This is a genomic window from Saccharopolyspora phatthalungensis, from assembly GCF_014203395.1.
GTDB classification, from domain to species: Bacteria; Actinomycetota; Actinomycetes; order Mycobacteriales; family Pseudonocardiaceae; genus Saccharopolyspora; species Saccharopolyspora phatthalungensis.
The window spans coordinates 626578-682387 of record NZ_JACHIW010000002.1 but is presented as its reverse complement, the minus strand read 5'-3'; the positions used below and the strand labels follow the sequence as shown (position 1 = coordinate 682387).

The following is a 55810-nucleotide window of genomic DNA, read 5'->3' as shown; positions in this document are numbered from 1 at the left end:
CGAGGATCCGGATATCCTCCCCGGCCGCGATGTTGCCAGGGATAGCCCAATCCAGTTGAAACCGGAGATATTCCGTCAACGGGCGATGCAATACCCGTACACGTCCGACCGTCTTGCCCTCCGCTACGTAGCCCTGCACACGGTCATGCCAGGCCGCGTTATGTCCGTCCGGCATCGGCTGTCCGGCACGCCAACGGCTGAAGTCGTCATCTTCCCGAGGAATGGCGTAGTTTTGTTGGCACTCGAACCGCCAGGCGGACCGCTGGCAGTCGTTGAACCTCTGCCGGAACGCTTCCCGGTCTAGGAGCACTTGAGATCCTCCCGGAGCCTCTCGACCACCTCAGCGCCTCCTGGAAGTCTCGGCTAGCGCTGTCACCGCGTCGAGGACGATGTCAGGGGGCAACTCGACCGCTGTTTCTCCCTCTCCGAGGGTCAAACCCTCCGCGCTGGGGACGTGGGCCCCGTGGACTACGGCCGTACCTCGGTCGGAGACGTAGACGGCTGGGCAGTCATCATCGCGGCAGCCGGACACCTTGCGTAGCATCATGGTCACAGCCTTAGCGATCAGGTGGGGAGGATCAAGGCTGAACCGGGGGCTAGTCGCGATGTTGCATAACTTGCCCATAGTCACACGGATCAAGGAGTGCCCCAGTCAGCGGGGCAGCTCGCGCTAGTCACCCCGCTGACCAGCGACAACATGCTCAGGGGCACCCCTGGTTCGTGTGTAAAACCGGTAACCGCGTACGCGAAATTGACGGTCCTTGTGCGGGAAGGGCGGCGATTTCGCGCGAAATCGCCGCCCTCGGTGAGGTCCGCAGCCGCAGGCCGGGCCTCAGCTCGCCTGATGCTCCCTGTTCTCCGTCGTCCCCTCCAGCTCCTTCCACTCTTCGTCGGTGAGCAGCCGGGAGCGGATCAGGAACCGCACACCGTCGGGAGCTTCGAGGGAGAAACCGCTGCCGCGGCCGGGTACGAGGTCGATGGTGAGATGGGTGTGCTTCCAGTACTCGAACTGCGAACGCGACATCCACACCGGCACCGGTTCGGCGACGTCGTCGATGATGAGTTCGCCGAGGAGGACGTCGGCACCGCCGGTGCGGAACTCGCCTGCGGGGTAACACATCGGTGCGCTGCCGTCGCAGCATCCGCCGGACTGGTGGAACATCACCGGGCCGTGCCTGCCGCGGAGGCGGCGGATCTGCGCCGCCGCCTCCGCGGTGACCGACACCCTGCCGGGAGTCTCCATCAGAAGAACCCCAGGGCGTTCTCGGAGTAGCTGACCAGCATGTTCTTGGTCTGCTGGTAGTGGTCGAGCATCATCTTGTGGGTCTCCCGGCCGATGCCGGACTGCTTGTACCCGCCGAATGCGGCGTGGGCGGGGTAGGCGTGGTAATTGTTCACCCACACCCGGCCGGCCTGGATGTCGCGCCCGGCGCGGTAGGCGGTGTTTCCATCGCGGCTCCACACGCCTGCACCGAGGCCGTAGAGCGTGTCGTTGGCGGTTTTCAGCGCGTCGTCGTAATTGTCGAACTTCGCCACCGACACGACCGGACCGAAGATCTCCTCCTGGAAGATCCGCTGCTTGTTGTGCCCTTCGAAGATGGTCGGCGCGACGTAGTAGCCGCCGGCCAGGTCGCCTTCCAGCTCGACGCGGTGGCCGCCGGTGCGGATCGTGGCGCCTTCCTGCTTGCCGATGTCGATGTAGGACAGGATCTTCTCGAGTTGGTCGTTGCTGGCCTGCGCGCCGATCTGCGTGTCGGTGTCCAGCGGGTTGCCCTGCTTGATCTTCGCGGTGCGCTCGGTGGCGTCGGCGACGAAGTCGTCGTAGATGCCGGACTGGATCAGCGCCCGCGACGGGCAGGTGCAAACCTCGCCCTGGTTGAGCGCGAACATCGCGAACCCTTCCAGCGCCTTGTCGTAGAAGGCGTCGCGGTGGGCGGCGACGTCGTCGAAGAAGATGTTCGGGCTCTTACCACCGAGTTCGAGGGTGACGGGGATGATGTTCTCGCTGGCGTACTGCAGGATCAGCCGCCCGGTGGTGGTCTCGCCGGTGAAGGCGACCTTGCGGACCCGGGGGCTGGCCGCGAGCGGTTTGCCCGCTTCGACGCCGAAGCCATTGACCACGTTGAGCACCCCGGCGGGCAGCAGGTCGGCGATGAGATCGAGCAGCACGTGGATGGACGCCGGGGTCTGCTCGGCGGGCTTGAGCACCACGGTGTTGCCGGCGGCGAGCGCGGGCGCGAGCTTCCAGGTGGCCATCAACAGCGGGAAATTCCACGGGATGATCTGCGCGACCACGCCCAGCGGCTCGTGGAAGTGGTAGGCGACGGTGTTCTCGTCTATCTGCGAGATCGAGCCTTCCTGGCTGCGCAACGCGCCGGCGAAGTAGCGGAAGTGGTCGATGGCCAGCGGGATGTCGGCGGCCAGCGCTTCGCGCACCGGCTTGCCGTTCTCCCAGCTCTCGGCGACCGCGAGCGTTTCGAGGTTCTGCTCCATCCGGTCGGCGATCTTGAGCAGGATGCCGGCGCGGTCGGCCGTCGAAGTCTTGCCCCACGCCGCCGCGGCGCCTTCGGCGGCGTCCAGGGCGCGCTCGACGTCCTCGGCGGTGCCGCGGCCGATCTCGGTGAACGTCTTCCCGGTGACCGGGGTGGGGTTCTCGAAGTACTCGCCCTTGGCCGGGGCCACGTACTCGCCACCGATGAAGTGGTCATAGCGCGACCGGTACTCCACGACCGAACCGGCTGTACCCGGCGCTGCGTACAGAGCCATGCATTCCTCCAGTGCGAACTGCGGTGACCTGGATCACTCCTTGATCCAGTGTGGCAGAAGGTAGAGCACGCAACGTTGCAATGACGTTGCGCTGTGGTGAGTCAATCGACTGCTTTAAGCCGAAGACGTGGGCGAGCCCGGCTCCGTGAGCCGGCCTTCTGCTGATTCATTGCGCGTTGGGCTGATCCGGCTGTTTGGCGCGACGGCGGAGTTCAGCACGGCGGTGTTGGGCAGCCGGATCGGGCCGCCATCGCTTTCCAGCGTGAGGTACACGAGCCCCATTTCGACCACGTGACCCTCGAGCGGGCCGCCGAGCGTCCCGGAGTACACGATCACGTGATCACCGATGGTGAACGGACGGGCGATCACGAGCATCAGGCCCGCGAAGACGTTGCCGAGCGACTGCTGCGCGGCGATGCCGATGATGACACCGGTCACGGCCCCGCCAACCAGGAGTTGGTCGACTCGGACGCCCAGCTCGCCCAGCGCCAGGACCGCGACGGCGGCGTACCCCATCAGGGAAATGGCCAACCGGATTGCACCGGCGTGGCTCGCGCTCAACCGGACCCGGGTGCGACGGGCCGCCTCCCGGCTGATGTTCTGCACCGCCATCGCCCCGAAAACGATGAACAGCACGGCGCCACCGACGGCGGCGGCTTTGTGCAGCGGCTGGCCGGTGTGGAACAGGGTCGCCGGTTCGATCAGAGCGGCCGTCACCAGCATCACCAGCGCCAGCACGGACGCGCCGATGGCGCGTTTCGTCTCGCGCGTGAGCCGCCGCGGAGTCACGACCGCTCTCATGCCGCGTCGCCAGCTTCGTTGACCGACGTCGGTGGCGTCGCCGTTCGGGGAGTCCATGTGTTCCGATTCTGGTGGTGATCGCCGCACGATCAAGACCCTGGTGATCAGGAGCTCCCTCCCGTCACCGGAATGGCCGCCGGAGCGGGCAGTTTCCGGGCGGGGGATGACGGTTGCCGGCGACGCCGGTGTCCACACAGGACAAGAACCGCGCGTTCGAGCGCGTGCCACCAGCCGGTGAGGGGGTGATTGCTGTCCGTGACATCGACGGATCGCCTAGGCTGGCACGGGCACTCGATCTCGGACGAAAGGTTGCCATGCGCCACTCGATGGCTCCCAGCACCATGCGCCGCGGTTTCTCGGCGGCGACCGCCACCGGCGCGGTGCAGTGGGTCGCATCGTGACCGGGACGGTTGAGCGCGGGGTGCTGGATGTTTCCGCGGCGTGGGAACGAATCCGTCACGTCCGCAGCGCGCAGGACGCTTCCGCCGCCGGGCTCGGCAAGGATCGCGATGGCAGGTGGCGATGGGAGGACGCCGCCTCGCCCGAGGCCGCGCAGCTCGCCGAGCTGTACCTGCCGCTGTGCCTGGCCGGTCCGCGCTATGTCATCGCGCAGCTCGGGCAGAGCTTGGACGGCTGCATCGCGACCCGCACCGGCGACGCGGTTTTCGTGACCGGTGAACAGGACCGGTGTCACCTGCACCGCTTGCGCGCCCTCTGCGACGCGGTGGTCGTCGGGGCGGACACCGCGACCACAGATGATCCGCAGCTGACCGTGCGGGCCTGTACCGGCGCCAACCCGGCGCGAGTTGTCCTCGACCACCGCGGCCGCGTTCCGCGCGAACGGCGCGTCTTCATCGACGGTGCCGCGCCAACGCTGTGGATGGTGGGATGCGCGAACACCGACGTCGACGGCCTTGGTGAACGTGTCGACGTCATCCGGATGCCCTGCGACGAAGACGGTTTCGAACTGCAGCCCGTTCTCGACGCGCTAGCGCAGCGCGGTCTCGGCCGCGTCCTCATCGAAGGCGGCGGCGTGACCGTCTCGCGTTTCCTCCAGGCAGGCGCTCTGGACCGGCTATACGTCACCGTCGCGCCCGTACTGCTGGGTGACGGGGTGCCCGGCCTGCAGTTCCCGGGGACCGAGCGGATGCGCGACGCCCTCCGGCCGCCCGTGCGCCGGATTGCCTTCGGCGAAGACACGCTCTTCGAATTCGACCTGGGCCTGCGTGGATCGTCGCTGGCCCACACGCCGGAGCAATAGCACACCGGCACCGGGCAGGCTCGCGATGAAGGTGAGCACCCCGTACACCACGGCCGTGGTGAACCCATGCGTCGCGCCCAAGCCGGCTGCGCCGAACGCCCAGGCCAGCACGCCCTCCCGTGGTCCCCAGCCGCCAACGTTCACCGGCAATCCCATCGCTAGCAGCGCTAGCACCAGCAGCGGCACCAGCTGCGATACCGGCGCCGCCACGCCCGCCGTGCGCGCGGAGACTAGGAAAAGCGCCAGGTGCCCCGCCAGTGTCGCCACAGACAGAATCGCGACGCCAGGCCACGTGTCGCGCGCGAGCAGGCCGCGACGTAGCTCTCCAATCGCAGTCGCAACCGCGCGCCGTCCCCGCGTGGTGGTTCGTGCCCATACGACGAGTACGGCCCCGGCCGCGACCGAAATGACCACCATCACGCCAGCCACGTGCCAGGACCCGACTTCGTGGAACAAGGAGGGCCGGGCAAGCAAGACCAGGCCCGCGACCAGAAAGAGCACGACCTGCCCTGCGGTTCGTTCCAGAACCACAGCGCGAACACCGCGGCCGACATCGTCGGTATCCCGGCCATGCCGGACACCACGGTGGACGTCGCCGAGCACGCCGCCCGGCAGCGCCGCGTTCAGAAACAGCGCGCGGTAGTAGTCCGCGACTGCGGTGCCCAACCGCAGGCGGAGTCCGATGCGGCGCGCGACGAGGCACCACCGCCACGCGCTGAACACGGTCGTCAGCAATCCGATTCCCAGCGCGGCGACGACCGCGCCGACATCGATGACCCGCAGCCCCGCTACGAACGCCCCGGTGCCCAGCCGCCACAGCAGCACTGCCAGGATCGCCACCCCGCCCAGCACCTGTAGCCACGGCCACACCCGCCCGCGCCGGACCTTGTGTTCTCGACGGGGCGTCGTGCGCGCTATGCGTGACCTGGTCGGCTCAGCTGAATTGGAACAGGACGACCGGTTGGTCCTAGGCGACACCAGGCCACAGTAACTCGGCCCGCGAGCCGCCGTTGTCGGCGTGGGAATGGACCATCACGCCGGAGCGGCAGAGCGTCACACTGCCGCGCGGTGATTCCCGGCGCTGAGCCGCGGAACAGCGAGCAAGTCGCGGTGGTGGACGAGCACCCGCAAGTCACCGGCGAAGCATTCCGCACGCCGACGCCGCAGGTACGGTTGCGCTGCGGACGCCAACTCCGGCTGCTGTTCGCAAGCCGCGCCAACCCAGCCCTTGAGCCATTCCATCGTCAACGCCGCATGGGCCGAGCCCAGCCGCCACAGGCTGGGGCACGAGTGCACTACCGCGCCGCGCCGCTCGAACTCAGCACTCGCGGCGTCGACGGCGTCCGGCCCGAGCAGCCGTCGGCCGCGCACGGGCCGGCGTTGATGAGCGTTGAACGCCGACTCGAGAACGGAATCGAGCGGGTCGGCGGGGGCCAGCTCGACCCTGCCCACCACGGACAAGGTCAGCAGCGCCAGGCATCCGGCATCCACGCACGCCGAAACGAGGCCCGCGACCTCCGCGCCGGTGAGCAGATCGAGCAGCGCGGAGGCGGTCACCAGCGAAGTACCGACGAGATCGCCACCACGCAAGCTTGCAATGTCCGAAAGCAGCGTCTGGACCGCGACCGGGCCGCCATGAGCGTCGAGCAGCGGGACCCGCTCCGCGCGCCGCAGCAATTCCGGGTCACGGTCGTGCAAGATCCAGCGCTGCGGGCCGGGCAGTTCTCCGGCCAGCCAGCGTCCCATCGACCCGGTGCCGCAGCCCAGATCCCGGACCAGCACCGGTGCGGTGGTACTGGGCGACAGGGCGGCGCGCAGCGGGGGGAGGAGGTCGCGTGCTCGGGCGTTGGAATCGGCGGGTTCCCGCAGCGCAAGCCAGTCCGGGGCGAATTCGCCGACGGAGCTCACCTCGGCTCCCCGCGAAGATCGTCCAGCACGCTTGCCAGCGCCCGAGCCGTTTCGTCCCACCCGTGCAGCGTGCCACGGCGGGATCGGGCGGCGGCCCGCAGACGCTTCCGCAAGGCGGCCTCGGTGAGCCAGCGACGCAAGGCCCTCGCGAGCGCAGGCGCGTCCTCGGGTGCAACGAGCAGCCCCGGTACGTCGCCGTTGGGAGCACGTCCGAGCGTCTCGGGCACGGCACCGACTTCCGTGGCCAGCACGGGAATCCCGCGTGCCAGCGCTTCGGCCACGACCATGCCGTAGGTCTCCGCGCGGGAGGCCAGCACGACGAGATCGGATTCGGCATACGCCGTGTCCAACTCCTGGCGCGAGTACGGGCCGACCAGCCGGACGCGATCATCGATTCCGGTGTTGTCGATCAGTTGCCGCACGCGCGTGACATGGGCGGCGTCACGGCGCAGAGCTCCGGCGCATACGCAGGTCCACGACAGGTCGGTGATGGTCGCGAGCGCTTCGACCAGCAGGTCGTGCCCTTTGCGGGGTGTCACCGCGGCCGGGCAGAGCATCCGGGATCCGCTTTCCCTACCGGGAGCAGGCGCAGCGCGATCGGTGCCGGGAGTTACGACGTGTACTTGGCTCGCGTCGAGCCCGTGCGCGGCGAGCCGCGACGCAGCCCACGGGCTGGTCACCACGACGGCAGCCGCAGCACGCAGTGTCGCCTTCTCCCGGGCATCCAGATCCGCCGCGACCGCCGGTGCCAGCCCGGTCTCGTCCGCCAGCGGAAGGTGCACCAGCACGGCGATCCGCAGGCGCCGCGCCTGCGGCACCACGATGTCGGGCACGCCGCACGCCACAAGCCCGTCCAGGAGCACAACAGCACCCTCCGACAGCCCGGCCAGCGTATCCGCCAAGGCCGCACGCGCGCCGTCCTCGGGCTGCGGCCACGATCCCGCACAGGTGATCAGGTGCACCCGCCAGCCGTGGTCGGCCAGGTCCCGGCACACCCGACGACCGTAAACGTTGCCGCCACTGGGCACCGTCACGTCGTCGACGTCCCCCGGCAAGACGACGTGGACGGCGCGAATGTCGGTCGTACTCACAGCGTTCGTTCGAATGTCGCCGAAGCGATGTCCGATTCGTGCAACGTGACGGTGATCCCGGCCAGCTCCCGGGCGCCTTCGCCGAGCGCACCCGCGCGCGCCCGGTCCGCGAGCCGGTCGGCGACGACCTTGGCGAGGAACTCCGTCGAGGTGTTGATCCCCGCGAAGGCCGGTTCTTCGTCGAGATTGCGGTAGTTGAGCTCGCTGAGCACGGAGCCGAGTTCTTGGGTCGCCAAGCCGATGTCGACGACGATGTTGTCGGCGTCGAGCTCGGCTCGGCGGAACGTCGCGTCCACCACGAACGTCGCGCCGTGCAGGCGCTGCGCCGGACCGAAGACCTCACCCCGGAAGCTGTGCGCCACCATGATGCGATCGCGGACGGTGATGCTGAACAACGATCCTCCAGAGATCAGTCGGCATAGCGGATGAGGTGGCACAGCGCCGGAAGCTCGCCGTCGGCCAGCCGGGGCAGCACGGCAGGCAATTCCTCGAAATCGCTCTCCCCGGTGATCAACGCGTCGAACCGGGGATCGGCCAGCAGATCCAGTGCCAGCGACAGCCGGTCGGCGAACGTGCGGCGTCCGCGCCGAGCCGCCGAGACCGCGCCCACCTGGCTGCTGCGCACCACCAAGCGCCGGGAATGAAATTCCTCGCCCAGCGGCACGCTGACCCGTCGATCGCCGTACCAGCTGAGCTCGACGACTTCGCCTTCCGGCGCAAGCAATTCCAGCGACCGCGAAAGCCCTTCTTCGGTGGCACTGGCATGGATAACCAGATCGCAGTCGCCGACGGCCGCTTCGGGCGTCGCGAACTCGACGCCCAGCGCCTCGGCGATCCGGGCCCGCCCGGGATCGACGTCCACCAGCTCCACCCGAGCGCCCGGTAACCCGGCAAGCAACCCCGCCGCACAACAACCGACCATCCCGGCCCCGACCACCGCGATCCGATCGCCGAACAGCGGGGCCGCATCCCACATCGCGTTCACGGCGGTTTCCACGGTTCCGGCCAGCACCGCACGCGCCGGGGGCACCGAATCCGGCACCGGGGTCACGGCGCTGGCCGGAACGACGTAGCGAGTCTGATGTGGATAGAGACAGAAAACGATGCGGTCCAGTACATCCGGGGGCCCGTGCTCCACGACTCCGACGTTCAGGTAGCCGTACTTGACCGGCCCGGGGAACTCGCCGGCCTGAAAGGGCGCACGCATCACCGAGTGCTGGCTTTCCGGCACGCCGCCGCGGAACACCAGCGTCTCCGTGCCGCGGCTGACCCCGGAGCACAATGTCCGCACCAGCACCTCGCCGGGACCGGGGGCCGGTATCGTCACCGGCCGGATCTCGCCCATGCCGGCAGAGCGGAGCCAGAAAGCACGTGCACCGAGCTCCATCGGCATCCTCCAAGGACGGGGTCAGTCGACTACCCGGCGCCTTCGCCCGAAGTCGCCACTACGATACGCGCGGGCGTTGTGGACACCGCACGACAGGAGGTGTCGTGAACACGCAGCTAGAACGGCACCTGAGCCCGTTCGGCATGGAGCTCGCCGCCGGTGCTGCCGTCCAACTCGCCCTGCTGGTGTCGCTTGGTGTGAGCGTCGGCCTAGGCCCGCTAGGCTGGCTCGCCGCAACGACGTACGCCGCAGGTTTGTTGATCATCCTCGCCGTCGCCGGGCGCCGCGCGGGGACCCGAGCCCTGGGACCGGCGAACCGAGTCACCCTCGCCCGGGCGACACTCGTCGGCTGCGTGACGGCGCTCGTCGCGGACGGCATTGGCGGGGGACCGCGCACCGCGCTCCTCGTCGCGCTCGCCACGGTGGCACTGATCCTCGACGCAGTCGATGGATACGCTGCTCGGCGTACCGGATCGTCCTCTCCGCTGGGAGCACGATTCGACATGGAAGTCGACGCCTTCCTCATCCTCGTGCTCAGCGTCTTCGTCGCCACGTCGCTGGGTATCTGGGTGTTGGCGATCGGTGCCATGCGGTACGTCTTCGTCGCCGCCGCGTGGATCATGCCCTGGCTGCGCGCACCGCTGCCACCGAGTTTCGCCCGGAAAGCCGTTGCCGCGCTGCAGGGGATCATCCTCGTGATCGCCGGCGCGGGCATCGCTGCTCGGCCAGCCACAGTCGTCGCGGTCGCGGTGGCGTTGGCGCTGCTGCTGTGGTCGTTCGGACGGGACGTCGCATGGCTGTGGCGCACGCGGAAGCGAACGGGGCTCTCACCCCGCACGCGCAGCATTGATTCGAAATAGGTTCTGTTGTTGTCCGTCCTTTCCTGGCCCGGTCAGCCGCGTCGCAGCCGTGGTGCCAGTGCGGTGTGCCGTCGCCCGGAACCGGGAGTGCGGACGGCCTGACCGAGTGCTTTCTTGGAACCCACGAGGACCACGAGCCGCTTGGCGCGGGTGATCGCGGTGTAGAGCAGATTGCGCTGCAACATCATCCAGGCACTGGTCGTCAGCGGGATCACCACGCAGGGGTATTCGCTGCCCTGCGAGCGATGGATGGTCAGCGCGTAGGAGTGCACGAGTTCGTCGAGTTCGGCGAAGTCGTAGTCGATGTCTTCGTCTTCGTCGGTGCGGACCGTGAGGGTCTGGCCCTCGACATCGAGCGCGGTGACGACGCCTTGGGTCCCGTTGAACACGCCATTGGTGCCCTTGTCATAGTTGTTGCGGATCTGGGTGACTTTGTCGCCGACGCGGAACACGCGGCTACCGAACCGCCGCTCCGGCGCGTTCTCCCGCTCTGGCGTGAGATGTTCCTGCAGCAGCTGGTTGAGCGCGCCGGCCCCGGCCGGGCCGCGGTGCATCGGCGCCAGCACCTGCACGTCGGTGCGCGGGTTGAGACCGAACTTGCGGGGGATGCGGCGGCACACCACGTCCACCAGCAGTTCGGCGGTCTGGTCGGCTTCATCCACGGAGAACAGGAAGAAATCGGACAATCCTCTTGTGCGGGGGTAGTTCCCGGCGTTCACGAGGTGCGCGTTGGTGACCACCCCGGACTCCGCGGCCTGCCGGAACACCTCGTTCAACCGCACGTGGGGGAGCGGGGTGTCTTCGGCCAGCAGGTCGCGCAGCACCTCCCCGGCACCCACCGACGGCAGCTGGTCGACATCGCCCACGAACAGCAGGTGAGAGCCCTCGGCCACCGCCTTGACCAGTTTGTTGGCCAGCAGCAGGTCCAGCATGGATGCCTCGTCGACGATCACCAGGTCCGCCTTGAGCGGATTGTCCCGGTCGAATGCGGCGTCCCCGCCGGGCTGCAGTTGTAACAGCCGGTGCACGGTAGCGGCCTCGTGACCGGTGAGTTCGGTGAGCCGTTTGGCCGCGCGCCCGGTCGGGGCGGCCAGCACGACTTTCGCCTGCTTTGCCCGGGCCAGGGCGACGATCGAGCGCACCGTGAAGCTCTTGCCGCAGCCCGGTCCGCCGGTCAGCACGGCGACTTTCTCGGTTAACGCCAGCCGAACCGCGGCTCGTTGCGCATCGGCGAGCTCCACGCCGGTGCTCTGCCGCAACCAGCCGAATGCCTTGTCCCAGTCCACCGACGTGAACACCGACAAGCGATCGCCACCGGTCCTCAGCAGCCGCAGCAACTGGTTGGACAGGGCAACCTCGGCGCGGTGGAACGGCACCAAGTAGATCGCCGGAACCGGATCACCGTCGTCGGTCTGGATCTCTTCGCGGACCACTCCTTCGTCGGTGAGCAATTCCGCGAGGCAGCCGACGATCAGCCGCGAGTCCACCGCGAGAATTTTGGCCGCCTCGGCGATGAGCTCGGTCTCGGGCAGGTAGCAATGGCCGTCGCCGGTGGCCTCTGACAGCGTGAACTGCAGTCCTGCCTTGACCCGCTGCGGCGAGTCGTGCGGAATTCCCACCGCCTGCGCGATGGAGTCCGCGGTCTTGAACCCGATGCCCCACACGTCGGTGGCCAGTCGGTACGGTTCCTCGCGCACCACCCGGATCGCGTCGTCGGCATACTGCTTGTAGATCTTCACCGCCAGCGACGTCGATACCCCGACGCCCTGCAGGAACACCATCACCTCTTTGATCGCCTTCTGTTCCTCCCACGCGTCGGCGATCAGCTTGGTGCGCTTCGGGCCGAGCTTGGGCACTTCGATCAGCCGCTCGGGAGTCTGTTCGATCACCTCTAGCGCGTCGGTGCCGAAGTGGTCGACGATCTTCTCCGCCAGCTTCGGACCGATGCCCTTGATCAGCCCCGAGCCGAGGTAGCGGCGGATGCCCTGCACGGTCGCGGGCAGGACGGTGCGGTAGTCGTCCACGTGGAACTGGCGCCCATATTGTGGGTGCGCGCCCCATCGGCCCCGCATGCGCAGCGCTTCGCCAGGCTGTGCACCGAGCAAGGCGCCGACCACGGTAACGAGATTGCCTCGGCCGGCGTCGATCCTCGCGACCGTGTACCCGGTGTCCTCGTTGGCGAAGGTGATCCGCTCCAGCGTCCCCTCCAGGACGGCGCGTCGCGGCGAGTTTCCCTGCGTTCCCACCTGGCAATACCTACCACGGGACGGGTGGTCTCCGGCGTGGTGGCCCGGCGTCGTCTGACCGGGCGAACACCGTCCGGCGCCGATCCTTCGAGGATGGTCCACTGGGGACTCATGCACCGATATGAAGGGATCGCATATGCGTCCTCTGATCAACGCCACCGTGTTGATAGCCGGCATCGGGATGATCACCGGACTACTCCTGCTCGCGTCCGGTTTGGCCCTGTTCGCCTTTATTCGCAGCATCGCGCCGTGACCGCTCCCGGGCGAGAAATCGGTCAGCGGGGTTTGTAGAGCGCGCTTCCCTGGACGTATTCGTTGTAGGGGATCGTCCAGTCCGGGATGTCGCCGTCCGCCGGTGTCAGCGGCCGGTCGGAACCGATGATCTCCACCGGATCGCCCATCTGCACGAAGTCGAAGTACCACTTGCCGTCGTCCGGCGAGAGGTTGATACATCCGTGCGACACGTTGGCCACGCCCTGTGACCCGACGGTCGCGGCATTGACATGCACGAACTCGCCGTTGTTCGAAATGCGCACCGCGTGCGGGAGAACCTCGTCGTAGTACCCGGGTTCGCCCTTCTGCGGTCCTCCCCAGGTGTCCGAGCGCATCCGCGTCGAGGTGTGCTTCTCGAAGGCCACGTGCATGCCGAATTGGGTCGGATAGGCGCTCCTGCCGTACGAGGCGGGGAACTGCTGGACCTGCTGCCCGTCTTGGAAGACCGTGAACGTGTGATCGTTGACGTCGCCGACCGCGCGCTGGTCCCGCCCGATCACGAAGTTGCTCTCGTGGTCGGCGGCTCCCATGATGCCGCCGCCGGTGTCCACGCCGTACAACCGCGCGCGCACCCGGACGCTGGTTCCGGGTTTCCAGAAGTCCTTGGGACGCCAGTTGACCTGGTCGTCGGCCATCCAGTGGAATGAGCCCTCGGTCGGCACCGACGGTTCGATCGACAGGCGGCGTTCGACGGCGGCTCGGTCGGTCACCGGTTTGCTGAAGTAGATCGATACCGGCATGGCCACCCCGACCGTGTCGCCGTCGGACGGCCGGGTCCGGTCGACGGTGACCGTGTCCACGGGCGTCGCGGTGCTAAATGTCGAGTTCAGCGGGGCCGAGAGCGTGCGGTCCACATCCTGGGCTTGCGCCCGCACGTGGTAGGTCGTAGCGAAACCCAGCGGCGCGGTCGTACGCCACCGGCGACCACCGTCCTCCAGCTGGCCGGGCACCGTCGCTCCCCCGGCGGTCACGGTGACCGAGGTGAGTGTGCCTTGGTGCGCGTTGATGACCAACGGCTCGCTGGGAGCGACGTGCGCGGCTCGGTCCGGTATCGAGGTCGTCACGGTCGCCTCGGACGGCTTCGGTCCGAAGCACGAGGTCAGCGTGCAGGCGAGCACGCCTCCGATGATGATTTGCCACCCTCTTGCGAACCGCATCCCCGCCCCCAGTCCAGTTCCGATCGGCTCGACATCAGAACCACTGTCCGGGGGCAGGGCGAACATCTCAACACGATCATGTGGACGGGACAGCTCAGCCCTCCGCACAGGACTCAACCAGTACCCACATGGGCGACGCCTGCGATCGCACGGACGGTGGTCAGGTCGATCGGCGGGCTCCGAGCTCGCAGGCGCGGTGCGGCGGCTGCGGAACAGGACACGGCCTGTTCGCGGTGGCAAACTGAGGTAGCTGGACGAGCCGGGATCTGCCGCTGATCGGCTGTCTCCCCAGGCGATAAGGGGGGTAACGATGTTCAACACTCCGGAGGAGGTCCTGCGGTTCATCTCCGACGAGGATGTGCAGTTCATCGACGTGCGGTTCTGCGACCTTCCGGGCATCATGCAGCACTTCGCGGTGCCCGCGAAGTCCTTCGCCGCCGAGATGTTCGACGAGGGCATCGCGTTCGACGGGTCGTCGGTGCGTGGTTTCCAGTCGATCCACGAATCGGACATGTTGCTGCTGCCCGACCCCTACACCGCGCGGCTGGATCCGTTCCGCACCGCGAAGACGCTGATCCTCAACTTCTTCGTGCACGACCCGTTCACCTTGCAGCCCTACAGCCGGGACCCGCGCAACATCGCGCGCAAGGCGGAGCAGTACCTCGCCGAATCCGGCATCGCCGACCTCGCCTACTTCGGGCCGGAAGCCGAGTTCTACCTCTTCGACTCGGTGCGGTTCGCCAGCGCGGAGAACACTTCGTTCCACGAGATCGACGCCGTGGAGGGCTGGTGGAACACCGGTCGAGCCGAAGAGGGCGGCAACCAGGGCTACAAGATCAAGTACAAGGCGGGGTACTTTCCCGTCCCGCCCACCGACCACCTGGCGGATCTGCGCGACGAGATCGTGCGGAACCTGATCGATGCGGGTTTCACCGTGGAGAAGGCCCACCACGAAGTCGGCACCGCAGGCCAAGCCGAGATCAACTACAAATTCAATACGCTGCTGCACGCCGCCGACGACCTGCAGCTCTACAAGTACATCGTGAAGAACACCGCGTGGCAGGACGGCAAGACGGCCACGTTCATGCCCAAACCGCTCTTCGGCGACAACGGGTCCGGCATGCACACCCATCAGTCGCTGTGGCTCAACGGCCGGCCGTTGTTCTACGACGAGACGGGCTACGCGGGCCTATCCGATCTAGCACGGCACTACATCGGCGGCATCCTGCACCACGCACCGAGCCTGCTGGGATTCACTAATCCGACGGTCAACTCCTACCACCGCATGGTGCCCGGCTTCGAGGCACCGGTAAACCTCGTCTATTCGCAGCGCAACCGCTCGGCCTGCATCCGCATCCCGGTCACGGGCACCAGCCCGAAGGCCAAGCGGATCGAATTCCGCTGCCCGGACTCGTCCGGGAACCCGTACCTGGCCTTCGCGGCGATGATGCTGGCTGGCCTGGACGGCATCGCCAACAAGATCGAACCGCCGGAGCCCATCGACAAGGACCTCTACGAGCTACCGCCCGAGGAAGCCGGCACCGTCGTGCAGGTTCCCTCCTCGCTGGAGGCCGTGCTGAACAGCCTCGAAGCGGACCATGAGTTCCTGCTGCGTGGTGATGTCTTCACCCCGGACGTGATCGAGACCTGGCTCGCCTTCAAACGAGAGCACGAGATCGACCCCCTGCGACTGCGCCCGACGCCGCACGAGTTCGAGCTCTACTACGACGTGTGACCGTCGTCGGATGCCCGCTGACCAGCGGTTTCGCGTAACCTTCATCGCATGACGCGTGGTATCGAATACCGGAGCACCTACGAGTGGGCCGCCGCCCGGGTGTTCGCCGCACTGATCGACCCCGGCTACCTGGCGGAGCGGCTTCGTGTGCTCGGCGGTGACAACGAATTGATCGAACACACGGCGACCGAGCGCGGCGCGCGGTACCGGATCAGACAGGGCGTTCGCGCCGAGGTCCTCCCGTCACTGGCGCGCAAGGTCATTGGCGGGGACCTGACGATCAACCGCAGCGAGGAGTGGCGCCGTGAGGCCGACGGCGGCTACACGGGTGAAGTGACAGCGGGTGCCACGGTGATGCCCCGCTCGATCGCGGCCTCGCAGTGGTTGCGGGACTTGCCGTCGGAGGGGGGACCGGCGGTGTGCGAGTTCGTCGTCGAGGGCAGCGTGCAGGTGAACATCCCGTTGCTCGGGGGCAAGCTGGAAGACCTCTTCGTCGGTGAGGTGCGCGGCTTGCTGGAAAGCGAGCACCAGTTCACCGTTGACTGGCTGTCCCGGCAGCAATGACGACCGTTGCCCGTGATCGTCCTCAAAGGACAGTGCTCAACGCCGGCGGGGGTTGCGCCACCAGCTCAGCCGAAGCACCGAACGGTTCTCGCTACGGAAGAACTCCACCATCTTCTCTTGTGGGGATCGTTGCTGCGCAGCGGGTTTCGATGACCAGTTAGGGTCGCGAGCGTTGTCGTCCGACGCGGCGGAATCATCAGTCTTCATCACCTCATCCGCCTTTCTCCGGTACGGGTGATGCGGCACCCTCGCGTTCCTTCGAGGTTCCCTCATGCGCGCTGGACGCGCATTTTTGAACCAGCGCAGGCCAAGGAGCGGCTAGACCATCGGCCGGTTGTCACTCCAGGTGGACAAATCGGCACCGTGCGTGGCGTACCACCTCTGCTGGCAGCTCTCCGAACAAAAGTCGTCCGACGGCGAGGTGGAAAGTGGGCGGTTGCATGAGACGCACGGCGTGGGGTCGATGCGTTCGTCGGCCCGGTCGAGGAGAGTGCTCATGACCGACGCACCCCCTCGGTGATCCGTACCGCCGACGGGATTTCGGCGATCCCCGTCGTGGCGCGGTGAACGACGACAAGGGTCGAGATCGCGGCAACGAACGTGAGAGCGAAAACGGTTACCATGTTGCCCTCCTGTACTTCGTCGGCCCAAAACCCTGACCCTGTAAGCGTAACCGCGGAAAGTGACAGCTCAGCGGAGTTTTGGGGCTCGGTCTGTTAAGCATCGCCGGAGACGCTGCCCGCGGTGTTCGGGCTGCCGGGAGGTTGGCACGTTCGGTCCAGCCGTTCTGCCCTGCCTGGCCCACAGTCGGCTGCCGTTGGTTGCGCGGAGTGAGCGCACCTTTCCGCTTCGCTGAGCCCATCGCGATGTCTGTCACGACGCCGTTGCCGAATATTTGTGGCTCTGCAACAAATTGCGCGACGGTCGGCGCGCCAGGTTCGGTTTCGCGGCACCGGGTTCATGGCGGCCTTCTCGGCTGCGGTTTCAAAGCCTTTGCCATGCCATGCATGGGTGAGCTCCTCCCCGGGCGGGTGCCGCGGAGCACTACTACTAGACGGATGTCTACTAAAGGGAAGATTACGATTACCCGTAGGCGATCGTCAAGCAGCCGCGTGGGTATCCGCAGCGGCGAAAAAAGCTGGTGAACTCGACGGCGGCCGCCGTATCAGCGAGCGACAGCCGAACGGGGACGGCGCGGGCCGTGGCATCTGTTGTTCAGTTCCCGTGCAGAAACGTGTAACGGATTCGCGACAGCCCCGATAGCTTTGACATCTGATCGCCCTTGACGCGAGCGGACAGTCTGCCAACTGGAGAGGGGACCGATGCCGGAGCCGATGCGCGCGCCAATGTCGTTGCCGGACAGGGTAGGGGCGGCCGGATGCGTCCGGGCTCCGCGGTTGCCCGAACCCGCGCACTCGACTCCGCCACATCCGAAAGTGCCCGCGACTACGTGGGAGCGGCGGTACCGGTTGGCGGTGATCGTCAGCGACGCGATCGCAACGGCCGTTGCCTCGGCCGTAGGGGCGATCTGGGTGGCGATGCTCGACATCGTGGTGCCTCCGCCGATCGTGTTGGCGGTATTCACCGCCGTGGCGGTGTTGTGGGCACTGTTCGGTTCCTGGAACCTTCGCGTGCTCGGTCAGGGCCACGAGGAGTACCGCCGCCTGGGACGCGGGATTTTCTCGGCCGGGGTCGTCATCGCGGTCGCCGGGCTCGCGGTACCGCCATTGGACGTGCGGCCGTGGGTTTTCGGTGTGTTACCCGCGCTGGCGCTGCTGATGCTTGCCCAGCGCTATCTGCTGCGCCGTTATCTGCACAGCGCCCGCAGCGGCGGCAGGTGCCTGCTTCCGGTGATCGCCGCGGGTAGTGCGCAGACGCTTGGCGACCTGATCGTTCGGACTCGCCAGCAGCCACACGTCGGCTGGCAGGTCCAAGCGCTATGCATCCGGCCCGCGGCGGGTGAGGGGCGGATCAGCGAGGTGGACGGCGTTCCGGTGATCGGAGACGTCGACGAGCTCGCCGACCACGTTCGGCGCGGCGGCTACCGCGTGGTCGCCATCACCGCGGATCCATACTGGACGCCACGCCGTTTGCAGGAGCTGGCGTGGAAGATCGAGAACACCTCCGCCGAAATGGTCGTCGCGCCGGTGCTGATGGAGGTGGCAGGCCCCCGACTGCACGTCTCCTCGGTGCTGGGGATGCCGATGCTGAAGGTGAGCGAACCCTCGTTCACCGGCGGCCGGCGCATCGTCAAGGCGCTCGCCGACTGGGTGAGCGCGTTAGGCCTGCTGGTCCTGATCGCGCCGGTGATGTTGGTGATCAGCCTTGCGGTCAAACTGGCCGACGGCGGCCCGGTGATCTACCGGCAGCGAAGATCGGGCCGCAACGGCAACACGTTCACGATGCTGAAGTTCCGCACGATGGTGGTGGGTGCCGAGGCGATGCGAGCCGCGCTGGGGTCTGCCAACGATGCGGCGGGGCCGATGTTCAAGCTGCATCGCGATCCGCGAGTGACGAAGGTCGGTGCCCTGCTGCGCCGGTACTCGCTCGACGAGCTGCCGCAGCTGCTCAACGTGCTCGCCGGGCACATGTCGCTGGTCGGTCCGCGGCCGCCGCTGCCGGAGGAGACCGCGACCTACGACTTCGAGGTCAAGCGCCGCCTGCTGGTCAAGCCGGGACTCACCGGGCTGTGGCAGGTCAGTGGGCGCAGCGACCTGTCCTGGGCGGAAAGCGTCCGGCTCGACCTGCGGTACGTGGAGAACTGGTCGCTGGCGCTGGACGCGGTCATCCTCTGGAAGACCGTGCGAGCAGTGCTGACCAAACAAGGCGCGTACTAGAAAGTTTCACAGCCCTCAGCACATCGCTATCTCCGGCGGATGATGTCGGCCGCGAGCCCCGCGATGTCGTCGCGATAGCGTTGCGGGGAAAAGGCTTTTCGGGCGTGTTCGACGGCATGTGCCGCGGTGTCGAGAGTTCCCGGCCAGTCGGCCAGGCAATCTCTGATCGCTTCGGCGAGCGCGTCGGGATCGTCTGCGGGCACGATCCGGCCGTACCGGCCCCCCGCGACGGTCTCGGGCAGGCCCTGCACATCGGTCACGATTACCGGAGTTCCGGCCAGCTGCGCCTCCACTGAGGTGTTGCCGAACGGCTCGAACCGGGACGGCACCAGGGCGATGTCGGCGTTTCGGAACGCATCCCAAACATCCGTCCGGAAACCGCGGACGCCGACCACCTCGGTCAGGCCGTGGCGTCGGATCAGATCGTCGAGCTGCCGCTCATACCACTCGTAGCCGGTGAACGCCGAGCCCAGCAGATCGAGGACGACGTCGTGGCCGTCGGCGCGCAAGCGGGCGACCGCACGCACCGCGAGATCGGTGCCCTTCCTCGGCGACAGCCGGCCGACGAGCACGATCCGGACCGGATCGGGGCGCTCGCGGCCGCGCTGCGCTGGATGGTCGGGCCCGGCAACGCCGTTGTAGACCAGCCGGATTCGACGGCGCAGCAAGGGAAGTGGTCGCGTGATGACGCGGGCCGTGGCCTCGCTGTTCGCGACGACCACTGTGGCGCACAGCAGGGGAGCGGCGAGCGCGGCTCTGATCGGCCGCGGCGCGCTGTCCTCCGCTTCGTGCACGTGGGCGATGACCGCTCGTCGGGTCAGCCGAGCGAGCGGCAGCCACAAGGGCACGGTCACGGTGTTGATGTACACCACGTCAGGGCGCGTGCGTCGCAGCAGACGCACCATCGGCGACAATGCTTTCAGGCCATCGAGCAGTAGCCGCAGGAAACCGGCGGGCCGCAGCGCGGCCTTCCGCAGGACCGGGGTCGGGCACAAGACCACCTCCGCGCCCTGCTCGCGAAGTTGGTCGGCGAGTGGCCCTTCCGCAGGCAGCGCTACCACCACCCGCCAGCCCGTAGCGGTCAGCGCGATGACCGATTCCCGAAATATTCGGTCGGATCCGTAAAGCTCGGCCGAGGGATGGACCATCAGCGCGGTTCGGCGGGCCAACGGGGCTCCTGTTCTTCGGTCGAGGTTGTGGTTGGCAGTCCCGAGACGAACTGCCGAGGCTGCCGAGCAAGCGCCGGGGCGGGACCGCGCCGACCGGCCATGCTTGTCCACGCGGCCAGCAGGAAAAGCCACGTACACGCGACATTCGCCGGAGCGCCAAGGCCCTGGGTGAACATCGAGTTGGCGAACAGGCCCGACAGCAGCGCGAGAATCAACATCCGATCCAGTCGCGGCTCGGGTCGCTGGTTGCGCAGTGCGAACGCACCGGTGAAGATGCATCCGAGCAGCAAGAGCCACACCGCCGCGCCCAGCAGGCCGGCGTCGACGAGCAGGTTCACCAGACCGTTATGCCCGCCGCCCAGCCCGATCTCGTCGAGGAACAAGCCCCGCGAGGCGCTGAGGCCGTGGCCGTAGAGCGGGCGTTGGAGAAATGCTTCGAGCGCATAAGCCCACAGGTCCGTTCGCGAATTCAGGGACGCGAGCCGCTCGGCGTTTTCGCCACGGACGAAGAACGACTCGATCAGTGAACCGGCCGCGAGCCAAACCGTGACCAAGGCCACCGACAACGCGACCGCGATCTCCAACCGCCGACTGCCACGCCACCGCAGTCCCGCGATGACCAGGCCCCCGACGATCGCCCCGAGAGCGGCCCCTCGAGTGTTGCTTCCGATCAGCCCCGCGGTGCAGATGGCCAGCAGTACGAGGTAGGCGGGCAGCGGCCAGTGCGGCCCCGGCCGGGCAAGCCGGTGGCCGAAGGCGTAGGCCGTCAAGATCACCACCGCAACGGCCAGGAACTGCCCCGCGTCAACCGGATGCAGGTGCAGCCAGGTGAACCGGTCGGGCTGCGTCGGCAGCCGCGGGAACGGCACGACCACGCCGAAAATGACCGATGCGCTGACCAGAATCGCGAACGCGTGGGCGATGCGGTGCAGTGCGTCCCTGGCGCAGTGCCGGGCGATCGACCTGCTCAGCGCCAGCACGATCACGACCTGGACGGCCCGGACCAGGGCGAGCGAGCGGTAGGGCGAGTACAGCGCCGAAAGCACCAGGACCGCAGCGTAAGCATAGGCCGAACAGGTGATCCAGTCGGCGCGGCGCAGCTGGGAGGTGGGGCGAAAGCGCAGGAACAGAAAGCACGCCACGGCCGCGTAGACGGCGATTTCCAGCAGCACGAACAGGTCGGGCGAGCCCGAGACCGACTGGTCGTCGGCGCGGACACGGAACTTGTAGTCGCTGGCCACGATGAGCGCGAGCGAGCACACCACGGGCCAGCGCTCGGCGTCGAAGGCCCGGCGACGCGTGACGCCGTATCGGCGTCGAAGGGTACTCCAGCTCACGGCCGGTCCTCGGATCAGGCGGGTTCGGGCGCAAGGGCGCCGAAAACGGGTGGGCGGATTCGTGTAACGACTGCCCGTCGTCGACATATTACAAGCTGGGCACCTGATCGAGTGAGTCGCGCGCCATCAGCCGGGCGACTCCTGGCTGCCCATAGCTACCCGGTGCTGCCCTGCGACGAAACGGTGGAACGAAATCATGCGGATTTCGATGATCGGTACTCGTGGCGTGCCCGCGCGTTACGGCGGTTTCGAGACCTGTGTCGAAGAGGTGGGCCGCCGACTCGTCGAGCGCGGACACGAGGTCACCGTGTATTGCAGGGGTGCCGGCGTGCGTAGTGCCCGGGCCGAGAGCCACTGCGGGATGCGCCTCGTGCATCTTCCCGCGCTGCGGCGCAAAACGCTGGAAACGCTGAGCCATACGGCGCTCTCGGCGCTGCACGCGGTGGTTCGCCGCCCGGATGTCGCGGTGGTGTTCAACGCGGCGAACGCGCCGCTGCTGCCCCTGCTGCGGCTTCGCGGAACCCCCACGATCACGCACGTCGACGGCCTGGAGTGGAAACGCGCGAAGTGGGGCCCGGCCGGTTCGGCCTACTACCGGCGGGCCGAGGCACTCGCGGTCCGCTGGTCCGACGCCCTGATCGCCGACGCGTGGGGGATCCAGGACTACTACCGCGACCGTTTCGGAACCGAGACCGAATACATCCCGTACGGGGCACCGATCCTCAGCGAGGTGGGGACCGACGGCATCACCGAACTCGGGCTCCGTCCCCGGCACTACCACCTGGTCGTGGCCAGGTTCGAGCCGGAGAACCATGTGCACGTGGCCGTTGACGGATATCTGCGCAGCAATGCCCGCCATCCGTTGGTCGTGGTGGGATCGGCGCCCTACGCCGACGAATACACCGCGAGCATCAAGCGTGCTGCGAAGCGCAATCCCAACGTCCGCCTGCTCGGCGGGGTTTGGGACCAGAAGCTGCTCGACCAGCTCTACGGCAATGCCTTGACCTACATCCACGGTCATTCGGTCGGCGGTACCAATCCCTCGCTGCTTCGCGCGATGGGTGCCGGCGCCCCGACGTCGGCCTTCGACGTGCGGTTCAACCGCGAGGTCCTCGGCTCGTTCGGCCGCTATTTCCGGGACGCCGCGGACCTGGCGGCGCTGTGCGATGCGGCCGAGGCCGATCCGGCTAGCACGTCGCTGCGTGGGCAGGAACAGGTGCAATCGCTCGACCGCTACACGTGGGACGGGGTAGCGGAGAAGTATGAAGAACTGGCCGCTCGCGTTCTGCTCGGGGGTAAGCGCAAATCCGCGCCGCCCGGGCGTGCGAAGGCGGCAGTCACGACGGCCGTGTCCAGGCAGGAAACCAAGGAGGTGCGATGAATCGACCGCGAAAGCTGTCGTGCGTCGCGGCGGTGGCACTCGCCGCGTTATCGGGATCGGTGGTGCTGGAACAACCTGTTGCCGCCGCCGAGTTGTTGCCGCAGCCAGTCACAGCGGGGGCATTGCCGACCCCGCAGACCGACGGTGTGGTCTTCACGGTCGCCATCGCGGGAAACACCGCCATCGCCGGCGGGAAGTTCAGCAAAGCGCGCCCGGCCGGCGTGGCGCCGGGCGGGCCTGGTGAGGTCACTCGGAACAACCTGCTGGCATTCGATGTGAACACCGGCGAGTTGCTGCCGTGGGCACCGGTGGTCAGCGGCAGCACGTTCGCCGGCACGGATCCGGGACCGTTCTGCAAGTCCGCCGACGGCGGGCGCTGGATCTGCGACACGGTGTTCCGGGTCAAGGTCTCGCCGGACGGGCGAAAGGTCTATGTCGGCGGGGATTTCGACAAGATCGATGGCCAGTGGCGCTCACGCGTGGCGGCCTTCGACAGCGCCACCGGCGTGCTGGATCCGTCCTTCAAACCCAAGGTGGCCGGGCGGGTGCGCGGCCTGTCGGTCACCGCGGACACCGTTTACCTCGGCGGCGGCTTCAACGCCGTCGACGGCGTCTCGCGCACCCGGCTGGCGGCGGTCTCCGTCGGTACCGGAGCACTGCTGCCGTGGGCTCCGACGGCGGACAAGGAGGTCTATGCGGTGCTGGCCGCCCCGGAGCAGGGGCGCACGGTGATCGGGGGAGCCTTCGGCCGCGTCAACGGCCAAAACCGGCACAGCTTGACCGCCGTGGACGCGACCAGCGGTGCCGCCGTGCCGTGGCAATGGGTCACGCCATCTGCCGAGGACACGATCACCGACCTGGCAACCGACGGCACCGGCACGGTTTACCTCAGCTCGTACAACTGGCGCGGAGGCAATCCCAGGCTGGAGGGCCGAGGCGCCATCGATATCGCGACCGGGACGCCCCGGTGGATGGATGGCTGCTACGGAGACACCCAAAGCGTTGCGGTAGCAGCGGGTGTGCTCTACAGCGCTTCGCACTCCCACGACTGCACGGCCATCAACGCCCTTCCCGACGGCGGTTCGCTCGATTACCAGCGACTGCTCGCCGAAACGACAGTGGCCACCGGTACCGCCCAGCGCAGCGTCAACCACGTGCGGGCCGGCGACCCGGTGCCGGAACTGCTGCCGTGGCTGCCCTATACCAACGGCGGACCTTCGAACAGTCCGTGGTTGAACGGGCCGTGGGCCGTGGCCGCCGACGACCACTACGTCGTGGTCGGCGGTGAATTCACGGTGGTCAACGGGGTCGCCCAGCAGTCGCTGACCCGGTTCGCAGCCAGAGGTGTGCCCGGCGCCCTCAACTACGGACCGCAGGTTCCGTTCCAGGCCCCGGACTTGAGTCGGCGCCTCTTCGGCGGAATCGTGATCGAGTGGACCGGCACCTGGGATGCCCAGAACAGCGAGATCCGGTACGAGGTCATGCGCAGTGGGACGGAGAACCCGATCTACACCACCACCAGCAAAGCCTGGCCGTGGACGGTGTCGACGATGAGCTTCACCGACGACCAACCGCCCCAGGGCACGGTCGAATACTGGATCAGGGCAGTCGACGCGGACGGCGCGGTGCTGAGCACCCCGCGCAGCAGCATTTGATCCCGCCAAGAGCGCGGGGACGCCTGAAGCGTCCCCGCGCTCACACACGTGGCCCGCTCAGCACGCCGATGTTTGGGTGGTCGTTCGGATTCACGCCGACGATCCGCGCGACATCCCGGGGCAGGGGCCGGCCGGCCCGGAAACCCGTTGCGGACTCGCGCAGCGAGTAATCGCCTCTGCCGGGATCGCGGAACGGGGCGGGCGACGGTGCGCCCGCCAGGCTGTGGAGATCCTGTCCGGTGCGCTCCCTGAGCCGCGGCAGCGTGAAGATCGTGACGATGTTGCCGGCGCCGAGAGACCAGGTCCCCAGCGGTGCCGATCCGGCTTCCCGCAGGTATGCGTTGCCGTCGCTGGCCGAGATGAACGGCGCGATGGGCTGGGGATACGGCTTATGATCCTCGGCCTCCATGAACGGCTCGGCATCGTGCTGCCTGATCAGGAAGTTGTTCAGCAGCTCGGTGTTCGACGTGACCCAGGACAGGCCCTGTTCCTCGCTGTATCGGTCGGAATGCGGTGACCTCTTGTCGTTGTAGAGCCCGATCGCCAACCCGTTGTCGATCAGGGTGTTGTGCACCAGTCTGACGTGGTCGGAACTGGATATCTTGATCCCGCGCCCGCCGTTGCCGACCACGATGTTCGAGGCGATCAGCGCTCTGGCCGAAACCTCGTAGTACAGGCCGTTCACGACGTTGCCGCGCGCGATGTTGCGGACCACCACGGCATCGGTGCATCCCAGGTCGCACCACCACCCGGTGCCGATGTTGTCCGCGAACGTGTTGTCGGACACCCAAGCCCGCTTCGTGCGCGTCACCTTCGCGCCCGCCGCTCCGATGGCCTCGCCGGTCAAGGAGAAATGCTCGTTGTTGTTGCGCGCAAAAGTGTTCGCGGACAACTTGAGTCCGTCGGCCCGGTTGGCAACCAGGCCGACCAGGCCGTTGTCGAGGAACCGGTTGTGCGTCACGTTCGCATCGGGCTGGAAGATCGCGGCACCGGTGGATGCGGACGCGGCGAACGTGTTGTGCTCCAGCGTGACCGCGGGCGCGTTCACCACGACCATCGCCCCGCGCTGGCCGTACTTCTGAATCGACCCGTAGTGGGCGATCCCGATGCCGCGGAGGGAACTGCCCGCGGCACCAGCGCCATCGAACTGCAGCAGCCAGTCGAACTCGGTCGCCTCGACGAGCCGCCCAGTCGGATCCTCGCCGATCAGCAGTTGCTTGCGCCCGACATCGACGTAGAACGTGCCGACGGTGACCGACCGCCGGTCACCCACTTGCCGAAGCGGTCTGCCGTCGACGAAAGCCATGTCGGGCAGCCCGGCCTGCGGATACGCCGGGTCGATGATCTCGGGCATGAAGCAGGTCCGGCACAGCGGGACGTCCCAGCCGTCGTGCCGCCACGCCTTGCCGTCGCGGACCCACTGCGAGACGACCCGACTGCCCTTGAGCCAGACGCGTTCGTGCGGAAAAGGCTGGATGGACAGCTTCTTGTCGATGATGCCCACTGTTTCCCGGTAAGTACCTTCGCGCAGGACGATCGTGGCGCCGGGCTGCGCCCTGCGCACCGCCTCGCCGAGGCTGCGAAGCGGTCTGGCTTGGTCGCCCGGGGCGTAGTCGTTCCCGTTGGTGGCGACGAAAAGCGCGCCGGGCGGTATCGGGTAGTCCGTCGTGGTGAGTGTCTCGGCGACCGGTTGGGCTGCGCTTGAATCACTCCCGGCCGGATTGCAGGCCGCTAGCAGCACGGTTAAGACGACGAGACTTGATCGAAGCCGGAGATGATGACGAGTGGGTTTCATTTCGGCCCGGGCTCCAACTCGCCGAGCGCGGCGGGGGAGGGCAGCGAGATCCACTGTCGCAGCAGGGTGCTGGACGTGTGGGTGGTGTAGGTGAAGTAGTGGACCCGCGAGCCGACGGCCGAAAGCTTGCGCTCCAACGCTTCGGCGCGCGCAGTGCCGCGCCAGTCGCTGCCTTTGAACAGCACGTCGAACCGAATCTGTGCCCACATCCGGAACTTGTCCTCGTGCTCGTCGGTGACGGCCTCGTCGACGCACCTGATGCTGCGCACGATCTCCAGCCGTTCCTCGAAGGGGATCACCGGGTTCCGGCCCTTCACCTTCAGCAGGACCGCGTCGGTTACCACGCCGGCTACCAGGTGGTCGCATTCCTGACTCGCCCGTTGCAGAATGTTGAGGTGTCCGATGTGGAACATGTCGAAGGCGCCGGGTGCATATCCGATGATGGACATCGTCACCGCCCCCGTTCCGGGGCGCCCGCGGCTCGGTCGAGCCCGGCCATGTCGCCGAACCACTTTGGTAGCGCCGCGACGAGGAAGGCCGCGTTGAACAGGAAGAGCGCGCCGTAGCCGACGGAAAACGCCACCGGGGATCCGAGCAGCAGGAACGCCAGGCACAGCACCCCGTAGTCGGTCGGCAGGACCAGCACCGACCGCAGGGTCGACGGCGGTCTCCCGGTAGGCGGCAATGCGCCGGAGACGGCGCGGTGCGCGCGGCGCAACTGGTCGTTGAGAATCATCGCGAAGAACATGACGGTCTCCACGGCGGCATAGCCGAGCGGGACGAGCAGAAAACCGCTGGGGAGGTCAAAGAACCGGAACGCGCAGATGAGCACGGCGAGGTGCAGCGTGGCGATCTTCGCACTGTCGATCACGTGGTCCAGCCACTCGCCGGCGATGCTGCTGGTTCCCCGCAACCGGGCGAGCTGGCCGTCGGCCGAGTCGAGCGCGTACCCCACTAGCAGCGCCAAGCTCACCGCGATGCCCAGCGGCCAGGACGGTGCCGCGGTGGAAATGGCGATGATGCCGCCGAAGGTGCACGCCGCGCTGACGGCCGTGACCTGGTTCGGGGTCGCCTTGAGGAGGAAGGCTGCCGCGGCGAGGTAGCCACCCGCTTTGCGGTTGACGAACCTCGAGTAGGCCGGCGCTCCCTTGGCCGACTTCTGCGCGGACGGGAGGCGGCGTAACGCGGCGGCGAAGCCGGAATTCGACATGTCGGTGGTGGTCATCGAAGCCTTTCGTTCCTGCACATCAGGTGTGGCAATCGCCGGGACAGCGTGGCGGCGGTGGCGCCGGGCGGAGGAACTTGACAGGCGATCACCATCGTCTTAATACTGGAAAACCGCAGTATCGGTATTTCTCCTCCCGGGTCGTTCTTGCCGGTTGTACTCGCCAGCCGGCCGCACGTCCGCAACGGTGCACAATCGCTGCGCTCACGCGGTATTCGCCGCAGGAGCCCGGCGCGTTACCGACGGGCGCCGGTAGACCCAGAGGAATCCCCCTTTTGGCACACAGAGCGGAATGACGGTCGATGAACGACGCCCACCCGGCACCGACGATCTTCGGTGCGTTGTGGCGGTATCGCTGGCTCTCCCTGGCGATCGTCGCGGTAGTGGTGCTGATCAGCCTGTTGGTCCCGCTGCTGGCCGGCGACGGCCGCAGCGCGCGAGCGCGCATCGTGCTCAAGGCGCCCGATCAGTCCGGCGTGCTGGGGATCGAGATGGCCAGCGAGTCGAGCTTCCTGAGATACGTCAAGCAGCGGGCGTTGTTCGTCACATCGGACCGGGTCCTCGACGACGCGCGCGCCCGGCTGGGCGGTGTCGATTCATTGCTGGAGCTGCGCGGCGCCATCACGGCGGAAGCGTCGTCGAGCGGTGAGTCCATCGAGCTCAACGTCGACGGCCCAGGACTCGAACGCTCCGTGCTGATCGCCAACGCCGTCATCGCCGCCTACCAGGACCAGTCCCGGGCAGAGGTGGCCGCCACCACGGACAAGACGTTGCAAACGCTGATCGCGCAGCGCACGGCAATCGTGGCCGAGGCGGCGGGAAGACCCACCGCGAGCCCGATCAGCTCGGCCGCCGGGCCGACGCTGAGCGACCTGGACAAGCAGATCGCCCGGATCAAGGTGGTGGCCGCTCAGTTCGCCGACGGGGTCTCGTTCGTCGATTTCGCGTCGCCGGACGGTGCGAGCCCCTGGCGAGACCTGCTGCGCGACCTCGCCATCGGCGCTGCCGTCGGGCTGATGATCGCCGCCGCGTTGGCGTGGTTCCGCGCGGATCGTGATCACCGGGTGCGCGATGCCGACGAGCTCACCCGCGTGGTCGAGGAGCCGGTGCTCGGTGAGATCGAGACACTGCCGGCGCAGGCAAGCCTGGCGCTGCGCAGCCCAGGTGTTCCGCCGCTGCGTTCCTACCAACTGGTGGCCTCCGGGCTGCGGACCACGGTGGGCAGCGGCGTCGTGCTGGTGACCGGTGCGTCCGGCGGCGAGGGGACTACGACGACCACACTTCAGATCGCGGGTGCGGCGGCGCGGGACGGCCTGCAGGTGCTGGTGGTCGACGCCGCGATCCGATCCCGCGACCTGTCCCGCATCTTGGGGCTGTCCGACTGGCCCGGGCTGACTTCGATCGCCACCGGGGCCGCGTCGCTGGCCCAGTCGACACATCCGGTACACCTGGGTGACGGGATCGGGTTCAGCGTGGTGCCCGCGGGGCATGAACAGCGCTACTCCCGCGAGCAGCTGCGTTCCGCGCTGCTGCAGCAGGTGATCGCGGAAATGCGAACGCGTTACGACCTGGTGCTGGTGGACCTGCCGCCGCTGATTTCCCAGCCGGAGACGAGCTCATTGATCGGCGTGTCGGACGGCGTGGTGGTGACCGTTCGGCGCGACGGTGATCTCGGTTCGTTGCGCAGACTGCGGGAACAGCTGCACCTGTTCGGCGGGACCATCACCGGGTATGTGCTGACCTTCGCCGGGGCGGCGCCGGTCCCGCGGGGAGCCGATCCCGCGACCCCGCAGCCGACCCGATGACCACGACCGGTGCGTGGGCGTCGCGCCTGCGCGTCGCCTCGAAGGTCGCCGCCCCGATGCTGTCCCAAGGCATCACCGCGGGCACGAGTCTGGTGCTTCAGATCCTGGCCGCACGCGTGCTGGGGCTCGCCGAGTTCGGTTCCTTCGCGCTGCTGCTGGCGCTGCTGGTGACGGCGATCGCGTTGTACACGGGATGGGTGGGTGATTCCCTGGCGGTCCTCGACCGTCACGAACCCGATACGCGTGCGGGCATCGTCACGAGTGCGCTGGGGTGCTGGGTGCTTTGCTTCGCCACCGCGTTCGGAACTGCTCTGGCCGTGCGGGACGGCGAGCTGTTCACCGCACTGGTCTTCGCGATGATGGTGGTGGTGCGGCTCGCCGCGGAGACGGTGCGGCGGCTGCTGATGGCGAGGCTGGAGTTCTGGCGGCTGGTGGTCAACGACACCGCAAACCTGGTCGCGACGGTCCTCGCGCTCGTCCCGTTCGCGCTGGCCGGGTTCACGCTGCAGGCATTGTTTCTGTCGATGGCGGTCGGAGCGGGCGCGGCGGTGCTGCTCGGTGTCGCGCAATTGCCGACCGGGGAACTGCGGCGGCTGCGGGCCGGGATCGCCGGAATTCCGGCGGTGATGTCCTTCGCTGCCTGGCGATCCCTGCAGGCGGCATTGCGGCCCGCCGCGCTCCTGGGTTCGCGAACCGTGGTGTCGGTGGCGGTGTCCACCGCCGCGGTGGGTCTGCTCGAAGCCGGCCGGCTCGTCGTCGCGCCGCTTCAAGTCGTGATCAATGGTGCGGGCGGTTTCCTGCTTTCGAACTTCGCCGCCAGGATGCAGCGCGACGCCGTCAACGCACAGCGGCTTGTCAACCGTGCGACGTGGCTTCTGCTCGCCGGCACCGGCATCGGGGGAGTCGCGCTGACATTGCTCTCGAATCCCCTGGGCCAGCTGCTGACCGGCCGGGCGGTGGACCCGCTGCTGGTCCTCGGGTGGGTCGTGTACCTGATGGTGTGGGCGGCGGGGCTGCCCCACATCACCGAGGTCGTCGCTCGACGGATGTCGCGCGAGATCTTCGTTGTGCGGCTTGTGGATTCGGTGTTGGGCGTCGTGCTGGTCGCCATCGTGTCGGCGCTGTCGGGTTCCGTGGTCGCCGTTCCGTGGCTGCTGGCCTGCGGAGGTGTCTATTCGGCCTGGCAGGTTCGGCGGCTGGCCATTCGCTCGCGGCTGGGTGTGTGATTCCAGGAATCGCGGTTTCCGATTTTGCCTTAAATTGGGAAACCCCTGCTGTCAGGCGTGCCTCACGGGTTCGCCGACCCGGAGGTTGCGTACCTCGGCGCGGAGCTCGCGGATTTCGGCGAGCAGTTGACGTACGTTTTCGCCGTCGTCCCCGCCGCTTTCGCGTTCGCGGCTCACTTGGGATTCCATCGCGGACACGGCGACCGCGATGAAGAGATTGAGGACGGTGAACGTGGTGATGGCGATGTAGCCGATGAAGAAGATCCAGGCGAGGGGTTCCTCGGCCATCACGGCGCGGGCCACTTCGGACCAGGCTTCGCCGGTCATGACCTGGAAAAGGGTGAAAAGGGAGTTGCCGAAGTCGCCGAAGTACTCCGGAGCGATCGTGCTGAACAGCTTGGTGGCGATCACCGCGCCGACGTAGAGAATCAACACGAGCAGGGCGCCGATGGAGGCCATGCCGGGCACTGCTGCCAGCAGCGCGCTAACCACGCGGCGCATGCTCGGAATCACCGAGATCAAGCGCAAGGTGCGCAGGATGCGCAAGGCCCGCAGAACGCCGAAGGCGCCGGTGGTGGGCGGCAGGGCGATGCCGACGACGATGGCGTCGAAGCAGTTCCACGGGTCGCGGAAGAACCGCCAGCCGTAGCCGTAGCAGCGGGCGACGAGTTCGAGGGCGAACATCGCCAGCGCGGTGCGGTCCACCGCGTGCAGCAGCCAGCCGTAGGTGGCCACCAGGGCCGGAGCGGTTTCGCACCCCAACGTGGCTGCGTTGATCAGGATCACCGCAATGATTACGTGCTGGAAGATCGGCGCATCTACCAGCGTGCGGACGCGTTCGCGCGTGCTCACGACAGGACTCCAGGCAAGACCGTGCTCGACAAGATTTCGATCAATGTATCGGGAAGCGTGTTGCGCACGATGACCGGACTGTCACGCAGCGCACGGCCCGCAGTGGGTATGTCGCTACCTACCGTGACCACGGAGAGTGACAAATTCCACGTATAACGGTTTGATCTCATCCGATAGGGGTAACTTGCGCGGGCATGAATACCCTGAAATTGCAACGCTCCGTAATCGTTACCGCCGCTCTGCTGATCGGCGCCGCCGTCTGGGCCCCCGCAGCGGTGGCGTCGCCTTCGACGCAGGATCAGGTCGTCTCGCTGGTGAACAAGGCCCGGACCAAAGCGGGCTGCGGCGCAGTCAAGGCTGACTCCCGGCTCACCTCGGCCGCCGCAGGACACAGTGCAGACATGGCCAGCCGCAACTACTTCGAACACAGCACGCCCGAGGGTGTGTCCTTCTCGCAGCGCATCACCAACGCCGGCTATCCGTCGCCCGGCGCGGAGAACATCGCCAAGGGATACCAGACCGCCCAGGAGGTCATGGACGGGTGGATGAAGTCCGACGGCCACAAGGCCAACATCCTGAACTGCTCCCTCAAGACCATCGGCGTTTCCGTCGACGCCAACGGCTACTACTGGACGCAGGACTTCGGACGCTAGGAGTAACGGGCCGGGCGGAGAGGACTGGACCACTTTAGGCCGCGTGTCGGCACCGTTATAGAAGTGCGCCGCAGAATGCATGATCCTGCCGCCACGAATTGGCAGTTCTCGTCGGCACCACGATTCGCCGATGAATTGACCGAAGAATCGGCCACGCATGCGGCCGATGTGGCCTTGGCGGGGCTCGCCGACTGCTGAGGCCGCGCGGGTCCTGGTTGGTCCGGCTTACCAAAGCGCGGTAGCAGAGTTATCCTTCACCTGCGATGGGATCCACGCGACCGAGGAGGTGTCGGGTGGCCCAGGCAAGGTCGACATGCGTATCGGTTGCGTGGGGTGCAGCCGATATTGGCGGCAGTGCGGCCTTATCCGGTCGCCCCGCTTGGTCGACTCTCGCGAGAGGCCGGCGAGGATCAACTGGGGACGCCAGGGTGACGTGCTCGCCCGGTGATGTTTCTTCCCGCCTTCCCGGGAAGTTCTCGATACCTCCGATCGCATTGAGCCACCAGCAGCCGCCGCGCAGCCGGCGGGCCGGTCGGGAAACGATTGCTCGTTCCTGCGGTGAAGACCCAGCCGTCGTCGGCGACCATCGGCATCCGGGGTCGAGACGAGAGATGAATACGCGACCACGTTTCGGCGGGAATTGCGATCGGTATGCGGCGAAGATTCGGGACTAGGAGGTGAATCCGATGGCGACCAGCACGGTGGAGCTATCGGTACTGGTGAGCGAGCTTGGGTTGGACAAGCAGAACAAGGCGATTTTGGGTCGACTCGTCGCCCACGGAGGCCTCGGGTACGCCGAGGAAGGAGCCGACGGCCGCATGCACGGCCGGATCCGGATCCCGCTCGATGAGCTGGTCTGGGACCCCTCGATCCTCGTCATGCCCCGCGGCGGCGACCTCGAGCTCGAGATCATCAACGATGACCAGAACACCCATTGCGCGCTGTTGCCGAGCAATGGCGACCGGCAATTCATCTGGTTGCCGGTCCAATCACGAGGAACGGCCAGTCTCAACCTCGATGGCCCGGGTTACTACTGGTACACGTCGCCTATCGGCAACGATGAAGGACGCGGCCTGATCGGGGTCATCGCGGTGCTCGGCGACGTTCCGCAGGAGGCCCGCCTCGACCGTCCGGCCCAGCCGAGACCATAGAAAGGAGCGGGTGATGACGGAATACGTACAGGCAGGGCATGCGGTTAGCCAGGCGACGCTGAGCGGCGTGGTCGGGAACGCGCCGCCGGTGGCTCAGGACGTCACGTACGAACGCATTCTCCAGGCCCGCTCGGAACCGCAGAACTGGCTCACCTATTACGGCGCCTACGACGGGCAGCGCTACAGCCCGCTGGACCAGATCAACACGGAGAATGTCCACCGCCTCGCGCCGGCGTGGGTCTTCCAGTCCGGCTCGGCCGGATTGCACGCGGGCCCTTCGACTTACTCGTTCGAGGCCGCTCCGATCGTCGTGGACGGAGTCATGTACGTCTCGGGCTGGGATGGCTGGGTCTGGGCCCTGCACGCCGGAACCGGGCAGGAACTGTGGCGGTACAAGCACGAAGTCCCATACGACACCTCGCTTTGCTGCGGCAACGTGAATCGCGGGGTCGCCGTGGCGAAGGGGAAGGTCTTCGTCGTCACGCTGAACGCCCACGTAATCGCGCTCGATGGCGTCACCGGCAACTTGGTCTGGGATATGACCTACGGTGATGTGCGAGCGGGCGAGAGCGCTACGGTCGCTCCACTCGTGGTAAAGGACTTGGTCATCGTTGGCAGTTCCGGCGGGGAATTCGGCGTGCGCGGCCACCTCGACGCCTTCGATGTCGAGACCGGACGGCACGTCTGGCGGACCTACACCGTGCCGAAACCCGGCGAGCGCGGTTCCGAAACCTGGCCGGACGGTCCGGCGTGGACGCGGGGTGGTGGAAACTGCTGGGTCACGGGCACCTACGACCCGGAGCTGAATCTCCTTTACTGGGGCACCGGAAATCCGGCGCCCGACTTCGACGGAGGCGTTCGCGAGGGCGACAACCTCTACACCGACAGCGTCATCGCGGTGAACCCGGACAACGGCGAAATTCGCTGGCACTACCAGTACAACCCACACGATTTGTGGGACTACGACAGCACCATGGAGAACATCCTGTTCGAACAGGACGGGCGGAAACTGCTGGCCCACTTCGACAAGAACGGGTATTTCTTCGTCCTCGACCGGACAAACGGTGAGCTGGTCCGGGTAGCGCCCTTCGTCGACCGCGTCACCTGGGGCGAAATCGACCCGGACGGCACGGTAACGCCCAAGATCTACCCCGAGAAGGAGGGGGAACCGGTCCACTTCTGGCCGGGGCCGGCCGGGGGCAAGGAATGGACGCACGCGGCCTACAGCCCGAGAACGCAGCTGCTCTACGCGCCGGTGCAGGACGTCGGTGCGGAGGTCACGCGGCGGCGCCGGGAGTTCAAGGAGAGCATTCCTTACTGGGGCGCGAGCGTCACAGTGGACTCCGACGACATGGCGGGGTCCGTGTCGGCCTTCGATCCGTCCACGGGTCAGGAGGCGTGGCGCTGGCGCAACGACGTGCCGATGTGCGCGTCCGTGCTGGCCACCGGCGGCGATCTGGTGTTCGCCGGCGAACCCACCGGGGAATTCAACGCGTTCAACGCGCGCACCGGCGAGTTGTTGTGGCAGTTCCAGACCGGAAGCGGCCACCACAGCAACCCGACGACCTACAGCGTCGACGGACGGCAGTACATCGCCGTGCCGGTCGGGTGGGGCAGCTGGGTCGAAGGTTTCCTTCCCGGGATGCTCGGGGCACCCCACGGAGACGCCCTGTTCGTCTTCGCGCTGCCGCAGGACTAGTCGTACCTGGGATCCGAGGAAAGGAGGTGCTGTCATGAAGTCCGTTGCCGCTCGGCGTGAACTCCTCGACTGGGAGCCGCCCAAGTTCGAAGAAGTCGAATGGGAGACTCCCGAGTTCGAGGAATTGCAGTGCACGTCCGAGGTGACGATGTACGTCTCGCGGTTGGAGGACTAGCAGTTGACCTACGGGCGCCGGAATAAGGAGACCGGCGCCCGTTCGGTCCTCCGGCGCGGGTCTCGGACTCCGAGGCGTGGGGAGCCGGAATGTGGGTGCGGGTGCTCGGCTCGGCGGCGGGAGGGGGCTTCCCGCAGTGGAACTGTGCCTGCCCGGCCTGTCGTGCCGTCCGTGACGGCTCCCGGCCCTGCCGGTCCCGCACCCAGTCGGCGATCGCGGTGAGCGCCGATTACCGGCGCTGGTTCCTGTTCAACGCCTCGCCCGACATCCGCGCCCAGATCGAGTCCTTTCCCGCGCTGCAGCCGGGCAACGGCCGAGCGTCGCCGCTGCGGGCGGTGCTGCTGACCGATGCGGAGCTCGATCACACGCTCGGCCTGCTGCTGCTACGGGAGGGGCGGGAACTAGAACTACACGCGACTCCTGCGGTGCGGGACACATTGTGCGACGGGACGGCTATTCTCCGGACGCTTGAAGCATATTGCACGGTCAAGTGGCGGCAGGTCGTTGCCGGTACGGATGTGGTTTTGGGGGCGGGACTGTCCTACCGGGCCTTCGACGTTCCCACCACCAAGCGGAGTCGTTTCGGGGCCGGGAGGGCACCGGGGCGGGTCGTGGGCTACCGGCTGACCGATGAGGCCAGCGGTCGGGTCGCCGTGTATCTACCGGGCATGCAAGAGCTTTCTACAGCGGTGCGTGCGCAATTGGCCGACTGCGCGTGCCTGTTCGTCGACGGGACCTGCTGGCAGGACGATGAGCTGATCCGGCTCGGCCTGGCCGGGAAGACTGCGCGCGACATGGGGCACCTGCCGATCGACGGTCCAGGAGGCAGCCTCGAACAACTCTCATCGCTGCCCATCGAGCGCAAGATTTACGTGCACATCAACAACACCAATCCGATCCTGCTCGACGACGCGCCCGAGCGCGGCGCCGTCGAGGACCGCGGCATGGAAGTGGCCGCCGACGGGCTGGAGGTGCAGATCTAGCCGTGCCGACGCTAACCGACACCGACAGCTTCGTCGCGGCGCTGCGTGCCCAGGCGCGGCGCTACCACGACCAGCACCCGTTCCACGTCGAGATGAACGCCGGGCGCCTCAGCCGCCGGCAGATCCAAGGGTGGGTGGCCAACCGCTTCTACTACCAGGAGAACATCCCCCGCAAGGATGCGGCCATCCTGGCCAACTGTCCGGACCGCGAGGTGCGTCGGCGCTGGATCCGGCGCATCCTCGACCACGATGGCACGGCGGGAGAAGGCGGCGGCATCGATGCCTGGTTGCGCCTGGGCGAGGCGGTCGGGCTGTCCCGCGAGGAAGTGTGCGATGGGCAGCATCTCCTTCCCGGAGTACGGTTCGCCGTCGACGCGTACGTCACCTTCGCCCGCACGAGGCCGTGGGTCGAGGCGGTGGCATCCTCGTTGACCGAGCTGTTCGCGCCGGATCTGATGGCCGAACGCCTCGCCGCGTTCGAGCGGTACTACCCGTGGATCGACCGCGCCGGGCTCGGGTACTTCCGGGCCCGCCTGACGCAGGCTCCCCGCGACTCCGAGCACGCCCTGCGGGTGGTGACCGAACACTGCCGGTCCGCCGAGGAACAGGCGCGTGCCGTGGCGGCGCTTTCGTTTAAGTGCGACGTGCTCTGGAGTATTCTCGATGCCATCGACCATGCTTATCCGGACTGAGAACCGAGTCAGCGATGGGCACGTCAGTACGGTCGTCGAGCCGACCAAGATTGTCGTATCGCGTGCGCCTGGGCTTCGACCGGGTGCGCAAGCAGTACATGCTGCTGGGGCCCGAGTCGGTGACGGTCCTGAACACGACGGGCGCGGCCATTCTCGACCTGTGCGACGGACGACGGACGGTCGACGAGATCGTGACGGCACTACGCGGCCGGTACCACCAGGTGGCCGGCGACGAGGTGACGCACTTCCTCACGAGGCTCGCCACCAAACGGTGCGTGGAGGTCGACGATGACTAGCCCGTACGGATTGCTGGCCGAACTCACCTACGCATGCCCGCTGCACTGCCCGTACTGCTCCAACCCGCTCACCTTGTCCGACTACGGCGACGAGCTGACCACGGCGCAGTGGCAACGGGTGCTGGGCGAGGCACGCGAGCTGGGTGTGCTGCAGCTCCACGTGTCGGGCGGTGAACCACTCCAGCGCCGGGACGTGGTGGAGATCGTGCGGCGTGCCTGCGAACTCGGCATGTACACCAACCTCATCACGAGCGCGCTCGGTCTGTCACCGCGCCGTGCGGAGCAGCTCAAAGCGGCCGGGCTCGACCACGTGCAGATCAGCATCCAGGCCCATGAGCCGACCCAGTCCGACCGCATTGCCGGAACACGTTCCTTCGACCGCAAAGTCGCGGCGGCTCGGCTGGTGAAGGAGCTGGGCTGGCCGCTGACGTTGAACATCATCCTGCACCGGCAGAACATCGACCGGATCGCCGACATCATCGCGCTGACCGAGCAGTTGGCCCCCGACCGCGTCGAGCTGGCCAACACCCAGTACTACGGCTGGGCATGGCGCAACCGAGACGCGCTGCTGCCGAGCAGACCGCAGATCGAACGAGCGGAGGCGGTCGTGCGCGCCGAGCGTGCGCGCTTGGCGGGACGCATGGAGATCAGCTACGTCCTGCCCGACTACTACAGCCAGTACCCCAAGCCCTGCATGGAAGGGTGGGCGAAACGACAGCTCACCGTCACGCCCAACGGCGATGCCCTGCCTTGCCCGGCCGCGCACCAGCTCCCGCTGCCCCGCGCGAACGTGCGCGAGAAGTCCCTGGCCTGGATCTGGACGGATTCGCCCCTGTTCCAGCGCTTCCGCGGCACCGACTGGATGCCAGAGCCGTGCCGCAGCTGCGCCCGCCGCGAGATCGACTTCGGCGGGTGCCGCTGCCAGGCATTCCAGCTCACGGGCGACGCGGCCCGCACCGACCCGGTCTGCATCCTCTCGCCCGACCACGAGATCGTGGCCGAGGTGGTGCGCGCCGCCAACGAGGGCGCTCGGCCCCGCGAAGAGGTGCTCACCCCTCGACCGCATCCGAGCCGCGTGCGGTGACGGGCTGGAGTCGTTAAGAGCTGACGGGAGCTTCTCCGAAGAGGGCGAAGCTGATTCCCCAGTAGACGACGTAGCATCCGAGCAGCGCGTAACCATGCCATCGCCGTAGGCGGCCCGTGTAAAGGAAGTACGCGGCGAGGACTGTCACGACGATGAGGACCGGCAGATGCCACCTGAGCACCTCCGGTCCCACTGCGATGCTGCCGCCGGAGACGACGATGACGCCGAGTTTTGCCGTGACCGAAAAGACGAGGCTTCCGATGACGTTGCCGATCCCGATCGCCGGTACGCCCCGGCGGAAGGGCTCCACCGTCAGGAAGATGTCTTCGAGGCTCAACGCGATGGTGACGATGGTCGCGCCGAAGACGGTGCCGCCGATCCCGTAGGTTTCCAGAATTCCCTTGGTTCCGGCGCTCATGGTCGCGGCACCGATGATCAGGCCGGCGAGCGCGAGGACCGCCAACCCCAGATTGGCCCAACCGGGAAGCCTGCGTGCTTGGGCGGACGGCACCGGCGCGGAGGAGGGTTTCGCCGTCCCCTCGTCCAGTTCTTCGGAAACCTCCGTGCTCCGGAAGGTCGGCGTCTGCCTGCGGAACTCCTGGACGACGATGTATGCGACGAACAGTGCGAAGAGACCGAGTAGCAGCACGCCGTCGACGAGGGTGAGCGGGGCGGCCAGCGCGAAAACGCCCGTCACGAGCGGTGCGGCGGCGAAGATGGCGATGTAGTCGCGCGGCACGTACACCGCGATAGGCGTCAGGATCGCGGCGAGTGCGAGCACGATCCCGGTGTAGGAGATCGCGGTTCCGAACACGAGACCGAGCGCGACATCGTGGAGGTCTTCGAAGTTCAGCGCAACTCCGAAGACGATGTCGTCGAACTCGATGCCCGTGAAGACAATGGCGAGGAAGAACACGGAGATGTTGAGGCCGCGCGCGGCTCTGGCGAGGTAGCCGATGAGCTTTTCGGCGCTGTACACCAGCAGCAGCGCCCCGGCGATGAAGATGAATATCGAGGCCATACCGGAAGCGCCTCCTCGTCCCACCCGAAACGGCCGGGCCTCGAAGACGCTTCGGGAGGCGCGACCGTCCACCTTGGATCATCGTGGGCATTCTGAACCAGCCAGGCGGGTTCCGCATGGCTCCCCGCCGGTTATCCGCCGGACGAACCGCTCGTACCGCACAGGATGGCGGTGTCGCTGACCGCGCCGGAGGCGTTCCGGTTCACCTTCTCCTCGGCGCCGCAACGGCACCAGCGGGCGGCGGAGCTGCTCGCCCCGGACCAGTGCTCGGCACATTGAAACAGCAACGACTGCTGGCGACCTGCCCGAGGGAGGTCGGCGCGGACGAGATCGCCGAGATCCTGACCAAATCGCTGCGGAATTGGTGAGGGTGCGACTTTTGAAACGCTCGCTATGTGTGCAGATGAGCAGGTTGGCCCGTCATCCTCTCGACGTCTGCTTGGGCGGTTTTGAGCAGTCGGTGGGCCAATTCGAACAACGCCCGCGCAGCGGCCAATTCGTCCCCGATTTCCGGTACGTTCCGGTCTTCCGGGTTACGTCGCGCCGATCCCTTGGCGCGAAGATCTCCGGCGTCCGGCGTCCGCAACCGCGCTTCGGCGTGCGTGTGGTCGACATCCTCGTCGAGGTAGACGTCGACAGTCCAGTGCTTCATCGAAACCATCGCCCATCCTCGCCATCCGCTCCTGGGGCCGTTAGCCGTGGGCCGGATCAACCCCGCTGGGCAAAGCATCGCGAATCGTGAGGCCGGGAGGCAGAGCCGATTGACACCTGGTGCGCGGTCGGCTCAGCGCCGGGTTGGGTTCACCCTCAGGTCTGGGTACCCGGGGGCTCGCGGTATTCGAGTCGAGGGGGCTGCGATGAATGAACGTACATGGGAGCGCATGGGTGCGGGGAGCGGTTTGGTCGCCGCGGTGCTGCTGCTGGTCAGCTTGTTGCTTCACCCGGCAGCGCCCACAGCCGAAGAACCGGTTCTGACCTTCTTCTACATCGCCGCGAACCGGGGGACGGTGCTGCTGACCGCGCTACTGGCGACCCTAGCCGGCGTGGTGTTCCTGTGGTTTGTCGGGCATCTGAGGCACCTGTTGCAGCGCGCAGAAGGCGGCGTGGAGGCGTTCTCCCCGGTGGTGTTCGCCGCGGGTGTGGGCCTGTCGACGGTGACGGTGGTGAGCATGCTCCCGGTGGCCGCGCTGGCCTCGATGACCCGGAACGTGGCGATCGCAAGCCAGTCGACCGTGTTCGTGCTCGCCGAATTGCACCGGTTCTCGCTCGGGCCGCTCGGCTTGCTGGTCGCGTTGTTCGCCGCGACGGCCGGGGCCGCAATGGTGCGTCGCGAGATGCTCGCGCCGTGGGTGGGCTGGTTCGGTTTCGTCGTGGCCCTGATCGGGCTGGTCGCCGGAGTCAGCTCCTTCTACCTGTCCGGCCAGTTCGTGGTGGTGGCGGGCCTGGTCACCGGCATCGCGTTCGCGGTGTGGGTCGGCGACGCGGCGGTGCTGATGCTGTACCGGCCGGAGGTCGACCGGGTCCAGGCCCGGGGTGCGGCGTTCGCGCACTGAGCCCACCCGAGGTCTACTCGTCGTTCACTTACTGGCAAACAATGCTCATGAGAGCCTGTTTCAGATCTGCATTGACCTATGCGCGAGTCACTTCTAGGTTGACTGTGATCGATCGTGCGGCTACCGTCCTGTTTTGAGGACGGTGGTGAGGATGGCAGCGCGACCGAGAAAGCCGATGGTTTGCCGATCGGAGAGCGACGGGACGACGTCGTCAGCGACGAGTGCAGCGGGGCGCAGCGACCAAGCGCTCGAAGAAACGGCGCGCGTGCAACGATCCGACGGGGAGTCCTCGCTGACGTGCGTCATGGCCGCCGCTGTCCTGGACGGGATCTATCGCAGCCTGGACCAGACCTACGCGTCCCTGGGCATGGTCCGGTGGAATCAGCCGCCCGCCGAGGCTATCTGGCAAGCACGGCGTCTGGAAGATGCGAACGTCGTGACCCCGGACCCGACGAGCGCGGCGAGGCCGACGAATTCGCGCCCAGATCAATAGATGGAGTCCGGGGGCGTTCGGGGACCGGTGTGCAGCAGCGGGTCGTAGCCGCTCGGAGCCCCTTTCGGCGTGATCGGGGACTGGCCGGCCATCCTGAGTCGGCGAAGTTCGGCGCGAAGACGCATCCCCACCGTCGTCTCCTTTCTCCGTGTCATGAAGCTTTCTCCCTTCTCATGCCGATGCCGGGCGCAAGACTGGCTCCATAGCTTGACCGGCCGTCTCCTCATGAGGCCTTCCCTGATGCGTCGACCAGGCAAACATGAGCAATTCGCGCATTGATCAGCGCCGGTTGCTCGGCGCTGGTCGCGGGCGGCCAGCGGCGGACGCACTCGGTTGATTGCGTTTTCCAATCGTCGGCGCCGGTTCGACTCCCGTGAAAACGACGTTTTCCGCTGGTTGCGGCCGTTTTCGTGGCGCGATCGATCGGTGGGCGGCAGGGGCCGTTCACCCGGCGTATACGAACCGCTGTTGCACTGAGCCCCGTTCGGCGGGAACCCGCCGAGAGAGGCGAGAGGTGCGCAGTGAGCCGCATTGAACTGCAGGGGGTGAGCCGCCGATTCGGTTCGGTCACCGCCGTGAACGACGTCTGGCTGGACGTTGCCGACGGGGAGTTCCTGGTGCTGCTGGGCCCGAGCGGTTGCGGAAAATCCACGCTGTTGCGGATGATCGCCGGGCTGCTGCCGCCGAGCGGGGGACGGCTGCGGCTCGGCGGCGCGGACATCACCGACACCCCACCGCGGCAGCGTGACCTCGCCATGGTCTTCCAGAGTTACGCGCTCTACCCGCATCTGTCCGTGGCTCGCAACATCGGTTTCCCGCTGCGCGCCCGCCGCTGGCCCCGTGCCGCCATCCGCGCGAAGGTCGCCGAGGTGGCCGCAACCCTCGACCTGCGGGAGCTGCTCGACCGCAAGCCGCGCGAACTGTCCGGCGGTCAGCGGCAGCGGGTGGCATTGGGCCGGGCGCTGGTGCGAGATCCCGGCGCGTTCCTGATGGACGAGCCGCTGTCCAATTTGGACGCCAAGTTGCGGGCCACCACGCGGGCGGAAATCTCCGCGCTGCACCGGAAACTGGGCGCGACGATGGTCTACGTCACCCACGACCAGGTCGAGGCCATGACCATGGCGACCCGGATCGCCTTGCTCAACGAGGGCAGCCTCGAACAGGTCGGCACCCCGGCGGAGGTCTACGACGAACCGGCATCGGTGTTCGTCGCCCGGTTCCTCGGGTCGCCCGCGATGAACCTGCTGGACGCCACCGCGCGCGCCGAAAGCGGTGCGCTAATAGCGCGGGCCAGCGGTGTCGAGCTCGCGCTGGGCATCGAGGGCGAGTTGCCGGAGCGCGAGGTGGTGGTCGGCGTGCGGCCCGAACATCTGCAACCGGCCGTGCCGGCCGAAGCCGGCATCCGTGCGGTGGTCACCGCGGTGGAAAACCTCGGCAGCGAGGAAGTCGCTCTTTGCGAGGTGGGCGCCAGCCCGATCTGCGTGCGCGGTCCCCGGCCGCTCGGCCTCCGGCCCGGTGACCGGGTGGACCTGGCCGCCCGTCCGCAGCATCTGCATCTCTTCGACCCCGGCAGCGGCCGCAGGCTGGCCTGGCGGCCTGCCCCGGTCACCGCTGCCGTGTGATTTCCCTTCCGGACAAGGAGAACCCGATGAGAAAGTCCCTGGCCGCAGTGGGCGCGGCGACGGCGCTGGTGCTGGCCGCCGCAGGCTGCGGGCTCGCTACCACCGACACCCAGAAGGCGGTGAGCCGGGCGCCCGAGCTTGCCCCCGACCAGAAGGTCTCGATCGTCTTCGAGAGCTACAACTTCGGCCAGGCCGGTGCCTGGACCGACACCTTCAACGAGCTGATCGACGAGTTCGAGGAGGCCCACCCGAACATCACGGTGACCGCGCAGAAGCCGCAGGGCAACAGCGCGAACCCGGCCACGGACACGATTCCCAGCCTGCAGAGCCAGCTCACCGCGGGCCACCCGCCGGACGTGGCGCAACTGGGCTTCAGCGATCTGGACTTCACGGTCAACCAGCTCGGCGCCGTGCCCCTGGACGACATGGTCGGCAAGGACGAGGTGCAGCGGAACTTCGACGGAGCACGATACCCGTACGCGCCCACCGCGCGGACGCTCGGCGACTGGAACGGCAAGACCTATGGCGTGCCGTTCGTCTTCTCCACCCCAACGCTCTATTTCAACCAGGACTTGCTGGCCGCCGCCGGCCTGGACCCCGCCAAGCCGCCATCGACCTGGCGCGAGGTGCAGCAGGCAGCGCAGGCGGTCAAGGAGCGCACCGGCAAGGACGGCGCCTACGTGGACTGCCTGACGAAGGCGGCCAAGGACTGGTGTTTCCAGGCGCTGGTGCGCTCCAATGGCGGCCGCGTGGTGTCCGCGGATCGCGGCTCGCTCGGCTTCGCGGAAGCGCCGGCCGTCGAGGCCGTGCAGAGCATGCAGGACATGGTGCGCTCCGGCGCGATGCCCAACCGCACCCAGACTCAGGCGGTGGAAGCCTTCGCCCGCGGCGAGCTGGGCATGATTCTCGAATCCAGCGCGGTGCAGGGCAATTTCCTCAAAGGCGCCAGCGGGAAATGGCGGCTGGGCGCGGCCGAGATGCCGGGATTCGACGGTAAACCGAAGGTGACGACGAACTCCGGTGCGGCGCTGTTCGTGTTCTCCCAGTCACCGGAGAAGCAGCGCGCGAGTTGGGAGCTGATCAAGTTCCTGACCAGCGAGCAGGCCTACACCACGATCGCGAGCAAGATCGGTTACCTGCCGCTGCGCACGGGTCTGGTCGACGACCCGAACGGGCTGAAGCCGTGGGCGGACAAGAACCCCTACCTGAAGCCGAATCTGACGCAGCTGGCCAGCATGGAGCCGTGGGTGTCCATGCCGGGGCCCAACTATCTGCAGATCCGCGACGGCATGATGCAGGCCGTCGAGAGCGCGGTGTTCCAAGGCGCGGACGCGGCGAGCACGCTGCGGGCCAAGCAGGCCGAGGTGTCCAAGCTGCTGCCGGGCGGTGGCCGGTGACTCGTCCAGATCTCACGCTCGTCCAGCTCAGCGACACGCACCTGCGATCGGCGGACGGGTTGCTGCACGGCGTCGTCGACACGACGGCGAACCTGATCACGGCCGTGGAGATGGTGGAGAGCTCCGGGACCGACGTGGCGGCGCTGCTGCTCACCGGTGATCTCGCCGACAACGGCGACCCGGCGGCCTACCGGCGGCTGCGCGGCATCGTGGCGCCTGCCGCACGACGGCTCGGTGCCGAGGTCGTCTATGCGATGGGAAACCACGACGAGCGCGAGGCGTTTCGCGCCGAACTGCTCGACGAGGGACCATCGACGGCCGACTGCGATTCGGTGCGCGCGGTGGACGGTCTCCGGGTGGTGGCGATGGACAGCAGCGAGCCCGGCCAACACGATGGTCACCTGTCGGACGCGCAATTGGATTGGCTCGCCGAGGTCCTGGCCACGCCGGCGCCGAGGGGCACCATCCTGGTCATCCACCACCCGCCGCTGCCGTCGCCGGTGCCGACTGTGCACCTGCTCCGGTTGCGTGCCGCGGACCGGCTGGCCGACGCGCTCAGGGGGAGTGATGTGCGGCTGATCCTGAGCGGGCACGCGCACCACGCCGGGTGCGGTGCGCTGGCCGGCATCCCGGTCTGGGTAGGCCCGGCGCTCGCCTACGGCGTGGCCGCGGTCCCGCCCAGGGGCCGACTGTGCGCCGGCGCGGACGCCGGGTTCAGCCGGATCGACGTCTTCGGCGACCAGGTTGTGGCCACTGCGGTGCCGTTGTCGACCGCCGACCGGGTCTATGACGTGGACGCGGCCGAACGCCTGCGAATGGTGCACGAGATCGTGGGGGCCTGGTGACCGGCACTTTCGTGGAGGTCCCGGTGCCGAGCGTGGCGGGCGCGGTCACTGCGCCCGCCACGCGCCGGTCGGGCTGGAGCACACTGCGGCGGATCGCGCCGCCCTATCTCTATCTGGCGCCTGCCGTCGTGCTGCTCGTGGTGTGGACCTACCAGCCGCTGGCGCAGACGTTCTACCTGTCGTTTCACTCCTGGAACCTGGTGCCCACCTCGCCCATGCGGGAGGTCGGGTTCGCGAACTACGTTCGCTTGCTGACCACGTCTGAACTGGGCGGGTCGGTGCTGCGCACCCTCGCGGTGATCGGCGGGATGCTGCCGTTCACCGTGCTGATCCCGGTCATCGTGGGGCTGTTGACCCGCCGGGTACGCGGCCGGGCCGCGGCCGTCTACCGCGGCCTGGTGTTCGCTCCGATGCTCGTCGCTCCGGTCGCCGGGGCCGCGGTCTGGCAGTGGTTGCTCGACCCGACCGCCGGTGTGGTCAACCGGCTGCTCGGCACCGAGCTGAACTGGATCAACACCACCGGGACCGCGCAGTTGGTGATCATCGTGATCACCGGGTGGCACGTGGTCGGGTTCGCCGTGCTCGTCGTCTCCGCCGGGCTGACCGGGATCAATCCGGACTACGCGGCGGCGGCCGAGGTCGACGGGGCCTCGGGCGGCCAGATCACGCGGTGGGTCACGCTGCCGCTGCTCTCGCCGACGCTGGCGTTCCTGGTGCTGATGACGGTGTTGCTGTCCGCGCAGTGGACCTTCCCGCTGATCGACACCCTCACCCAGGGGGCCCGGTTGGTTCCACCACCAACCTCTACTACCTGTTGTGGGAGTACGGGTTCCGCAGCCACGACGCCGGGCTCGCCGCGGCGGCCGGGGTCATCTTCTTCCTGGGTTTCATCGTGCTCGCCGCGTTGCTGGCGCGTCTGGCGGATCGGTTGAGCCACCATGACGACTGAGCGCAGTGCGCACGACGCGCTGATCGGCGCGCGCAGCCCGGCACAGCGGGTCTTGGGCCATCTCGTCCTAGGGTTGCTCAGCCTGTTCTGCGTGTTCCCGATCTATTGGCTCTACGCCACGTCGTTGCGCGCCCCCGAAGATGTCTACCAGCTGTCGGTGCTGCCCTGGCCGCTGTCCACCGCCAACTACGCCGACGCGCTCAGCAAGATCGACCTCGCCGGGATGCTGCTGAACACCGGGATCGTGGCGGTGCTCAGCGCACTGGGACAGCTGCTGATCGCGTTGCTCGCCGCTTACGCCTTCGCGGCCTGGTCGTTTCCGTTCCAGCGGTTGCTGTACCTGATGTTCGTCGGGACCTGGCTGGTGCCGTTCCAGGCGACCATGCTGCCCAACTACGTGCTGCTGGCCCGGTTGGGACTGCTGGAGACGCTGGCGGGCGTAATCATCCCGACGATGTGCTCGGCATTGGGCGTGTTGCTGCTGCGCGAGCACCTCAAGGGCTTCCCCAAGGAACTGCTGGATGCGGCCCGGATGGACGGCCGGTCTTCTTGGGGTTCACTGTGGACAGTCGTGGTGCCGGCGCTGCGCCCGGTGCTTGCGGCGCTGGGCATCCTGCTGGCCATCACGGCGTGGAACGAGTACTTCTGGCCGGCGATGGTGCTGCAACGCAGCAACGCGGTGGTTCAGCTGGGCCTGCGTAGCTTCCTCGGCACCGAGGGCAACGATTGGGGACCACTGATGGCCACCGCGGGGCTGACTTGCCTTCCGGTGTTCGCGCTCTACCTGGTGCTGCAACGGCACATCGTGAACGCGTTCGTGCGATCGGGCCTGAAATGAGCACGCGCTTTAGCGGCGAACCGTCACTCCTCGACCCCGGCGGGAAGGCATTCCAGGAACGCGTCCACGAGCGGGCCGTGCTTGGTGAGCCAGACCGCGTGGAGGTCGAGGATCGGTACCGGATCGATCAGGGGGACTGAGGTGGTGCGCGGACCGGCGCAACGGGTGTCGGCGAGCCGACCCCGTAGCGCCGAGGCGAAGCCGACGACCGGCTTGACCGCGGCGAGAATGGCCGTCGCACCGGGGTCATCGACCTCCTGGGCGACCGTGAGCCGGATTCCGCATGTCTGCGCGGCGGAGAAGATCGTGTCGTACATCGCCGAGGACTGTGCCCGGTTGAACAGCACGCAGGGTTCTCCGGCGAGCGCACCGAAGGGCACCCGGTCGAGTCCGGCCCAGTGGTGTTCCCGACCGACCACGGCGACCAGCGGTACCCGCAGCAGGAGGCGGCTGGTGAGGTCGGTGGCCGTCGGCTTGCCGTACACCATCGCGACGTCGAGCCGCCCGTCGGAGAGCGCCGCGAGCTGCGGTCCGGTCCGCATCTCGAACATGGTCACGTCGATTGCGGGGTGGCGGCCGTTCAACGCGGCCAGTGTGGCGGGCAGGATCCGTTGCCCGGCGGGGAAGTTGTAGCCGACCCGGACCGTGCCGGAACGCCCAGCGGCGGCGGCACGGGCGGCCTGTCCGGCTCGTTCCGCCCTGGTCACGATGTCCCGGGCCAGCTCGCGGAAGGTTTCGCCGGCAGGCGTGAGCCGGACTTCGTGCGAGTTGCGCGCGACCAGCGCCACCCCCACCGAGCGTTCGAGCCGCTGCAGGTGCTGGCTCAGCGACGGCTGAGCCAGGTGCAGCCGTGCCGCGGCCCGGCCGAAGTGCAGTTCTTCGGCGATCGACAGAAATGAGACCAAATGCCGCAGCTCCATGTCGGACCTCCTTCTGCTCGGCCACGCTAGCGGTCCTGGTGGAGCAACGGATGAACAGCGGGCGAAGGGAAGGAGCAGGGATTTCAGCGCGGATCCTCTGGGCGGTACACGCGCAGGGCCTCGTCGCGCGCGGCGAAGCGGAAGGCACGTCCGGTTGCCGAGACCTCGCCGTCGCACGCGAGCGCAACCGGCTTGCTGAGCACCTCGACGTGCAGCCGGTCCCGTTCTTCCTGAACGTAGGTGCGACTGTTGAACAGCGCGCCGGTCAAAGCCGCGACCGTGAATCGAATGCGGGACAGCGACAGGTCGGCCCGGATGTAGCGGATGTCGAGCACGCCGTCGTGCAGGTTCGGGCGCCACGACGGCGCGAAGCCCTTCGGCTGGTAGCCGCCGCTGCCGACGAACAGCAGCCAGATCTTCCGGGGCAAGCCGTCGATGCGGACCGTGATCGGCTCGGCCTTGGCCAGGACCCGCACGAGAGCGGCTGCCGCGGCAGGCCACTTTCCCCAGCGGTGCTCCCACTTCTCGCGAAGCCGGACCATGTCGGGATAGCCGCCCAGGCTGGCGGTGTTGAGGAACCACCGCTGCGGCCGACCGTCGACTCGCACCGTGCCGAGATCGACGTGGACCGCCGAACCGGCCGCGAGCGCCCGGGCCGCATCCTGAGGGCTCCACACACCCAGATCGCGGGCGAAATGGTTCAGCGTGCCGACCGGGATGACGGCGAGCGGGAGCCCTCGGACGGCGGCTGCGGACGCCGCCGCCGCGACCGTGCCGTCTCCGCCGGCGACCGCCAGCGCACGTATCTTGTCGCCCGCCTCGTCGAGGTTGCGGTGCAACTGTTCGACCAAATCGCCATCCGCGTCCAGGCGCAAGACCTTGGCGGCCGGCCACAAGTCGGTCAGTTCGGCGGACGGGTCATGGCCGGGATTGCCCGAAGACGCGTTGACCAGCACGGCGAGGCCGTTTCCTTCGGTCAGCTTGGCGACGTGCTCGCTCGGTCGAGCCAGACCGGGCGCGGACGGGCGCACCGGCCACCACCGCCGGGTGGCCAGGCCGACGCCGATGCCGATGGTGGCTCCGACCGCGATGTCGGTCGGCCAATGCACCCCGGTGTGGACGCGGGAATATGCGACGGCCGCGGCGAGCGGCGCCAGAACCGCACCCGCAGCGGGGGATTCCATGCATACCGCGGTGGTGAACGCCGCGGCCGAGGCGGCATGACCGGACGGGAACGACGAGGAGCCCGGTGGAGCCACCAGGCGCCGGTACTCCGGCAGGAGGTCGGTGGCCGGTCGGCGGCGCGGCAGCAGCGGCTTGGCCAAGAGATTCGTCACGGCGCTCGACGCCGCGATCGCCGCGACACCGCGCAATCCTGCGCGCCGGGTCGAGCCCTTCCGCGCTGCCAGCGCAACGGCCAAGGCGAACCACAGCTTGCTGTGGTCGGCCAACATGGTGAGGCGCTTGAGCGCGGGATCCGCGGCTGTCCGCGGGAACGTGGCCGACCACCGCACGAACTCACGGTCAGCGGTTCCCAGTCGCTTGCTTGCGGCACGCAGAAACTTGAACACGGATGGCACACTAACGCGGTAGGCGGGCGGGCCCGACTCCTGCCCGCCCGTTTGCCGCGGCCCCGAACCCGCACCTATTTGCCCGGTGGCAAGGATGGGGCGTTTTCAACGGAAATCGACGTGCTGGTTGCCAGTGAAATCGCCGGGTCAGCCGGTCGCATCCGAGCGTTCGAGGATCCCGTGCACACTGCGTTTTCGGAGATCTTCCAACTCCTCGGCTTGTCGCCGCGCACGAATGCGCAGTTCGTCGAGTTCCGCCGGGGCCAAGCGATCGTCGTACTCTGCCACCGCGCACAGTGTCCGCCAACCGGTGTCCTTGCCTTCCACCCCGATCAGCAGGGCTTCGAGTTCTACCACGCTGCTGAGCGGAGACCTGGCGAACACCCACTGGTTGGGCTTGAGACGCAAGATCTTCTCTCCCAACCACGCGGTCGCCGGTTTCAACGGATTCACCCGGACATCGAGGGCGCGCATGAAGCCGAGCAGTGCCGCGCGGTCCTCGGCGATTTGCCCGGCCAAACGCGCGGTGGGCGGGCCTGAGGCGGATCCGCGGTTCGCCTTGGCGATCCGGCGTGCAAGGGCCACGCCGGCCGTCGCGCCGGCCAAGTGGTCGTTGAGGTAGACACCGAGCAAGCGTCGCGACGGGGCAGTGGTGCCGTAGTCGTTCATGTTCCTCCTAGTTCTGCTAGCCGGGAGGGACGTTCCCTAGGTGCGGACTCGGTGGGTATCACCGCCTACCACGGGGACTTGGCATGTCGAGGCGTTCCGAGGTGACTACGAGCGGTGGACGTTGGTCGTGCTCGGCCGTGTCCCTCGCCGGGCGGGCTGCGGCAAGGGCGGTGGCCGCCGCCGAGACGAGCTCGCCGAGGCGGCTCACGATCAATCTGCCGACCTCGACTAGAACGCGCGTTGGGGTGGGGAAATCGATCCGGACTACCAACAGCACGTGGACCGGGCCCGATTGGGGCGTGCGTGCGCCGGGATGGTCGTGTGGCACCTGTCCCGCCTCCGAAGGTCGCGGGCCATCCGGGACGAGTTCACCGTAGTCCGATGCCTCGGAAGAGGCCAGAACGATGGCCCCAACAGGGGCATACTGGTGAGCGAGCGCGGTGTTCCTTGCGGAGCAAGGGTAAAACATCACCGAGCGGGTGATTGATCAAGGGCGCAAGCTCCTTTCGGTCTATCGGCGTCCTCGGAGGAGAGGTGCATCGCCATGACGTGGTTCCCTCGGCTGCTCGGCATCGGAACGGCCGCATTCGGAGGCCTTGTCCTATGGCGTCCGGATTTGCTGGCTCGTCCCTGCGGATTGACGAACTCGGCGGGTAGGGTCTCGCGCGGCCCAGCGGTGGTCCTCCGTGGCATCGGTGCCCGCGACGTCGCATCGGGGCTGGCCATGACATTTGCCCCGGCCGCGGACCCGCTCCGGTTGGCCGTCGTGGTGCGGGTTGCCGCCGATCTCAGCGACGCTGTACTGGTCGATCGCTTGCAAACCGAGCCGAAGACGCGCGGCAAGATCGCGACGCTGGCCGCCGCTTGGGGAGTGCTATGCGCACTGAGCGGCTTGACCATTCGCTCGGCCGAGGAAAAGGCCGATGAGGACGAGTCGGCCGAGGCGAAAGCAGCACGAAGGTGCAGAAGAGACCGGGGTGAACTCCGGGATGGAGAGCGTTCATCACCCTTGCGGCGCTGGGTGAGCGGGATCGTCGACGAGGAACTCCGGGAGACAGGCGTGATCGAATGATGCGGACAAAAGGTGTTCGGCGTCGAGCAGAAGCGTAGGCTCCAGCCCTAGCGCCTTACCGGCTTACGGAGCCTAGGTGATCGAACATGCGGTTGAGTGGCGCCGAGCCCTAAGTGGGCTCAGTGGCATGAGTGGCTTGAGTGGTTCGAGGTTCGGCGACCGGCTGGTGAGAGCTGCTCCGGCGGGAGGTTGGTCATGAAATCCGGACCGCACATCGCTTTGGCGGTGGGTATCGGCTACGTGCTCGGGCGCAGCCGGAAGATGAAGCTCGCGATCATGGTCGGTGCGATGATGGCTGGGCGGCGCTTGCCGCTGGATCCCCGAGATCTGCTCGCCCAGGGCAGCAAGCTGCTCGGCGGGTCCCCCGAGTTGAAGAAATTGACGGACGATGCGCGCGACCGTTTGCTGGACGCGGCCAAGACCGCGGCGATAGCGGCGGCGACGAACAAGATCGATTCGATCGGCGACAACCTGACCAAGCGTGCGGCCGGTTTGCGTGTGCCGCGTAGTCCCGAGCAGAACCTGGGGAAACCCCTGGACGAGGAGCCCGACCAAGGCGAAGCCGAGGAAGGTGAGCCCGAGCAGGAGCGGCCCGGTAGTCGGGTGCGCGGCGAAGCCCGGGAGCGGAGGCGGACCGCCGATACCGGGGTGTCCGGCCGTCGGTTGAAAGCGGGCACCGCCGAGCCGGGCGGCCGGGCTACGAGTCGAACCAGGTCCGGGGCGGCCGGCCGGCACGAGTCGGGAACGAGGTCCCGGTCGTCCCGTGGTGACTGAGTGCTGACCGTCGCGAGGAGACATTGCTTTGGAGTTGCGTCGGTCCGGTGCCGGCACTGGCCACTGTGTACTCCACTGGCCGCGGCACCGGGAATGCCGGACGACGGGCCGCCCACCCGGTAAGCGTGGGCGGCCCGTCGTCACCTGATGGTCACGTTCGGGGTTTGTTGTCCTTGCCCCCTGTTACGGCATCCTTCGCCTTGTCGACTGCCTGCTTCAGGGCACCCTTGCTCTGCTGCGTCTTGCCCTCGGCCTGTTGCTCCTCGTTGCCGACGGCCTTGCCTGTTTTCTCCTTCGCCTTGCCGACGAGTTCCTCGGCCTTGTGCTTGGCCTCGTCGCCCATAGCCATGGAATGCTCCTTTTTTGGGGGTTCGGAGTAGACTTCGCCGACCGCTTCGCTGCGGACACAGTCGCGGTTGGCGAAGTCTCTCCAGTCCTACCCACAGCGAATCAGGCTTACACATCGAGCGGTTCTCGCTGCTGCGATGGCCGTTTACCAGTGCTTGATTTGCTTGCCGCAGGATAAGAATCGTTGTCATCGCTGGTAGTGTCGGTGGTGGCGCGGCCAGTGGTGGAGGCTGACATGTTGACACGAATCAAGTCCCAGGTACTGATGTTCATTGCTTATCTGCGCGGTTGGTTGCGTGCTGCCAAGCTCGCACCGAAACTGGCCGGTCTGGTTTTCCGGAACAAGATTGAGGGTCTGGCGCCGAAGGGGCTCCGTAGGAAGCTAGGTACCAGCCGCAAAACCAAGGCCCGCAAGCAGAGGTTGGCGCAGTTGCGGCGCGACGGCCTCATCGCAGCGAGCGGTGCCGCCGCCGCTGCGCTCGGCTACTCCGCCTACCGTGTGATGCGGGCACGTTCCCAGAAGCGGGCCGGCGTCGAGGCGCTAGAGGAGGAGACGCCCGCAGCGGGCGAGGTGCTAGCTGAGGAAGCCACGCGACCAGCAGGGGAGGACTTCCCGCCTGAGGGGGCAGTTCCGGCAGCCCGGAAAGCTCCCCGCCCGAAGGCGAGAAGGCGCGGCTGAGTTCCCGCGTTAGCTGGCCCGGTCGTGCCCGGAATCGCGGGCGCGGCGTTGTTCTTCCCGGTAGCCGTAGGCGGCTTGTCGCACTGCCCGGTCGGATTCCAAGCTCGACCCCAGTGCCCCGGCTATCACGCCCATCGTGGTGAAACCCCAGGCCAGGCTGACATAGCTGGCGGTCCCGGCAAAGTGGCCGAGCATGCTGGTCAACATGGCGGGCGTCACGAGGAACCAGGCCACGACAAGATTGGCGGCGAACAGGCCGACATACATGCAGCCGACGCCGATGGTCAGGGTCGCGAGTGTCGAAGCGTTGTAAAGCGCGACCAGCCGGCGGTCCGCCGACTCGCGGTGCCCGACGCGCTCCCACAGCCGGTGGGCGGTGGTGAGCCAGCCAACCAAGATCACGACCGCGGCGAATCCCGCGACGACTTTGCGGGCCGGGTCCAGTTGGTCGGCGATCTGCCAGATTGTCGAGGATGACAAGCCGAAGGCGCTGGTCGCAAGGGCGGCTGCCAGCGCGCTGGACAGGCCGAAGATCAGCGTGGCGGGCCGGTTGGTGCGTACCATGCCGGTGACCAGGCGGATCCACCCGCGCGCGCGGGTAGCGGTGTAGCGAATGTCGATGTCCGAGCCTTGTGGGCTGGCGCGTCGAACCGAGGCGAGCTTGCTGGTCAACCGCGTGGCTCTGGAGCTCTCGCGCGGCGTGCCGGGCTCCAGGAGTTCGTCCAGCAGTCGGACGAGAGTCTGCCGCACCCTTCTATACGGCTGCAGGCCACCGAGCGCTGGGAGCGAAACGACGGCCACCCGGCGGCTGGTGCTCCCATCTGCCAGCAGCGGCTGCGCCTGCAGCAGCAGCGGAAGGTCCGTCACGCAGACCGCGCAGGCCCAGCCCTGGTCCGACAGGTGCCGTTCGACGCTCTTGAGGATCTGCTCGCTGTCGGCTTCCCCTGCGGTCAACGGGTCACTGACCACCTCGACTGTCCACTCGTTCCCGGTGCGGTCGCGGAGCCAGTCGGTGAGCTTGCGCGCCACCTGCGTGCCTATCTGCGTGGGCATGTCCGGATCGGTGACCAGTCCGAGCACTCGACTGCCGCGGCCCTCATGGGCTTCGGTCCGCTGCTGAGCTTCCGCGGTCAAAGGTTCCCCTTCTCCAATGGTTTGCTGATCATTCCTCTCCGGGTACCCAGCAACCATTGCTGGCAATCTCCGCGAGCATCCGGTCGGGGCGGCTATGACACCGAGCCGGCCCGACCGGAGCGGTCTCACTGCCGCCGGGACTCGCCGCGCCGCCGCGCCTGCGCCCAGCGCAAGCCGTTTCCGGTCAGCCGTAAGGCCTTGCGCACCAAGAGGTTCTGGGTCAGTCGATGCTGCTGGTAGCGCCAAGGCGGCTGGCCGCTGTTGCGTCCGGACATCGCGTAGCAGAACTCGTTGGCATTGCGGTTGGTGTAGCGGTCGACGTTTTCGAACCACGCCATGCTGCTCCGCGCGGAGGACTGCGCCATCCGCAGCGCGGCATGGCCTTCCTCGTCGAACTCCTTGAGCGCCGTGGCCAGTTGCTGGTGTTCGAGCAGCTTCTCCGCGAGCACGATCGCATCGAAAATCGCCAGGCTGGTTCCAGAGCCGATGGTGAAGTGGGTAGTGTGCGCGGCGTCGCCGATCAAAACCATGTTGTCGTGGCGCCAGGTCTGGTTGTAGACCTGGGTGAACCGCTGCCATGTCGCGGGTTTGCCCCGTGAGGAGCTGATCAGCGAATGCCCGGCCAGCTGCTCGGCGAAGATTTCTTCCAGCAGACGCAGGGTTTCGTCGTTGCCCAGCCGGTCGAACCCCAGCGCGCGCCAGGTCTTCTCCTGGCATTCGGCGATGAACGTGCTGATCCCGGCGCTGGACGGGTAGGCGTGGAACCAGATCCAGCCTTCGGGGGTTTCCTCGAAGTCGAAGGTGAACATGCTGAATACGCGGTCCGTGCCCAGCCAGATGTAGGGATTGCGCCCCTGATCAATCTGGGTGCCGAACTCCTCCGCGTAGCGCTGCCGGATCCGGCTGTTCGCGCCTTCGGCCACCACGATGAGGTCGGCGTCGGGGAACTCGGAGAGGTCGTCCACCGCCTTGTGGTACCGGACGTCGACGTCGAGATCGGCCGCGCGTTCGGCAAGGATTTCCAGGAGCGATGCGCGGTTCACGCTGTAGCCGTACCCCGCGAGGTAGGACCGGTCGGTGCTCCGCATCGAGACGACCTGCTCCTGCCAGACGGTCGACGCTGCCCGGATCCGCTCCGCGCTCTCCCGGTCGTTCTCGTAGAGCGCGTCCAGCAGGTCGTCCCAGTACACGACGCCCCAGCCGTAGGTGGCGCCCGGTGGATCGCGTTCGATTACCGTGATGTCGTGCCCGGCGTCGCGAAGTTTTGCCGAGCTGGCGAAGTAGAGGCCGGCCGGCCCGGCCCCGATGCACACGATGTTCATGGATCCCCCTCCCACGGGCGTCGGGACGAGCGGGGCCCGGGCCGGCACTTCCGGATCTGGCCGTGATCCGGCGCGAGCGCACCATGTCCGCGTGGGTCGCTACGCCCCCGTTGTACCAGCAGGGAGCAGCTCGCACCCAGTGGCGCGGCGCCAGGCCGGGTTACCCAGTGGCTTCATCCGTTGCTCGTCCAGGCTCTGGCGGGGCACTGCGGGCGGCCACCACCTGGCCGATGAAGAGGTCGTAGACGATGGCTCCGATGACGCCTCCGACGAGTGGTCCGACGATGGGGATCCAGAAGAAGTTGCTGAACCACTGGTACGTCCCGGGCAAGGCGATCTCCCCCCAGCCGGTGAGGAACGTCCAGAGGCGCGGTCCGAAGTCGCGGGCGGGGTTGATCGCGTATCCCGCGTTGGGGCCGAAGGTCAAGCCGATCGCGATGACGACCGTGCCGATCAGGTATGGCCCGAGGTTGGCCGCCGGTGCGGTGTTGCGCGTGTCGATGAGCGCGAAGATGAGCAGTACCAGGATCGCGGTGCCC

At 67.4% G+C, this 55810-nt stretch carries 55 protein-coding genes and 2 pseudogenes (2 of these 57 running past the window's edge); 28 read left to right on the top strand and 29 right to left on the bottom strand.

Translation table 11 applies throughout. The features are described 5' to 3' along the window. The 5 genes from BJ970_RS29960 to BJ970_RS29940 all read right to left on the bottom strand — a co-directional run. A protein-coding gene (locus tag BJ970_RS29960; protein ID WP_184730458.1) for a DUF6879 family protein crosses the window boundary here: on the bottom strand, positions 1-310 show its 5' portion. 206 nt of this gene lie to the left of the window's left edge; only the first 310 of its 516 coding nucleotides appear in the window; the start codon lies at positions 308-310; its stop codon lies off the left edge, out of view. A 30-nt stretch (positions 311-340) separates the two neighbouring features. Then, positions 341-547, bottom strand: a complete 207-nt coding sequence (locus BJ970_RS29955; RefSeq protein ID WP_221468314.1) for a hypothetical protein — start codon at positions 545-547, stop codon at positions 341-343. 285 nt (positions 548-832) lie between these two features. Further along, the gene (locus BJ970_RS29950) at positions 833-1243 is read right to left on the bottom strand and encodes a DUF779 domain-containing protein (protein ID WP_184730454.1); all 411 of its coding nucleotides are present in this window, start codon (positions 1241-1243) and stop codon (positions 833-835) included. Then, complete coding sequence (exaC, locus tag BJ970_RS29945; protein WP_184730452.1) at positions 1243-2766, bottom strand: acetaldehyde dehydrogenase ExaC; 1524 nt, start codon at positions 2764-2766, stop codon at positions 1243-1245. The genes BJ970_RS29950 and exaC overlap by 1 nt, the downstream gene beginning before the upstream one ends. A 114-nt stretch (positions 2767-2880) precedes the next feature. Beyond that, entirely contained in the window at positions 2881-3624 is a 744-nt protein-coding gene (locus BJ970_RS29940; protein ID WP_184730450.1) for a mechanosensitive ion channel family protein, read from the bottom strand. A 328-nt stretch (positions 3625-3952) separates the two neighbouring features. Here BJ970_RS29940 and BJ970_RS39675 point away from each other — a divergent pair. Further along, positions 3953-4624, top strand: a pseudogene (locus BJ970_RS39675) (RibD family protein); the annotation flags it as partial. 18 nt (positions 4625-4642) lie between these two features. On the opposite strand, the gene BJ970_RS29935 reads toward BJ970_RS39675, so the two are convergent. From BJ970_RS29935 to BJ970_RS29915, 5 genes are all read right to left on the bottom strand, one after another. Then, positions 4643-5698, bottom strand: coding sequence for a lysylphosphatidylglycerol synthase transmembrane domain-containing protein (locus BJ970_RS29935; RefSeq protein WP_312864544.1), 1056 nt, complete (start codon positions 5696-5698; stop codon positions 4643-4645). A gap of 183 nt (positions 5699-5881) precedes the next feature. Continuing rightward, the gene (locus BJ970_RS29930) at positions 5882-6736 is read right to left on the bottom strand and encodes a small ribosomal subunit Rsm22 family protein (protein WP_184730448.1); all 855 of its coding nucleotides are present in this window, start codon (positions 6734-6736) and stop codon (positions 5882-5884) included. Then, a complete protein-coding gene (locus tag BJ970_RS29925; RefSeq protein WP_312864626.1) occupies positions 6733-7812 on the bottom strand; it encodes a glycosyltransferase family 4 protein in 1080 nt (359 codons plus the stop codon). Before BJ970_RS29925 ends, BJ970_RS29930 begins: the two co-directional genes overlap by 4 nt. A gap of 11 nt (positions 7813-7823) precedes the next feature. Then, positions 7824-8222: a 6-pyruvoyl trahydropterin synthase family protein gene (locus tag BJ970_RS29920; protein ID WP_184730446.1), complete on the bottom strand. Its 399-nt coding sequence runs from the start codon at positions 8220-8222 to the stop codon at positions 7824-7826. A 14-nt stretch (positions 8223-8236) separates the two neighbouring features. Continuing rightward, positions 8237-9214 carry a zinc-dependent alcohol dehydrogenase gene (locus BJ970_RS29915; protein WP_184730444.1) on the bottom strand — a complete coding sequence of 326 codons (978 nt, stop codon included), beginning with the start codon at positions 9212-9214 and terminating at the stop codon, positions 8237-8239. Between the two features lie 104 nt (positions 9215-9318). Between BJ970_RS29915 and BJ970_RS29910 the strand changes: the two genes are divergently transcribed. Continuing rightward, positions 9319-10074, top strand: a complete 756-nt coding sequence (locus BJ970_RS29910) for a CDP-alcohol phosphatidyltransferase family protein (RefSeq protein ID WP_376775149.1) — start codon at positions 9319-9321, stop codon at positions 10072-10074. A 32-nt stretch (positions 10075-10106) separates the two neighbouring features. On the opposite strand, the gene recD2 is transcribed toward BJ970_RS29910, so the two are convergent. Together recD2 and BJ970_RS29900 are read right to left on the bottom strand one after the other, a co-directional pair. Beyond that, a complete protein-coding gene (gene recD2, locus BJ970_RS29905) occupies positions 10107-12320 on the bottom strand; it encodes an SF1B family DNA helicase RecD2 (protein WP_184730442.1) in 2214 nt (737 codons plus the stop codon). 275 nt (positions 12321-12595) lie between these two features. Continuing rightward, positions 12596-13816: a L,D-transpeptidase gene (locus BJ970_RS29900; RefSeq protein ID WP_246471894.1), complete on the bottom strand. Its 1221-nt coding sequence runs from the start codon at positions 13814-13816 to the stop codon at positions 12596-12598. 244 nt (positions 13817-14060) lie between these two features. Between BJ970_RS29900 and glnA the strand changes: the two genes are divergently transcribed. Both glnA and BJ970_RS29890 read left to right on the top strand, forming a co-directional pair. After that, positions 14061-15485, top strand: a complete 1425-nt coding sequence (glnA, locus tag BJ970_RS29895; protein WP_184730440.1) for a type I glutamate--ammonia ligase — start codon at positions 14061-14063, stop codon at positions 15483-15485. A 48-nt stretch (positions 15486-15533) separates the two neighbouring features. After that, positions 15534-16049: a DUF2505 domain-containing protein gene (locus BJ970_RS29890; protein ID WP_184730438.1), complete on the top strand. Its 516-nt coding sequence runs from the start codon at positions 15534-15536 to the stop codon at positions 16047-16049. A gap of 494 nt (positions 16050-16543) precedes the next feature. Here BJ970_RS29890 and BJ970_RS39140 read toward each other — a convergent pair whose 3' ends face one another. Then, a complete protein-coding gene (locus tag BJ970_RS39140; protein WP_281399647.1) occupies positions 16544-16672 on the bottom strand; it encodes a hypothetical protein in 129 nt (42 codons plus the stop codon). Between the two features lie 699 nt (positions 16673-17371). Here BJ970_RS39140 and BJ970_RS29885 point away from each other — a divergent pair. Continuing rightward, entirely contained in the window at positions 17372-18886 is a 1515-nt protein-coding gene (locus tag BJ970_RS29885) for a sugar transferase (protein WP_184730436.1), read from the top strand. A gap of 26 nt (positions 18887-18912) precedes the next feature. On the opposite strand, the gene BJ970_RS29880 is transcribed toward BJ970_RS29885, so the two are convergent. Then, positions 18913-20055, bottom strand: coding sequence for a glycosyltransferase (locus tag BJ970_RS29880; RefSeq protein WP_246471893.1), 1143 nt, complete (start codon positions 20053-20055; stop codon positions 18913-18915). Further along, positions 20034-21392, bottom strand: coding sequence for an O-antigen ligase family protein (locus BJ970_RS29875; protein WP_312864543.1), 1359 nt, complete (start codon positions 21390-21392; stop codon positions 20034-20036). The genes BJ970_RS29880 and BJ970_RS29875 overlap by 22 nt, the downstream gene beginning before the upstream one ends. 196 nt (positions 21393-21588) lie before the next feature. Between BJ970_RS29875 and BJ970_RS29870 the strand changes: the two genes are divergently transcribed. Together BJ970_RS29870 and BJ970_RS29865 are read left to right on the top strand one after the other, a co-directional pair. Beyond that, entirely contained in the window at positions 21589-22773 is a 1185-nt protein-coding gene (locus BJ970_RS29870) for a DUF1972 domain-containing protein (protein WP_184730432.1), read from the top strand. After that, positions 22770-24428: a PQQ-binding-like beta-propeller repeat protein gene (locus BJ970_RS29865; RefSeq protein ID WP_184730430.1), complete on the top strand. Its 1659-nt coding sequence runs from the start codon at positions 22770-22772 to the stop codon at positions 24426-24428. Before BJ970_RS29870 ends, BJ970_RS29865 begins: the two co-directional genes overlap by 4 nt. Positions 24429-24468: 40 nt before the next feature. Here the strand turns inward: BJ970_RS29865 and BJ970_RS29860 are convergent, their stop codons facing one another. The 3 genes from BJ970_RS29860 to BJ970_RS29850 are packed head-to-tail and all read right to left on the bottom strand — an operon-like array spanning position 24469 to position 27448. Continuing rightward, a complete protein-coding gene (locus BJ970_RS29860; protein WP_312864542.1) occupies positions 24469-26169 on the bottom strand; it encodes a right-handed parallel beta-helix repeat-containing protein in 1701 nt (566 codons plus the stop codon). Positions 26170-26219: 50 nt separating this feature from the next. Further along, entirely contained in the window at positions 26220-26672 is a 453-nt protein-coding gene (locus tag BJ970_RS29855; protein ID WP_184730426.1) for an FAD synthase family protein, read from the bottom strand. Positions 26673-26674: 2 nt separating this feature from the next. Further along, the gene (locus tag BJ970_RS29850; protein WP_184730424.1) at positions 26675-27448 is read right to left on the bottom strand and encodes a CDP-alcohol phosphatidyltransferase family protein; all 774 of its coding nucleotides are present in this window, start codon (positions 27446-27448) and stop codon (positions 26675-26677) included. Between the two features lie 302 nt (positions 27449-27750). Here BJ970_RS29850 and BJ970_RS29845 point away from each other — a divergent pair, with 302 nt between their 5' ends. Together BJ970_RS29845 and BJ970_RS29840 are read left to right on the top strand one after the other, a co-directional pair. Further along, positions 27751-29253 (top strand): AAA family ATPase, encoded by a 1503-nt coding sequence (locus tag BJ970_RS29845; protein WP_184730422.1) that lies wholly within the window; start codon positions 27751-27753, stop codon positions 29251-29253. Next, positions 29250-30479: a polysaccharide biosynthesis protein gene (locus BJ970_RS29840; protein WP_246471892.1), complete on the top strand. Its 1230-nt coding sequence runs from the start codon at positions 29250-29252 to the stop codon at positions 30477-30479. Before BJ970_RS29845 ends, BJ970_RS29840 begins: the two co-directional genes overlap by 4 nt. A 51-nt stretch (positions 30480-30530) precedes the next feature. On the opposite strand, the gene BJ970_RS29835 is transcribed toward BJ970_RS29840, so the two are convergent. After that, entirely contained in the window at positions 30531-31331 is an 801-nt protein-coding gene (locus BJ970_RS29835; protein WP_184730420.1) for an ion transporter, read from the bottom strand. A 194-nt stretch (positions 31332-31525) separates the two neighbouring features. On the opposite strand from BJ970_RS29835, the gene BJ970_RS29830 reads away from it, so the two are divergent. From BJ970_RS29830 to pqqE, 8 genes are all read left to right on the top strand, one after another. Further along, the gene (locus tag BJ970_RS29830; protein ID WP_184730418.1) at positions 31526-31984 is read left to right on the top strand and encodes a CAP domain-containing protein; all 459 of its coding nucleotides are present in this window, start codon (positions 31526-31528) and stop codon (positions 31982-31984) included. A gap of 686 nt (positions 31985-32670) precedes the next feature. Continuing rightward, entirely contained in the window at positions 32671-33135 is a 465-nt protein-coding gene (locus tag BJ970_RS29825; RefSeq protein WP_184730416.1) for an MSMEG_3727 family PQQ-associated protein, read from the top strand. Positions 33136-33148: 13 nt separating this feature from the next. Beyond that, positions 33149-34834 carry a PQQ-dependent dehydrogenase, methanol/ethanol family gene (locus BJ970_RS29820; RefSeq protein ID WP_184730414.1) on the top strand — a complete coding sequence of 562 codons (1686 nt, stop codon included), beginning with the start codon at positions 33149-33151 and terminating at the stop codon, positions 34832-34834. A gap of 34 nt (positions 34835-34868) precedes the next feature. Next, positions 34869-35009, top strand: coding sequence for a pyrroloquinoline quinone precursor peptide PqqA (gene pqqA, locus BJ970_RS29815; protein ID WP_184730412.1), 141 nt, complete (start codon positions 34869-34871; stop codon positions 35007-35009). A gap of 89 nt (positions 35010-35098) precedes the next feature. Further along, entirely contained in the window at positions 35099-35992 is an 894-nt protein-coding gene (gene pqqB / locus BJ970_RS29810; RefSeq protein WP_184730410.1) for a pyrroloquinoline quinone biosynthesis protein PqqB, read from the top strand. 2 nt (positions 35993-35994) lie between these two features. Then, entirely contained in the window at positions 35995-36684 is a 690-nt protein-coding gene (gene pqqC / locus BJ970_RS29805) for a pyrroloquinoline-quinone synthase PqqC (protein ID WP_184730408.1), read from the top strand. Positions 36685-36698: 14 nt separating this feature from the next. Beyond that, positions 36699-36980: a pyrroloquinoline quinone biosynthesis peptide chaperone PqqD gene (pqqD, locus tag BJ970_RS29800; RefSeq protein WP_184730406.1), complete on the top strand. Its 282-nt coding sequence runs from the start codon at positions 36699-36701 to the stop codon at positions 36978-36980. Beyond that, positions 36973-38064, top strand: coding sequence for a pyrroloquinoline quinone biosynthesis protein PqqE (gene pqqE / locus BJ970_RS29795; RefSeq protein WP_184730404.1), 1092 nt, complete (start codon positions 36973-36975; stop codon positions 38062-38064). Before pqqD ends, pqqE begins: the two co-directional genes overlap by 8 nt. Before the next feature lie 13 nt (positions 38065-38077). Here the strand turns inward: pqqE and BJ970_RS29790 are convergent, their stop codons facing one another. Beyond that, complete coding sequence (locus BJ970_RS29790) at positions 38078-39085, bottom strand: sodium:calcium antiporter (protein WP_184730401.1); 1008 nt, start codon at positions 39083-39085, stop codon at positions 38078-38080. 123 nt (positions 39086-39208) lie between these two features. Here BJ970_RS29790 and BJ970_RS38350 point away from each other — a divergent pair. Further along, positions 39209-39453 (top strand): annotated as a pseudogene (locus tag BJ970_RS38350) (alcohol dehydrogenase); the annotation flags it as partial. 23 nt (positions 39454-39476) lie between these two features. Here BJ970_RS38350 and BJ970_RS29785 read toward each other — a convergent pair. Next, complete coding sequence (locus BJ970_RS29785) at positions 39477-39746, bottom strand: DUF1876 domain-containing protein (protein WP_184730399.1); 270 nt, start codon at positions 39744-39746, stop codon at positions 39477-39479. Between the two features lie 196 nt (positions 39747-39942). Here BJ970_RS29785 and BJ970_RS29780 point away from each other — a divergent pair, with 196 nt between their 5' ends. After that, on the top strand, positions 39943-40638 hold the full coding sequence (locus tag BJ970_RS29780) for a hypothetical protein (protein WP_184730397.1): 696 nt from the start codon (positions 39943-39945) through the stop codon (positions 40636-40638). A gap of 265 nt (positions 40639-40903) precedes the next feature. After that, the gene (locus tag BJ970_RS29775; protein ID WP_184730395.1) at positions 40904-41131 is read left to right on the top strand and encodes a hypothetical protein; all 228 of its coding nucleotides are present in this window, start codon (positions 40904-40906) and stop codon (positions 41129-41131) included. Here the strand turns inward: BJ970_RS29775 and BJ970_RS29770 are convergent. Further along, the gene (locus BJ970_RS29770) at positions 41125-41286 is read right to left on the bottom strand and encodes a hypothetical protein (RefSeq protein WP_184730393.1); all 162 of its coding nucleotides are present in this window, start codon (positions 41284-41286) and stop codon (positions 41125-41127) included. The genes BJ970_RS29775 and BJ970_RS29770 overlap by 7 nt on opposite strands. Before the next feature lie 366 nt (positions 41287-41652). Between BJ970_RS29770 and BJ970_RS29765 the strand changes: the two genes are divergently transcribed. The 5 genes from BJ970_RS29765 to BJ970_RS29745 are packed head-to-tail and all read left to right on the top strand — an operon-like array spanning position 41653 to position 46782. Beyond that, positions 41653-42753 (top strand): ABC transporter ATP-binding protein, encoded by a 1101-nt coding sequence (locus BJ970_RS29765; protein WP_184730391.1) that lies wholly within the window; start codon positions 41653-41655, stop codon positions 42751-42753. Positions 42754-42779: 26 nt separating this feature from the next. Next, entirely contained in the window at positions 42780-44150 is a 1371-nt protein-coding gene (locus BJ970_RS29760; protein ID WP_184730388.1) for an ABC transporter substrate-binding protein, read from the top strand. Then, on the top strand, positions 44147-44995 hold the full coding sequence (locus tag BJ970_RS29755; RefSeq protein ID WP_184730386.1) for a metallophosphoesterase: 849 nt from the start codon (positions 44147-44149) through the stop codon (positions 44993-44995). The genes BJ970_RS29760 and BJ970_RS29755 overlap by 4 nt, the downstream gene beginning before the upstream one ends. Then, positions 44992-45927 (top strand): carbohydrate ABC transporter permease, encoded by a 936-nt coding sequence (locus BJ970_RS29750; RefSeq protein ID WP_312864541.1) that lies wholly within the window; start codon positions 44992-44994, stop codon positions 45925-45927. The genes BJ970_RS29755 and BJ970_RS29750 overlap by 4 nt, the downstream gene beginning before the upstream one ends. Before the next feature lie 6 nt (positions 45928-45933). Further along, a complete protein-coding gene (locus tag BJ970_RS29745) occupies positions 45934-46782 on the top strand; it encodes a carbohydrate ABC transporter permease (protein ID WP_184730383.1) in 849 nt (282 codons plus the stop codon). A 23-nt stretch (positions 46783-46805) separates the two neighbouring features. Here BJ970_RS29745 and BJ970_RS29740 read toward each other — a convergent pair whose 3' ends face one another. From BJ970_RS29740 to BJ970_RS29730, 3 genes are all read right to left on the bottom strand, one after another. Continuing rightward, positions 46806-47702: a LysR family transcriptional regulator gene (locus BJ970_RS29740; RefSeq protein WP_184730381.1), complete on the bottom strand. Its 897-nt coding sequence runs from the start codon at positions 47700-47702 to the stop codon at positions 46806-46808. Between the two features lie 83 nt (positions 47703-47785). Then, the gene (locus tag BJ970_RS29735; protein ID WP_312864540.1) at positions 47786-49273 is read right to left on the bottom strand and encodes a bifunctional phosphatase PAP2/diacylglycerol kinase family protein; all 1488 of its coding nucleotides are present in this window, start codon (positions 49271-49273) and stop codon (positions 47786-47788) included. Between the two features lie 147 nt (positions 49274-49420). Then, positions 49421-49942: a hypothetical protein gene (locus BJ970_RS29730; protein ID WP_184730379.1), complete on the bottom strand. Its 522-nt coding sequence runs from the start codon at positions 49940-49942 to the stop codon at positions 49421-49423. A gap of 757 nt (positions 49943-50699) precedes the next feature. Here BJ970_RS29730 and BJ970_RS29725 point away from each other — a divergent pair. Next, positions 50700-51014 carry a hypothetical protein gene (locus BJ970_RS29725; RefSeq protein ID WP_184730377.1) on the top strand — a complete coding sequence of 105 codons (315 nt, stop codon included), beginning with the start codon at positions 50700-50702 and terminating at the stop codon, positions 51012-51014. 195 nt (positions 51015-51209) lie between these two features. After that, positions 51210-51788 (top strand): hypothetical protein, encoded by a 579-nt coding sequence (locus BJ970_RS29720; RefSeq protein WP_246471891.1) that lies wholly within the window; start codon positions 51210-51212, stop codon positions 51786-51788. 151 nt (positions 51789-51939) lie between these two features. On the opposite strand, the gene BJ970_RS29715 is transcribed toward BJ970_RS29720, so the two are convergent. Further along, positions 51940-52137 (bottom strand): CsbD family protein, encoded by a 198-nt coding sequence (locus BJ970_RS29715; protein ID WP_184730375.1) that lies wholly within the window; start codon positions 52135-52137, stop codon positions 51940-51942. Positions 52138-52371: 234 nt separating this feature from the next. Here BJ970_RS29715 and BJ970_RS29710 point away from each other — a divergent pair, with 234 nt between their 5' ends. Further along, positions 52372-52815, top strand: a complete 444-nt coding sequence (locus BJ970_RS29710; protein WP_184730373.1) for a hypothetical protein — start codon at positions 52372-52374, stop codon at positions 52813-52815. Positions 52816-52824: 9 nt separating this feature from the next. Here the strand turns inward: BJ970_RS29710 and BJ970_RS29705 are convergent, their stop codons facing one another. The 3 genes from BJ970_RS29705 to BJ970_RS29695 form a co-directional block, all read right to left on the bottom strand. Beyond that, complete coding sequence (locus BJ970_RS29705) at positions 52825-53949, bottom strand: hypothetical protein (RefSeq protein ID WP_184730371.1); 1125 nt, start codon at positions 53947-53949, stop codon at positions 52825-52827. 125 nt (positions 53950-54074) lie between these two features. Further along, entirely contained in the window at positions 54075-55271 is a 1197-nt protein-coding gene (locus BJ970_RS29700; RefSeq protein ID WP_184730369.1) for an FAD-dependent monooxygenase, read from the bottom strand. Positions 55272-55431: 160 nt separating this feature from the next. Next, a protein-coding gene (locus BJ970_RS29695) for an MIP/aquaporin family protein (RefSeq protein WP_184730367.1) crosses the window boundary here: on the bottom strand, positions 55432-55810 show its final stretch. Its footprint extends 515 nt past the window's final position; only the last 379 of its 894 coding nucleotides appear in the window; its start codon lies off the right edge, out of view — the gene reads right to left on this strand; the stop codon is at positions 55432-55434.

Coding starts and splice junctions, on each gene's coding strand:
- BJ970_RS29955 (WP_221468314.1), bottom strand. CDS start 547: ATGATGCTACGCAAGGTGTCCGGCTGCCGCGATGATGACTGCCCAGCC.
- BJ970_RS29950 (WP_184730454.1), bottom strand. CDS start 1,243: ATGGAGACTCCCGGCAGGGTGTCGGTCACCGCGGAGGCGGCGGCGCAG.
- exaC (WP_184730452.1), bottom strand. CDS start 2,766: ATGGCTCTGTACGCAGCGCCGGGTACAGCCGGTTCGGTCGTGGAGTAC.
- BJ970_RS29940 (WP_184730450.1), bottom strand. CDS start 3,624: ATGGACTCCCCGAACGGCGACGCCACCGACGTCGGTCAACGAAGCTGG.
- BJ970_RS29915 (WP_184730444.1), bottom strand. CDS start 9,214: ATGGAGCTCGGTGCACGTGCTTTCTGGCTCCGCTCTGCCGGCATGGGC.
- BJ970_RS29900 (WP_246471894.1), bottom strand. CDS start 13,816: ATGTTCGCCCTGCCCCCGGACAGTGGTTCTGATGTCGAGCCGATCGGA.
- glnA (WP_184730440.1), top strand. CDS start 14,061: ATGTTCAACACTCCGGAGGAGGTCCTGCGGTTCATCTCCGACGAGGAT.
- BJ970_RS29890 (WP_184730438.1), top strand. CDS start 15,534: ATGACGCGTGGTATCGAATACCGGAGCACCTACGAGTGGGCCGCCGCC.
- BJ970_RS39140 (WP_281399647.1), bottom strand. CDS start 16,672: ATGGTAACCGTTTTCGCTCTCACGTTCGTTGCCGCGATCTCGACCCTT.
- BJ970_RS29885 (WP_184730436.1), top strand. CDS start 17,372: ATGCCGGAGCCGATGCGCGCGCCAATGTCGTTGCCGGACAGGGTAGGG.
- BJ970_RS29870 (WP_184730432.1), top strand. CDS start 21,589: ATGCGGATTTCGATGATCGGTACTCGTGGCGTGCCCGCGCGTTACGGC.
- BJ970_RS29865 (WP_184730430.1), top strand. CDS start 22,770: ATGAATCGACCGCGAAAGCTGTCGTGCGTCGCGGCGGTGGCACTCGCC.
- BJ970_RS29855 (WP_184730426.1), bottom strand. CDS start 26,672: ATGTCCATCATCGGATATGCACCCGGCGCCTTCGACATGTTCCACATC.
- BJ970_RS29850 (WP_184730424.1), bottom strand. CDS start 27,448: ATGACCACCACCGACATGTCGAATTCCGGCTTCGCCGCCGCGTTACGC.
- BJ970_RS29845 (WP_184730422.1), top strand. CDS start 27,751: ATGAACGACGCCCACCCGGCACCGACGATCTTCGGTGCGTTGTGGCGG.
- BJ970_RS29840 (WP_246471892.1), top strand. CDS start 29,250: ATGACCACGACCGGTGCGTGGGCGTCGCGCCTGCGCGTCGCCTCGAAG.
- BJ970_RS29830 (WP_184730418.1), top strand. CDS start 31,526: ATGAATACCCTGAAATTGCAACGCTCCGTAATCGTTACCGCCGCTCTG.
- BJ970_RS29825 (WP_184730416.1), top strand. CDS start 32,671: ATGGCGACCAGCACGGTGGAGCTATCGGTACTGGTGAGCGAGCTTGGG.
- BJ970_RS29820 (WP_184730414.1), top strand. CDS start 33,149: ATGACGGAATACGTACAGGCAGGGCATGCGGTTAGCCAGGCGACGCTG.
- pqqA (WP_184730412.1), top strand. CDS start 34,869: ATGAAGTCCGTTGCCGCTCGGCGTGAACTCCTCGACTGGGAGCCGCCC.
- pqqB (WP_184730410.1), top strand. CDS start 35,099: ATGTGGGTGCGGGTGCTCGGCTCGGCGGCGGGAGGGGGCTTCCCGCAG.
- pqqD (WP_184730406.1), top strand. CDS start 36,699: ATGGGCACGTCAGTACGGTCGTCGAGCCGACCAAGATTGTCGTATCGC.
- pqqE (WP_184730404.1), top strand. CDS start 36,973: ATGACTAGCCCGTACGGATTGCTGGCCGAACTCACCTACGCATGCCCG.
- BJ970_RS29790 (WP_184730401.1), bottom strand. CDS start 39,085: ATGGCCTCGATATTCATCTTCATCGCCGGGGCGCTGCTGCTGGTGTAC.
- BJ970_RS29785 (WP_184730399.1), bottom strand. CDS start 39,746: ATGGTTTCGATGAAGCACTGGACTGTCGACGTCTACCTCGACGAGGAT.
- BJ970_RS29780 (WP_184730397.1), top strand. CDS start 39,943: ATGAATGAACGTACATGGGAGCGCATGGGTGCGGGGAGCGGTTTGGTC.
- BJ970_RS29770 (WP_184730393.1), bottom strand. CDS start 41,286: ATGACACGGAGAAAGGAGACGACGGTGGGGATGCGTCTTCGCGCCGAA.
- BJ970_RS29760 (WP_184730388.1), top strand. CDS start 42,780: ATGAGAAAGTCCCTGGCCGCAGTGGGCGCGGCGACGGCGCTGGTGCTG.
- BJ970_RS29745 (WP_184730383.1), top strand. CDS start 45,934: ATGACGACTGAGCGCAGTGCGCACGACGCGCTGATCGGCGCGCGCAGC.
- BJ970_RS29740 (WP_184730381.1), bottom strand. CDS start 47,702: ATGGAGCTGCGGCATTTGGTCTCATTTCTGTCGATCGCCGAAGAACTG.
- BJ970_RS29730 (WP_184730379.1), bottom strand. CDS start 49,942: ATGAACGACTACGGCACCACTGCCCCGTCGCGACGCTTGCTCGGTGTC.
- BJ970_RS29720 (WP_246471891.1), top strand. CDS start 51,210: ATGAAATCCGGACCGCACATCGCTTTGGCGGTGGGTATCGGCTACGTG.
- BJ970_RS29715 (WP_184730375.1), bottom strand. CDS start 52,137: ATGGCTATGGGCGACGAGGCCAAGCACAAGGCCGAGGAACTCGTCGGC.
- BJ970_RS29710 (WP_184730373.1), top strand. CDS start 52,372: ATGTTGACACGAATCAAGTCCCAGGTACTGATGTTCATTGCTTATCTG.
- BJ970_RS29700 (WP_184730369.1), bottom strand. CDS start 55,271: ATGAACATCGTGTGCATCGGGGCCGGGCCGGCCGGCCTCTACTTCGCC.